The organism is Sphingobium sp. UBA5915, assembly GCF_002431195.1.
Taxonomy (GTDB): Bacteria; Pseudomonadota; Alphaproteobacteria; order Sphingomonadales; family Sphingomonadaceae; genus Sphingobium; species Sphingobium soli.
Genome location: NZ_DJDV01000082.1, coordinates 1 through 57671 on the forward strand (window position 1 = coordinate 1; position 57671 = coordinate 57671).

Annotated in this window: 51 protein-coding genes and 1 tRNA gene (1 of these 52 running past the window's edge); 26 read left to right on the plus strand and 26 right to left on the minus strand. The window is 63.3% G+C overall.

The window, feature by feature from the left end; all coding sequences use genetic code 11:
* The 5 genes from B2V90_RS13530 to B2V90_RS13550 form a co-directional block, all read right to left on the minus strand.
* The coding region (locus B2V90_RS13530) for a Bug family tripartite tricarboxylate transporter substrate binding protein (protein ID WP_293921707.1) at positions 1 to 617 on the minus strand (617 nt) is incomplete at its 3' end.
* 93 nt (positions 618 to 710) lie between these two features.
* Entirely contained in the window at positions 711 to 1481 is a 771-nt protein-coding gene (locus tag B2V90_RS13535; protein ID WP_293921709.1) for an ABC transporter permease, read from the minus strand.
* The gene (locus B2V90_RS13540; RefSeq protein WP_009821289.1) at positions 1478 to 2410 is read right to left on the minus strand and encodes an ABC transporter ATP-binding protein; all 933 of its coding nucleotides are present in this window, start codon (positions 2408 to 2410) and stop codon (positions 1478 to 1480) included. The genes B2V90_RS13535 and B2V90_RS13540 overlap by 4 nt, the downstream gene beginning before the upstream one ends.
* A gap of 60 nt (positions 2411 to 2470) precedes the next feature.
* Positions 2471 to 3100, minus strand: coding sequence for a class I SAM-dependent methyltransferase (locus B2V90_RS13545; RefSeq protein ID WP_228220417.1), 630 nt, complete (start codon positions 3098 to 3100; stop codon positions 2471 to 2473).
* Between the two features lie 90 nt (positions 3101 to 3190).
* Entirely contained in the window at positions 3191 to 4084 is an 894-nt protein-coding gene (locus B2V90_RS13550) for a LysR family transcriptional regulator (protein WP_228220418.1), read from the minus strand.
* 139 nt (positions 4085 to 4223) lie between these two features.
* Between B2V90_RS13550 and B2V90_RS13555 the strand changes: the two genes are divergently transcribed.
* Genes B2V90_RS13555 through mmsB form a run of 3 tightly spaced genes read left to right on the plus strand, consistent with a single transcriptional unit; the run spans position 4224 to position 7402 of the window.
* The gene (locus B2V90_RS13555; RefSeq protein WP_228220419.1) at positions 4224 to 5369 is read left to right on the plus strand and encodes an acyl-CoA dehydrogenase family protein; all 1146 of its coding nucleotides are present in this window, start codon (positions 4224 to 4226) and stop codon (positions 5367 to 5369) included.
* Positions 5370 to 5401: 32 nt separating this feature from the next.
* The gene (locus B2V90_RS13560; protein ID WP_228220562.1) at positions 5402 to 6487 is read left to right on the plus strand and encodes an enoyl-CoA hydratase/isomerase family protein; all 1086 of its coding nucleotides are present in this window, start codon (positions 5402 to 5404) and stop codon (positions 6485 to 6487) included.
* Between the two features lie 30 nt (positions 6488 to 6517).
* A complete protein-coding gene (gene mmsB / locus B2V90_RS13565; RefSeq protein WP_228220420.1) occupies positions 6518 to 7402 on the plus strand; it encodes a 3-hydroxyisobutyrate dehydrogenase in 885 nt (294 codons plus the stop codon).
* 14 nt (positions 7403 to 7416) lie between these two features.
* Here the strand turns inward: mmsB and B2V90_RS13570 are convergent, their stop codons facing one another.
* The 5 genes from B2V90_RS13570 to folE form a co-directional block, all read right to left on the minus strand.
* A complete protein-coding gene (locus tag B2V90_RS13570) occupies positions 7417 to 8646 on the minus strand; it encodes a dipeptidase (RefSeq protein ID WP_228220421.1) in 1230 nt (409 codons plus the stop codon).
* Complete coding sequence (locus B2V90_RS13575) at positions 8646 to 11018, minus strand: TonB-dependent receptor (protein WP_228220422.1); 2373 nt, start codon at positions 11016 to 11018, stop codon at positions 8646 to 8648. The genes B2V90_RS13570 and B2V90_RS13575 overlap by 1 nt, the downstream gene beginning before the upstream one ends.
* 193 nt (positions 11019 to 11211) lie before the next feature.
* On the minus strand, positions 11212 to 11991 hold the full coding sequence (locus B2V90_RS13580; RefSeq protein ID WP_228220423.1) for an enoyl-CoA hydratase-related protein: 780 nt from the start codon (positions 11989 to 11991) through the stop codon (positions 11212 to 11214).
* 87 nt (positions 11992 to 12078) lie between these two features.
* A complete protein-coding gene (locus B2V90_RS13585; RefSeq protein ID WP_228220424.1) occupies positions 12079 to 12918 on the minus strand; it encodes an SDR family oxidoreductase in 840 nt (279 codons plus the stop codon).
* Entirely contained in the window at positions 12915 to 13520 is a 606-nt protein-coding gene (gene folE, locus B2V90_RS13590; RefSeq protein ID WP_228220425.1) for a GTP cyclohydrolase I FolE, read from the minus strand. Before folE ends, B2V90_RS13585 begins: the two co-directional genes overlap by 4 nt.
* 153 nt (positions 13521 to 13673) lie before the next feature.
* Here folE and B2V90_RS13595 point away from each other — a divergent pair, with 153 nt between their 5' ends.
* The gene (locus B2V90_RS13595) at positions 13674 to 14258 is read left to right on the plus strand and encodes a nucleotidyltransferase family protein (RefSeq protein ID WP_009821277.1); all 585 of its coding nucleotides are present in this window, start codon (positions 13674 to 13676) and stop codon (positions 14256 to 14258) included.
* Here the strand turns inward: B2V90_RS13595 and B2V90_RS13600 are convergent, their stop codons facing one another.
* Entirely contained in the window at positions 14259 to 15929 is a 1671-nt protein-coding gene (locus tag B2V90_RS13600; RefSeq protein WP_228220426.1) for an MFS transporter, read from the minus strand.
* A 315-nt stretch (positions 15930 to 16244) separates the two neighbouring features.
* On the opposite strand from B2V90_RS13600, the gene B2V90_RS13605 reads away from it, so the two are divergent.
* The 5 genes from B2V90_RS13605 to pgl all read left to right on the plus strand — a co-directional run bounded on the left by B2V90_RS13605 (position 16245) and on the right by pgl (position 21973).
* Entirely contained in the window at positions 16245 to 17453 is a 1209-nt protein-coding gene (locus B2V90_RS13605) for an acetyl-CoA C-acetyltransferase (RefSeq protein WP_037542140.1), read from the plus strand.
* Between the two features lie 108 nt (positions 17454 to 17561).
* On the plus strand, positions 17562 to 19739 hold the full coding sequence (locus tag B2V90_RS13610) for a 3-hydroxyacyl-CoA dehydrogenase NAD-binding domain-containing protein (protein WP_293921718.1): 2178 nt from the start codon (positions 17562 to 17564) through the stop codon (positions 19737 to 19739).
* Positions 19740 to 19806: 67 nt separating this feature from the next.
* Positions 19807 to 20805, plus strand: coding sequence for a UDP-glucose 4-epimerase GalE (gene galE, locus B2V90_RS13615; protein WP_228220428.1), 999 nt, complete (start codon positions 19807 to 19809; stop codon positions 20803 to 20805).
* Positions 20802 to 21278, plus strand: coding sequence for a YbaK/EbsC family protein (locus tag B2V90_RS13620; RefSeq protein WP_228220429.1), 477 nt, complete (start codon positions 20802 to 20804; stop codon positions 21276 to 21278). The genes galE and B2V90_RS13620 overlap by 4 nt, the downstream gene beginning before the upstream one ends.
* A 2-nt stretch (positions 21279 to 21280) precedes the next feature.
* On the plus strand, positions 21281 to 21973 hold the full coding sequence (gene pgl, locus B2V90_RS13625; protein WP_228220430.1) for a 6-phosphogluconolactonase: 693 nt from the start codon (positions 21281 to 21283) through the stop codon (positions 21971 to 21973).
* Positions 21974 to 21981: 8 nt separating this feature from the next.
* Here pgl and B2V90_RS13630 read toward each other — a convergent pair whose 3' ends face one another.
* Positions 21982 to 22245 (minus strand): hypothetical protein, encoded by a 264-nt coding sequence (locus B2V90_RS13630; protein ID WP_228220563.1) that lies wholly within the window; start codon positions 22243 to 22245, stop codon positions 21982 to 21984.
* Between the two features lie 56 nt (positions 22246 to 22301).
* Here B2V90_RS13630 and B2V90_RS13635 point away from each other — a divergent pair, with 56 nt between their 5' ends.
* Positions 22302 to 23444, plus strand: a complete 1143-nt coding sequence (locus tag B2V90_RS13635; protein WP_228220431.1) for a pyridoxal phosphate-dependent aminotransferase — start codon at positions 22302 to 22304, stop codon at positions 23442 to 23444.
* Between the two features lie 233 nt (positions 23445 to 23677).
* On the opposite strand, the gene B2V90_RS13640 is transcribed toward B2V90_RS13635, so the two are convergent.
* On the minus strand, positions 23678 to 23974 hold the full coding sequence (locus tag B2V90_RS13640; protein WP_009821267.1) for a chorismate mutase: 297 nt from the start codon (positions 23972 to 23974) through the stop codon (positions 23678 to 23680).
* Between the two features lie 182 nt (positions 23975 to 24156).
* Here B2V90_RS13640 and rpsD point away from each other — a divergent pair, with 182 nt between their 5' ends.
* Entirely contained in the window at positions 24157 to 24771 is a 615-nt protein-coding gene (gene rpsD / locus B2V90_RS13645) for a 30S ribosomal protein S4 (protein WP_009821266.1), read from the plus strand.
* Positions 24772 to 24843: 72 nt separating this feature from the next.
* Here the strand turns inward: rpsD and B2V90_RS13650 are convergent, their stop codons facing one another.
* Together B2V90_RS13650 and B2V90_RS13655 are read right to left on the minus strand one after the other, a co-directional pair.
* The gene (locus B2V90_RS13650) at positions 24844 to 25524 is read right to left on the minus strand and encodes a hypothetical protein (RefSeq protein WP_228220432.1); all 681 of its coding nucleotides are present in this window, start codon (positions 25522 to 25524) and stop codon (positions 24844 to 24846) included.
* Between the two features lie 93 nt (positions 25525 to 25617).
* Positions 25618 to 26292, minus strand: coding sequence for a uracil-DNA glycosylase (locus tag B2V90_RS13655; RefSeq protein ID WP_228220433.1), 675 nt, complete (start codon positions 26290 to 26292; stop codon positions 25618 to 25620).
* A 23-nt stretch (positions 26293 to 26315) separates the two neighbouring features.
* Between B2V90_RS13655 and folK the strand changes: the two genes are divergently transcribed.
* The 3 genes from folK (at position 26316) to B2V90_RS13670 (ending at position 27538) form a co-directional block, all read left to right on the plus strand.
* Positions 26316 to 26837, plus strand: a complete 522-nt coding sequence (gene folK, locus B2V90_RS13660; protein WP_228220434.1) for a 2-amino-4-hydroxy-6-hydroxymethyldihydropteridine diphosphokinase — start codon at positions 26316 to 26318, stop codon at positions 26835 to 26837.
* A gap of 42 nt (positions 26838 to 26879) precedes the next feature.
* A tRNA-Lys gene (locus tag B2V90_RS13665) sits at positions 26880 to 26955 on the plus strand.
* A 16-nt stretch (positions 26956 to 26971) separates the two neighbouring features.
* The gene (locus B2V90_RS13670) at positions 26972 to 27538 is read left to right on the plus strand and encodes an NUDIX domain-containing protein (protein WP_228220435.1); all 567 of its coding nucleotides are present in this window, start codon (positions 26972 to 26974) and stop codon (positions 27536 to 27538) included.
* Here B2V90_RS13670 and glgX read toward each other — a convergent pair.
* From glgX to B2V90_RS13700, 6 genes are all read right to left on the minus strand, one after another.
* Positions 27519 to 29399 carry a glycogen debranching protein GlgX gene (gene glgX, locus B2V90_RS13675; RefSeq protein WP_228220436.1) on the minus strand — a complete coding sequence of 627 codons (1881 nt, stop codon included), beginning with the start codon at positions 29397 to 29399 and terminating at the stop codon, positions 27519 to 27521. The genes B2V90_RS13670 and glgX overlap by 20 nt on opposite strands.
* Complete coding sequence (gene glgA, locus B2V90_RS13680) at positions 29396 to 30844, minus strand: glycogen synthase GlgA (protein WP_228220437.1); 1449 nt, start codon at positions 30842 to 30844, stop codon at positions 29396 to 29398. Before glgA ends, glgX begins: the two co-directional genes overlap by 4 nt.
* A gap of 7 nt (positions 30845 to 30851) precedes the next feature.
* Positions 30852 to 32111 (minus strand): glucose-1-phosphate adenylyltransferase, encoded by a 1260-nt coding sequence (gene glgC, locus B2V90_RS13685; RefSeq protein WP_228220438.1) that lies wholly within the window; start codon positions 32109 to 32111, stop codon positions 30852 to 30854.
* Positions 32112 to 32163: 52 nt separating this feature from the next.
* Complete coding sequence (gene glgB, locus B2V90_RS13690; RefSeq protein ID WP_228220439.1) at positions 32164 to 34323, minus strand: 1,4-alpha-glucan branching protein GlgB; 2160 nt, start codon at positions 34321 to 34323, stop codon at positions 32164 to 32166.
* Between the two features lie 20 nt (positions 34324 to 34343).
* Positions 34344 to 36812, minus strand: coding sequence for a glycogen/starch/alpha-glucan phosphorylase (locus B2V90_RS13695; RefSeq protein WP_228220564.1), 2469 nt, complete (start codon positions 36810 to 36812; stop codon positions 34344 to 34346).
* 110 nt (positions 36813 to 36922) lie between these two features.
* Positions 36923 to 38128: a serine hydrolase domain-containing protein gene (locus B2V90_RS13700; RefSeq protein ID WP_228220440.1), complete on the minus strand. Its 1206-nt coding sequence runs from the start codon at positions 38126 to 38128 to the stop codon at positions 36923 to 36925.
* A 133-nt stretch (positions 38129 to 38261) separates the two neighbouring features.
* Between B2V90_RS13700 and B2V90_RS13705 the strand changes: the two genes are divergently transcribed.
* The 4 genes from B2V90_RS13705 (at position 38262) to B2V90_RS13720 (ending at position 45524) form a co-directional block, all read left to right on the plus strand.
* The gene (locus B2V90_RS13705; protein ID WP_037542137.1) at positions 38262 to 38774 is read left to right on the plus strand and encodes an RNA polymerase sigma factor; all 513 of its coding nucleotides are present in this window, start codon (positions 38262 to 38264) and stop codon (positions 38772 to 38774) included.
* 55 nt (positions 38775 to 38829) lie between these two features.
* Complete coding sequence (locus tag B2V90_RS13710; protein ID WP_228220441.1) at positions 38830 to 39774, plus strand: FecR family protein; 945 nt, start codon at positions 38830 to 38832, stop codon at positions 39772 to 39774.
* A complete protein-coding gene (locus tag B2V90_RS13715; protein WP_228220442.1) occupies positions 39758 to 42193 on the plus strand; it encodes a TonB-dependent receptor domain-containing protein in 2436 nt (811 codons plus the stop codon). The genes B2V90_RS13710 and B2V90_RS13715 overlap by 17 nt, the downstream gene beginning before the upstream one ends.
* A 115-nt stretch (positions 42194 to 42308) precedes the next feature.
* Positions 42309 to 45524 carry an autotransporter outer membrane beta-barrel domain-containing protein gene (locus B2V90_RS13720; protein ID WP_228220443.1) on the plus strand — a complete coding sequence of 1072 codons (3216 nt, stop codon included), beginning with the start codon at positions 42309 to 42311 and terminating at the stop codon, positions 45522 to 45524.
* Between the two features lie 214 nt (positions 45525 to 45738).
* On the opposite strand, the gene gatB is transcribed toward B2V90_RS13720, so the two are convergent.
* From gatB to gatC, 3 genes are all read right to left on the minus strand, one after another.
* Entirely contained in the window at positions 45739 to 47244 is a 1506-nt protein-coding gene (gene gatB, locus B2V90_RS13725) for an Asp-tRNA(Asn)/Glu-tRNA(Gln) amidotransferase subunit GatB (RefSeq protein WP_228220444.1), read from the minus strand.
* 96 nt (positions 47245 to 47340) lie between these two features.
* Positions 47341 to 48840, minus strand: a complete 1500-nt coding sequence (gene gatA, locus B2V90_RS13730; protein ID WP_228220445.1) for an Asp-tRNA(Asn)/Glu-tRNA(Gln) amidotransferase subunit GatA — start codon at positions 48838 to 48840, stop codon at positions 47341 to 47343.
* A 99-nt stretch (positions 48841 to 48939) separates the two neighbouring features.
* A complete protein-coding gene (gatC, locus tag B2V90_RS13735) occupies positions 48940 to 49227 on the minus strand; it encodes an Asp-tRNA(Asn)/Glu-tRNA(Gln) amidotransferase subunit GatC (RefSeq protein ID WP_228220446.1) in 288 nt (95 codons plus the stop codon).
* A gap of 128 nt (positions 49228 to 49355) precedes the next feature.
* On the opposite strand from gatC, the gene B2V90_RS13740 reads away from it, so the two are divergent.
* The gene (locus tag B2V90_RS13740; protein ID WP_228220447.1) at positions 49356 to 50474 is read left to right on the plus strand and encodes a DUF3089 domain-containing protein; all 1119 of its coding nucleotides are present in this window, start codon (positions 49356 to 49358) and stop codon (positions 50472 to 50474) included.
* Between the two features lie 38 nt (positions 50475 to 50512).
* Positions 50513 to 50980: a Holliday junction resolvase RuvX gene (gene ruvX / locus B2V90_RS13745; protein ID WP_198005942.1), complete on the plus strand. Its 468-nt coding sequence runs from the start codon at positions 50513 to 50515 to the stop codon at positions 50978 to 50980.
* A gap of 26 nt (positions 50981 to 51006) precedes the next feature.
* Here the strand turns inward: ruvX and B2V90_RS13750 are convergent, their stop codons facing one another.
* Entirely contained in the window at positions 51007 to 51390 is a 384-nt protein-coding gene (locus tag B2V90_RS13750) for a MerR family transcriptional regulator (RefSeq protein WP_228220448.1), read from the minus strand.
* A gap of 71 nt (positions 51391 to 51461) precedes the next feature.
* Here B2V90_RS13750 and B2V90_RS13755 point away from each other — a divergent pair, with 71 nt between their 5' ends.
* On the plus strand, positions 51462 to 52214 hold the full coding sequence (locus B2V90_RS13755) for a glutaredoxin family protein (protein ID WP_228220449.1): 753 nt from the start codon (positions 51462 to 51464) through the stop codon (positions 52212 to 52214).
* Between the two features lie 36 nt (positions 52215 to 52250).
* Here the strand turns inward: B2V90_RS13755 and serB are convergent, their stop codons facing one another.
* Positions 52251 to 53129: a phosphoserine phosphatase SerB gene (gene serB / locus B2V90_RS13760; RefSeq protein ID WP_228220450.1), complete on the minus strand. Its 879-nt coding sequence runs from the start codon at positions 53127 to 53129 to the stop codon at positions 52251 to 52253.
* Between serB and miaA the strand changes: the two genes are divergently transcribed.
* From miaA to ilvC, 5 genes are all read left to right on the plus strand, one after another.
* The gene (miaA, locus tag B2V90_RS13765; RefSeq protein WP_228220451.1) at positions 53128 to 54078 is read left to right on the plus strand and encodes a tRNA (adenosine(37)-N6)-dimethylallyltransferase MiaA; all 951 of its coding nucleotides are present in this window, start codon (positions 53128 to 53130) and stop codon (positions 54076 to 54078) included. The genes serB and miaA overlap by 2 nt on opposite strands.
* 100 nt (positions 54079 to 54178) lie before the next feature.
* Complete coding sequence (locus B2V90_RS13770; RefSeq protein ID WP_228220452.1) at positions 54179 to 55930, plus strand: acetolactate synthase 3 large subunit; 1752 nt, start codon at positions 54179 to 54181, stop codon at positions 55928 to 55930.
* Between the two features lie 10 nt (positions 55931 to 55940).
* Complete coding sequence (locus tag B2V90_RS13775) at positions 55941 to 56309, plus strand: hypothetical protein (RefSeq protein ID WP_228220453.1); 369 nt, start codon at positions 55941 to 55943, stop codon at positions 56307 to 56309.
* Positions 56309 to 56824: an acetolactate synthase small subunit gene (gene ilvN, locus B2V90_RS13780; RefSeq protein ID WP_009821240.1), complete on the plus strand. Its 516-nt coding sequence runs from the start codon at positions 56309 to 56311 to the stop codon at positions 56822 to 56824. Before B2V90_RS13775 ends, ilvN begins: the two co-directional genes overlap by 1 nt.
* 202 nt (positions 56825 to 57026) lie before the next feature.
* Positions 57027 to 57671 carry the 5' portion of a ketol-acid reductoisomerase gene (gene ilvC, locus B2V90_RS13785; protein ID WP_062734658.1) on the plus strand. Its footprint extends 375 nt past the window's final position, so the window shows 645 of its 1020 coding nt (coding positions 1-645); the start codon lies at positions 57027 to 57029; the stop codon falls past the right edge of the window.

Here is a 57671-nt window from a genome sequence, read left to right on the forward strand (position 1 = left end):
GGCCAGCCGAAATCGACGCGATTGGTCAGCAGGTCGCCCATCATCGGTGCGCCGCCGCGGTAGTGCACCGTCTCGAACGGCACATTGTCGCGCAGGAGAATCTTCGCGCCGAGCAGATGCGACGGCGAGCCGAGCCCCGGCGTGCCGAAGGTCAGACCGCCCTGCTTCTTCTTTCCGAATTCGTGCAACTCAGCGAGCGTCTTGGCCGGGCTTTCGGCCGGTATCGCCAGCACGACCACGCTGTTGAACAGGTAGGTGATCGGCGAGAAGCCTTTCACCGGGTCATAGGCTGCGCTGCTGACGGCCGGCACCGTCGCGTGCTGCGACCCCGAGAACCCCAGAAGCGTGTAGCCGTCGGGCGTTGCGTTCTGGACGTAGGCCGCCGCCACACCGCCGCCCGCGCCGGTCTTGTTCTCGACGATGACACGCTGGCCTGTGACCTTCGCCACCGCCTCGGCATAGAGACGCGCGGTGACGTCGGTGATGCCGCCAGCGGCAAGTCCGACCATCAGGGTGATCGGACGATTGGGATAATCGGCCTGCGCCTGCGCGCCCGTTGCCAAAAGCGCCAGTCCGAGAGCAGCCAGCGCCGTGCGGCGCGCGAGCTTCAACGTCACGAAAGCCTCCCCTCAATCGATCCGAACCCGTTCGTTGCGCGAACCGTAGCATCGCGCGCCGCCCGGCGGGAAGGATCGCCAAAGTCGCAGAAATTACGTCTTGATCCGGTAGCCGGTGCGGAAAATCCACGTCACGATGACGAGGCACGCCAGCAGGAAAGCACCGGTCGCCGCGAGGCTCCAGCCGATGTGCACGTCGGCGACCTCGTAGAAGGACCAGCGGAAGCCCGACACCAGATACACCACCGGGTTGAACAGGCTGATGGTCTGCCACGCCGGCGGCAGCACGTTGATCGAATAGAAGCTGCCGCCCAGGAACGTCAGCGGCGTGATGATGAGCAGCGGAATGATCTGCAGCTTCTCGAACCCATCGGCCCAGATGCCAATGATGAAGCCGAACAGGCTGAAGCTGAACGCGGTCAGCACCAGGAACGCCAGCATCGCGCCGGGATGCGCGATCCGCAGCGGCACGAAGAAGCCCGCGGTCGCCAGGATGATGAGACCGAGGACGATCGACTTGGTCGCGGCCGCGCCGACGTAGCCCATCACGATCTCCAGCGGCGAGATTGGCGCCGAAAGAAGTTCGTAGATCGTGCCGACGAAGCGCGGGAAGTAGATGCCGAACGAGGCGTTCATCACGCTCTGCGTCAAGAGCGTCAGCATGATCAGCCCCGGCACGATGAACGCGCCATAGCTCACGCCCTCGATCTCGGTGATGCGCGAGCCGATGGCTGCGCCGAACACCACGAAATAGAGCGACGTGGTGATGACCGGGACCAGCAGGCCCGTGAGCAGCGTGCGCCGGAACCGGTGCAGCTCAAACTTGTAGATGGCGGCGATGGCGCGCAGATTCTGAATGCTCATGCGGCCTTCTCCTGATGAACCAGGCTGACGAAGATATCCTCCAGGCTGCTCTGGCGCGTGTTGAGGTCCTTGTAGCCCAGGCCCAGGTCGCCCAGCCGTCGCAACAGCGACGACACGCCCGTCCGCTCCGCCTGCGCATCGAAAATATATTCGATTTCCTGCCCTTCGGCATGGAGCGTGAGGTCCCAGTCCGCCAGTTCCGGCGGCAGCGTCGCGATAGGGTCGATCAGGACGATCGTCAGCGTCTTCTTGCCCAGCTTCTTCATGAGCGCGGTCTTTTCCTCGACCAGCATCAGTTCGCCCCGGTTGATGACGCCCACGCGGTCGGCCATTTCCTCGGCCTCCTCGATATAATGGGTGGTCAGGATGATGGTGACGCCGGTCTGGCGCAGTTCGCCGATCAGCTTCCACATGTCGCGCCGCAGCTCGACATCGACGCCCGCGGTCGGCTCGTCCAGGAACAGGACGCGCGGCTCATGGCTCAGCGCCTTGGCAATCATCACCCGGCGCTTCATGCCGCCCGACAATTCCAATATCTTGCTGTGCCGCTTGTCCCACAGGGACAGGTCGCGCAGGATTTTTTCGACATAGGCGTCGTTGCGCGGCTTGCCGAACAGGCCGCGGCTGAACGTCACGGTGTCGATCACCCGTTCGAACTGATCGGTGCTCAATTCCTGGGGCACCAGCCCGATCGCGCTGCGCGCGCCCCGATAATCGCGCGCGATATCATGCCCTGCGACCTGCACCTCGCCGCCGGTCGGCCGCGCAATGCCGCAGATAATGGAGATCATCGTCGTCTTGCCCGCGCCATTGGGGCCCAGCAGCGCGAAAATCTCACCCTCTTCGATCGAAAGATCGACGCCCTTTAGCGCCTCAAAGCCCGACGCATAGCGTTTGGTCAGGCCGCGTATGTTGATAATGGATGCCATGAACGGCGGTCCCCCTTTTCGCGTTGCGGCGAAGATAGGGGGCCGATGGCCTTATGCAACCTATTGCCCGCGCCTGAAGAACCGGAAAACGGTCGCCGGCGGGAAGTTGCGCACGGTATGCCCGTCGCGCACCACGTCCAGTCCCAGGGCATCGAGTATGTCGCGGTTGACTGGCGGGCGCATCGAATAGGTGAATTGTATGAAGCTGCCACCTGGCCGCAGCATATGGAAGGCTTCGGACAGGATGTCGGCATGGACATGGCGGTCCATCGCCAGCAGCGGCAGGCCGCTCACCACCAGCTGATAGTCGCCAGGTTCGCCGGCCGTCGCCGTCGATACGATCTGCGCCGGCGTTTCGAGTACCGAAACCGAGGGGAAATGACGCCGCAGCCCGCGCGCGAACGCCGGGTTGATTTCCACCACCTCCAGATGGTTCGCCGGAAGTCCGGTTTCCAGGATGGCGCGCGTGAACACGCCCGTACCGCCGCCCAACTCCAGCACGCGACCGCCGGCAGGGTCGATCTGCTCGACCATCAGGCGCGCGAGGAAGCGGCTGGACGGCACGACAGAGGCCGTCTGGCGGGGCTTCTTTACCCACGCGGCCAGAAAATCCAGATATTCGGTGGCGCGCGTGCGCAACTCGCTATTGGGCAAGGCGATTGCCCGGCTGCGCTTGGACCTATGCTGCATGGGCGAAATGCGACCGCTCTCTATCCATCGCGACTCCCTTAGCGGCGTCGTGCGCCCGCGTCGATCAGCTTTCGCGGCTTTGATAGCGGATCATTGGCCCGGACGCTGCCCGCTAAGCAGGTCAACCCGCTCCTGCAACCACTCGGCGACCGCACCGATCCGCGCCAGGTGGCGCAGGTCGCCATGCATGACGAGCCAGAAGCTGCGGGTGATTTCCACCGCATCCGTCATGATCGCGGTCAAAGCTGGATCGCGCCGGCCGATGAAATCAGGCAGCACCCCGATGCCCGCCCCTTCCGCGATCATCCGCTGCTGCATGTTGATGCTGGTCGCGCGCAACTGCGCCTCCAGCCCCGCTTCCACCTCGTCCAGATAATCCAGTTCGGGCGAAAAGATGAATTCGGGCACGTAGCCGATCAGCACATGATGGCGCAGGTCGGCGGATGTGATGGGATGTCCGGCCCTGTCCAGATAGGCAGGCGCGGCATAAAGGTGCAGACGATAGTCGCCCAGCCGCCGCACCGTCAGCCGCCCACGCTGCGGGCGCGCCAACATGACCGCCATGTCGGCCTCGCGATTGGACGGATTGAGGAAACCCGATGCCGTCACCAGGTCCAGCCTTATGCCGGGGTGACGCCGGTTGAACGCCCCCATGCCCGGCGCCAGCACCCAGGTCCCGAATCCTTCCGCGACCGACAGGCGCACCTGCCCGCTCAAGCGATGCTCCTGCCCCTTCACCTCCTCCATGGCTGCCAGCGCGGCACTTTCGGCCCCTTCGGCATGGCGCAGCAGCGTCAGCCCGCTGGTGGTCAGGGCGCGCTCGCCCCCGCCCATTTCGAACAGGTCGGCCCCCAGCGCCTTTTCTAGTCGCGACAGACGGCGCGCGATGGTCGTCGCGTCGATACCAAGCGCGCGGGCGGCAGGGGCGATCTTTCGTGCGCGCGCAACCGCCAGAAACACCCGCAGATCATCCCAGTCGAACATTTTAACCCCTGCAAATTTGCAGCATATTGATGCACAACTTCCCCATTGCTGGCAAGGATGCGGCATTGCTACAATCGAGGAAGACGAAGATCATGGCGCGCAGACCGACATGACGGAACAGGCGCGGAGCTAGGAGAGCATGACCCAATTCGATCTGACCGAAGACCAGCGCGCGATCCAGGACATGGCGCAGCGCTTTACGGCTGACGCCATCACGCCATTCGCCGGCGAATGGGACGAAAAGCACATCTTTCCCCGCGACACGATCAAGTCCGCCGCCGAACTCGGCTTTGGCGGCATCTATGTGTCGGAAGCGTCGGGCGGCATCGGCCTTGGCCGGCTGGAAGCCGCGCTGATCATGGAAGCCATGGCCTATGGCTGCCCGTCAACCAGCGCCTTCATATCGATCCACAACATGGCTGCATGGATGATCGATCGGTTCGGCAGCCAGGCGCTCAAGGACAAATATCTGCCCTCCATGATCCCGATGGACCGTTTGGGTAGCTATTGCCTGACCGAGGCCGGATCGGGCTCGGACGCCGCAGCGCTCAAGACGCGGGCGGTGCGCGATGGCGACCATTATGTCGTCACCGGGTCCAAGCAGTTTATTTCGGGCGGCGGCGAAAATGAACTCTATGTCGTCATGGTGCGGACGGGCGAGGATGGCCCCAGGGGGATCAGCTGCCTCGTGATCGAAAAGGACATGGAAGGCGTCAGCTTCGGCGCGCCCGAGCGCAAGCTTGGCTGGCATTCGCAGCCCACCGCGCAGGTCAATTTCGATGGTGTGCGCGTGCCCGTGGACAATCTGGTCGGGGCGGAAGGCGAGGGCTTTCGCATCGCCATGATGGGGCTGGACGGCGGGCGGCTCAATATCGGCGCCTGCTCGCTGGGCGGGGCGCAGCGCTGCATCGACGAGGCCGTGCGCTATACCAAGGACCGCAAGCAGTTCGGTCAGGCGATCGCCGATTTCCAGAATACGCAATTCATGCTGGCCGACATGCTGACCGAATTGGAGGCCGCGCGGACCCTGCTCTACGCGGCCGCCGTCAAGGTGACGGAGAACGCGCCCGACAAGACGCGCTTTGCCGCCATGGCCAAGCGGCTGGCGACGGACACGGGGTCGTCGGTCGTTGACCGCGCGCTCCAGCTGCATGGCGGCTATGGCTATCTGATGGACTATCCGGTTGAACGCTTCTGGCGCGATTTACGGGTTCATTCGATCCTGGAGGGCACCAACCAGGTCATGCGCATGATCGTCGCCCGCGACATGCTGCGGCAGGGATGATGGCTGCGCCCACCCACCAGCGGGAGATGGACATGACGGACCCGGTGCTGACCTTCATCGAAAATGGCGTCGGCCGCATCCGGCTGAACCGTCCCAGGGCGATCCACGCGCTCACGCCCGAAATGTGCGTCGCCATCATCGACGCGCTGCTTGGCTGGGCGAAGGACGACAGCGTGGTCGCGGTCATGATCGACCATCTGCCCGCGCCCGATGGCGACCCCAAATTGTCGCGCGGCTTTTGCGCCGGGGGTGATATCGCCCTCATCGCCAACAGCGCAAAAACGGACTGCGTCGAGGCCGAGCGCTTCTTCAGCATCGAATATCGGATGAACCATCTGTTGTTCGTCTATGACAAGCCGATCGTCGCCTTCATGGACGGCATCGTCATGGGCGGCGGCGTTGGCCTGTCCCTGCCGGCGCGTTACCGTGTCGCGACCGAACGCACGACCTTTGCCATGCCCGAAACCGGCATCGGCCTGTTTCCCGATGTGGGGGGCGGCTGGTATCTCCCGCGCCTGCCGGGGCGCATAGGCGCCTGGCTCGCGGTGACCGGCGCCCGGATCGACGGGGCCGATTGTGCCGCTATCGGCATCGCCACCCATTATATGCCGTCCGAAGCGCTGGATGCCGTCAAGGCGCGCATCCTGACCAACCCATGGGACCTGACGCTTGTGCTCGATGCGGCCAACGCCCAGCCGCCCCGCTCCAAGCTGGCCGCATCGCGCGCCGATATCGACCGGTTGTTCGCGTCCGACACGGCGGAGGAGATCGTCGCAGCGCTGGAAGCGGACGGGGGCGAATGGGCGCACAAGCAGCTATCAATTTTGCGCACCAAATCGCCCCAGACGATCAAGGTCGCGCTGCGCCAGCTGGTGGAAGGCGCGGCCAAGTCCAGCTTCGCCGACAATATGGCGATGGAATATGGCCTTGCCTGCGCCATCATCCGCCGGCCCGATTTTGTCGAAGGCGTGCGCGCGGTGATTTTCGACAAGGACAATGCGCCGCGCTGGACCCCGGCAACGCTGGAAGAGGTGAGCGAGGCGATGATCGACGCGATCTTTTCCCCGCTGCCGGCCGACCGGAGCTGGACGCCCCTGCCCGACTTCGCCGACGCCTGATCGGCCTACATCACTAAGGAGGATGCCGACATGACCCAGACGATCGCCTTCATCGGGCTTGGCAATATGGGCGGTGGCATGGCCGCCAATCTGCTCAAAAACGGCTATGCCGTGCGCGCCTTCGACCTGTCGGAGGAAGCGCTGGTCAAGGCCGAAGGCCATGGCGCGGTGCGTGCGGCAAACGCTGCGGACGCCGCTGCCGGAGCCGACGCCGTCGTCACCATGCTGCCCGCCGGCAGCCATGTCGAAGCCGTCTACACTGGCGAGGTTTTCGGCGCGGCCAAAGCCGGCGCGCTGTTCCTCGACTGTTCCACCATAGACGTCGCGACCGCCCGGCGCGTGAGCGAAGCGGCCAGCGCCGCCGGTTTCGCGATGGTCGACGCCCCGGTATCGGGCGGCATCGCGGCGGCCAATGGGGGCACGTTGACCTTCATGGTCGGGGGCACGGACGCGGCCTTCGACAGCGCCAGGCCGATCCTGTCCGCCATGGGTAAGGCGGTGATCCACGCCGGCGGCGCGGGCAATGGCCAAGCAGCCAAAATCTGCAACAACATGCTGCTGGGCGCGACCATGGTCGCGACCTGCGAAACCTTTGCCATGGCGCGGAAGCTGGGGCTCGACCCGCAGACCTTCTACGACATCAGCAGCGTGTCGTCGGGTCAGAGCTGGTCGATGACCAGCTATTGCCCGGTGCCTAATGTCGGCCCGCAAACGCCCGCCGACAATGGCTATCAAGGTGGCTTTGCCGTGGGCCTGATGCTGAAAGACCTCAAGCTGGCGAGCGCGGCGGCCGCGTCGGTCGGCGCATCGGTGCCGATGGGTAATGCGGCCGAGGCGCTGTATCAGATGCTCGCCAACCAAGGAGAAGGCGGGCGCGACTTCTCCTTGATGATCGAGATGCTGGAGGGGAAATAGGCGCGAACACGCGCCTATTGGGCTTTCCCGGCCTCCGCCGCCGCCAGCACGCGCAGGACATTGCCCGACCAGATTTTCTGGACGTCCGCCTCGCTATAACCGGCCTTTAGCAGGGCGGCGGTGATCTTGGGCAGGTCGACCACATCCTCCATGCCGACGACGCCGCCACCGCCATCCCAGTCCGCGCCAATCCCGACATGGTCTGGTCCCACCACCTCCAATGCATGAAGCATATGCGTCATGAAATCGTCAAAGGTCGCCCGGTCGGTCTCCGGGTAGAGCCGGTCGATCTCCCGCCGCTTAGCCAGCAGATCTGCGCGCTTCTCTGCCGTTATCTTCCCGCCCTCGCGCAATGACGCGAACAGCGCGCTCATCGCCTTCTGCCGCTCCGGGTTGGGTTTGGACGCTTTCAGATAGCTTCCATAGGCGTTCATCTGGATGACCCCGCCCTTTGCCGCCAGCGCCTTCAAATGCGCGTCGTCAACATTGCGCGGATGGTCATAGACCGCCTTGCAGCCCGAATGGGTGAGCAACACCGGGGTCGTTGACAGCGCCAGCAGGTCGTCCAGCACCTGGTCGCTGCTGTGCGAGGCGTCGGGCACGACGCCCAGCCGGTTCATCTCCTTGAGCAGTTCCTTGCCCAGCGGCGACAGCCCGCCAAAGCGCGGCTTGCCCGACGGGTCGGTCGAACTGTCGGCGAACTGGTTATGCGCGAAATGGGCAAAGCCCACCACGCGGACGCCCATGGCGTAAAATGTGTCGAGCAACGACACGTCCTCGCCCAGCGGATAGGCGTTTTCGATGGACATATAGACGACGCGCTTGCCCTTTGCGGCGATGGGCGCGGCGTCCTTGGCTTCAAGCGCCAGCGCGAAATTGTCGGGATCGGCGGCGACCATATTGCGGATCGACAGGCCGCGCAGGATCGCAAAGTCGCGCGCCTTGCGGAACCCTTCGAACGTCAGCGGTCCCTGGCTCGTGTAAATCGCCCAGAAGCCGCCATCCAGCCCGCCCTTCTTCATGCGGGGCAGATCGACCTGCGTGAAATCATGCAGCACGTCATGCTCTTCGTCGATCGACCAGCCGGGCAGGTCGAGCGAGGCAGGCGTGTCGAGATGGCTGTCGAGCGTCAGCAGCTTCTGATGCAATTGGTAGGTCTGCTTCGACACCGCCGGCTCTTGCGCCATCGCGGCTGTCGGGAGCAACGCAACGAGCGCCGCCCCCATCATCATCATCGCGCGCATCAGATTTCCCCCGTCAGCGTGAACTGGAAGGTGCGCGGGCTCAGCGGGCGGAAGAAACCGTCTCCGGTCACGGACGAAGAAATATAGGACAGCGTATCCTTGTCGAACAGATTGTCGATGTTGAACCGCGCCTTCACGCTCTTGATCGGGCCGAAGGTCCAGCCATCGCCAATATCGACATAGGCGCTGAACACGGTGAAGCCCGGCACGCTGGACCCTGCGGCATTGGTGAAGGTCGACCAGCGTTTCGACGTATATTTGCCCGAAATATTGGCCACCAGCCAGCTTGCCGGTTCGATGGTAATGCCGCCGCCGACGATCCATTTCGCGCTGTCGGGAATATATTTGCCCGCAATCTCGATTGGCGTGGCCGCGGGGATGTCATCCTTGAACTTGGCGTTGTTGTAGGTGACGTTGAGGTTGCCATAGGCCAGTCCATTGAGGAAGGCGGGCTTGTAGGTTCCGCTGAACTCGACGCCATAGGCGCGCACCCGGCCGACATTCTGGAAGAATGTTTCCGTAGCCGCCCCGCCGCTGCCCGGAAGGATGGAGGTGATCGACTGAATGCGGTTCTTGAACTTCGTATAATAACCGGCGAGCGAAGCATAAAGCTGGCCCTGGTTGGTGCGGATGCCAACTTCCATATTGGTCGACCGTTCGGGCGCGGGCTGCGGCACCAGCGCGCCGCCGGCGCGGATGGCGGAGTAAATGTCGTCCATCCCCTTGGGCAGCGCCATATTTTCGGCGTAGGAGGCGAAGACCTGAGTGCGGCCATCAATCTTGTAGAGCAGGCCAGCCATCGGCAGGAACATGTCGCGATATTGGGCGCGATTGACGCTGGGGCCATAGCCGGGCACCGCAACGCCGCCGACCGTCCGATAATAGTCGTCGAAATCGCGATAGCCGGTATAGCGGTAATCCATCATCAGGCCCTTGAAGCCAAGATCGAGCACCAGTTGCTCATCGGCGAGCTTGAGCGTGTCCTTCAGGAAAATCTGGAGCGTGTCGCGCTTCGAGCGATAATCGCGGCGCAGATAGACGAGTTCGTCCAGCAACGGTGCGCCATCGGGGGCGCCATCGACGGTGTTATAGCGCGCCTGCGTGCGATGATATTTGTCGACTTCGGCCCACATGCCGGTTTCGACCGTATTGACGCCCATCTCCCAGTGCAGCTTTGTGGTGATGCCATAGCGGTCGCCGCCCACGCCCGATCGACCGAACTCCACGCCTTTGGGCGCCGTGACGGGCAGGCCTACCGCGACCTGCCCGGTATAACGCGTCAGGGAATTGGCATAGGTATCGGGCGAAACACCATAACCGCTCTTGTCCTCCCAATAGAGGGTGGATTCGGCCCAGACGCCATCCGCGATCCCGGCATGGAAGGTCGCGCCGTACAGCTTGTCCTTCCGGACGTTGATGGCGAGGTTGTAGACCTGCGCATAATTGCTGTTGGAATAATAGACGCTCGGAACGGTCGGTTCGAAGCCCGGCGTCGTGTTGGGGACATTTTCAATATAGGCATAATCGCGCCCGCATGCGCCCGTCAGGCTTTTGACCGTGCAATTATATTGCGCGCGGGTGAGCGTTGGCGAATCATAATCGAAAAAGTCATTCGACACGAATTTGAACCGCGCCCAGCTGTCGCCGCCCAGGTCGGCGTGGATCTGCCCTTCCCAATGTTCGCGATCGACCGATCCCGGCCCGCGCCACAGGTCGGTGTCCAGCTTGGTGCGGCTGACATAGGCCTTGAACGGGCCGACGCGTCCCGTGCTGGCGCGGATGAAGGTGCGCTTCATGTTGAAGTCGCCAAAGCTCTGCGACACGAACAGGCCCATATCCTCCTGCGGCGCGATGCTGTTATACTGCACCACCGGCCCCAGCGTCGAATAGCTGGGCAGGGACACGTCGCCCGCGCCCACCGCCGCTTCGACCACGCCCAGATTTTCATTATCGACATAGCGGAACACCGGGCTGCCGCCAAAGGCATCGCTGCGACCGGTCGGGATGCCATCAACCACGAACCCGATCTGGTCGAGGTTGAAGGCGCGGGTCTGGACGCTGTTGCCAAACTCATACAGCCCCAGCGCGCCGTCAGTCTGCACATTGAAGCCGGGCAGTTGCTCCAGCATCTTGAGACCCGAAATGCCCGACGGCGCGGACAGCAGCGCCTCGCGCGTGACCGCGACGACGTTGCTGATCTTGTCCTCGCCGATCGCCTCCGACGCCTGCGAGACGCGGCGGCCCGTCACGGTGATCAGATCTTCGTCGCCAGCGGCCGGCTCCTGCGCCTGGGCCGTGCTCAGGGCACCGGCGGCGCTCGCCAGCAGCAGGGCGGCGCGCGCGGAAAGACGAATGGGCAAACGGACGGACATGAAAAGGCTCCCCTGGCTAATGCGAGCCGATCAGGTGGCGCGGCGATCCGCACCCCCTCTCCATTGGTCGCTGGCCAGGTCTGGACGCACCCACCAGTCGTTTCAGTTGTCTGTTGAAACGAGGTTGGTGCGCCAAGCCGCTATCTGTCCGTCAACAATCTCCCTGTTGTTGCAATATAGCAACAAAAGCGCATCAGCGCCCCTTCCAGACGCCCGCGCGCTTTTCGACAAAGGCGGTCATGCCTTCCTTCTTGTCCTCGGTCGCGGTGAGTATCTGAAACAGGCGGCGTTCGGTAAGCAGGCCCTGCGCCAGCCCGGTTTCGAACGCGATATTGACCATTTCCTTGTTCACCATCGCGGCCATGGGCGGCATGGAGGCGATCAGCGCAGCGTCCTTGAGCGCTTCGTCCAGCAACGTCGCGGCCGGCACGATCCGGCTGACGAGGCCAGCACGCTCGGCCTCTTCCGCACCCATCATGCGGCCGGTGAGGCACATGTCCATCGCCTTTGCCTTGCCGACCGCGCGGGTCAGCCGCTGCGACCCGCCCATGCCGGGCGCCACGCCCAGCTTGATTTCGGGCTGGCCGAACTTCGCGCTGTCAGCAGCGATGATATAGTCCGCCATCATCGCCAGTTCGCAGCCCCCGCCGAGCGCAAAGCCATTGACCGCCGCGATCCAGGGTTTGCGCGTGGCAACCACGCCGGTCTGCCAGCCGGAAAAGAAATCCTCCAGGAAGAAGTCGGCGGCGTCCTTGTCCACCATTTCCTTGATGTCGGCGCCGGCGGCGAAAGCCTTTTCCCCGCTGCCCGTCAGCACCGCGCAGCGCTGCGTCGGATCGGCATCATAGGCGCCGAACGCCGCGCTCAGATCAGCGAGCACCCGGCTGTTGAGCGCGTTGAGCGCCTGCGGCCGGTTAAGCGTGATCAACGTTACCGCGTCGCGCTGTTCGACCAGGATCGTTTCATAGGTCATCGCCATCTCCCTTATGTCCATTGAGGACCGCTTTATGGCGATGCTCGGTGGATCGCCAGCCCTCCTGCCCTTGCAATTGTGCCAATGTCATCGGCACAGATGCATGAAATCGCGCTCATAGCTTTTGAGGTGCGCACCGCCATCGACGTAGAGCGTCTGACCGGTGACGGCGCTCGCGTCCGTCAGATAAAGGACGGCCTGCGCAATCTCTTCCGCCTGCGGCAGGCGCGCGAGCGGCATCATCTCGCCCAGTCGCTCCATTTGCGCTGCGTCATAATCGGGCGTCGCGATGGTAAGGCCCGGCGCGACCGCGTTGACGCGCACTTTGGGCGCCAGGCTGGCGGCACTCGTCCGGGTGAGACCGGCAAGCGCCAGTTTTGAAAGCGTGTAGGCCAGTTGATCTCCATGGGGATGGTCGATCCGCTGGTCGAGGATATTGATGATGCACCGGTCGACCGCGCCGGCCGGCACGGTCGCGAACGCCTTGGTCAGCATGACGGGCGCCGCGCAATTCACCGCATAATGGCGCATCAGATCATCGGCCGTCACCGTGTCCAGCTGATCCTGCCCGAACATCGCCGCGCTGTTCACCAAAATGTCGGGCGGTCGTCCGAAGCGCTCGGCGACCTTCGCCACCAGTTCCTCAGCGCCCTCGGGGTCAGCAAAATCGACGACGAAACCATCCCATTCCGTCCCTTCCTCCTCCAGCGCCAGCGCCAGGTGGGAATCAAGCCGCGTGTCATGACTGCCGTGGATGGCCAGCGAATGGCCGGCGCGCGCCAAAGCGGCGGAAATAATGCCGCCCAGCCGCCGGTGCCCGCCCGTCACCAGCGCGAGCCGCTTGGCGGCCAGCGGCTTGCCCACCGGCTCTGCATCAGCCCGCGCACGCCCCAACGGACGATATCCCGTCTCTTGCGGCTCAATCATGCGCTGATGAGCTTCAGCACTTCCTCGCGCGATTTTTCATCATCGCGGAACACGCCGAGCATGCGGCTAGTCTTCATGATGACGTTGGGCGTGCGCACGCCCCGGCCGGTCATGCAGCCATGGGTCGCCTCGATAACGACGGCGACGCCCTGGGGTTTCAGATGCTCCTGGATGCAGTTGGCGACTTCGGACGTCAGCCTTTCCTGCACCTGCAACCGGTTGGCATAGGCATGGAGCACCCGCGCCAGTTTCGAGATACCCACGACATAGTCGCCAGGCAGATAGGCGATATGCGCCTTGCCAACGATCGGCGCCATATGATGTTCGCAATGCGACTGAAACGGAATATCCTTCAGCAGGACGATGTCGTCATAGCCGCCCACTTCATGGAAGATGCGTGAAAGATGATAGGCCGGATCGTCGTCATAGCCGCGGCAATATTCCCGCCAGGCCCGTGCCACCCGCTCGGGCGTCTCCAGCAAGCCTTCCCGTTCGGGCGCGTCGCCGGCCCAGCGGATCAAGGTGCGGATGGCCTCGCTGACGTCCGCGGGCACCGGTTCCTTGCCTTCGCCAATGGTTTCCGCATCAATGTCACACGCCATGGGTCCTCGCCGCTCCTTTCCTGATCGCCCCGCATATGGCGATTGGGGGGGACCCTGACCAGTCCTTTCCGCCATGCTGGACACAGCATCGCCCCGGTGGCACATCGCGAACCAATCTGGATCGCCTCATAAACATGACATTCGCTTCTTCCTATGCGCACTGAACATATCGCCGCCGTCCTGCTTGCCGCCGGTACATCCTCCCGCTTTGGTGAGGAGGACAAGCTGATGGCCACACTACGCGGCAAGCCCATGGCGGCTCATGTGCTGGAAACTGTCGCCTCCATGGCCTTTGCCGAACTGGTCGCGGTGACGCGGCCGATTGATGACGCCCCGGTCCTCCATCGCAAGCTCGACCGGCGCGGCTACAGCATCATCGTCAACGACCGGCCACAGGACGGCATGTCGGGCAGCATCGTGCGCGCGGTGCGGCATGTCCTGCCCAACCGGGACGTGCGCGGCATTCTCATTTGCCTGGCCGACATGCCCGACGTTCCGCAGACCCACTATAACCATATCTGCCTTGCGGCCGAGGACATACGGTCCGTCGTGGCATCGACGGACGGCTTTTCCTCCTCACCCCCGGCCTTCATCGGGCGCAAGCATTTCCCCGAATTGCTGGCTCTGCGCGGTGATCAGGGCGCACGCGCGCTGCTGAGCCATGGATTGCAGATCGAAGCGCCCGCCGGCATTCTGCGCGACATCGACACGCCGGATGATCTGGCCACGGCAGGCTGATCAGCTCGATCGCGTCGGATCGATCCAGCCTTCCCCCATTTCCCGCGCGTCGGGCGATCGGCTGAGCGGCAAGGATCCCGTCTGCCGCTCCAGCCGGCGATGCACGACCGGGGGTTCCGGCCGGTCGTGCAGGGCATGAATGGCATCGCTATTGGCAATATCCGCCACGGTGCGCCGCTGATTGTGACGGACATAATCCAGCCATGTCGACACATGATAGCGTTCGACCCACAAATCGCTCTCGCCCAGGTCGCGCAACAATTGCCAGCCATGCGCGCCATCGCGCCTGCGAATCCGCCGCCGCTCGCTCATCGCGGCCAGGAAGGGCACGATCGACCCTGCCGGAATGCGATATTCGATCGTGACGACGATGGGTCCGCTGCGTGGTTCGACCGGTACGGCCGTGTCCGGCTCCTGCCAGTCGCCGCGCGGATCGAGATTGTCGTCGCCAATCTGCGGCAGCGGCCGCCACAGACCCAGCAGGGCCGCTACGAACTGGACCGCTGCCGCGGTATAAAGGGCCGTGACCACGCCATCCTGTTCGGCCACCCATCCAAAGAGCCAGGCCCCGCCCGCCATGCCGCCGAACGCGACCATCTGATACAGGGCGACCGCGCGCGCGACGACCCAGCGCGGCGCGGACATCTGTACCGACACGTTGAATGTCGATAGCGCCAGTACCCAGCCCGCGCCTGCCAGCATGTAGCCGGGAAGGGCCACCCACAGCCACGTGCTGGCGCCGGTCAGCGCCGTCCCGATCGCGAGCGCGAGCGCGGCCGACCGGACGATGGCCTCGACCGAATAGCGGGTGCGCAAACGGCGGCTGGACAACGCACCCAGCACAGCGCCAAATCCGAATGCACCGCTGGTCACGCCGAAAGTCAGGGCGCCACCGCCCAGCAGGTCGCGCGCGACCAGCGGCATCAATGCGGAAACCGCCGCGGCGCCAAGGCCGAATATGCCCGCACGCAGCAGCACCAGCTTGATCTTGGGCGACATGGCGACATAGCCGAGCCCGGCCAGCATCGCGACGCCCAGCCTTTCGCGCGGCAGCAATTTCGGCGGCAGTTCGGGCCGCCAGCGTGCCAACACCACCAGCAGACCCAGATAGCTGACCGCATTGGTGACAAAAGCGGCCGCCGCCCCCGCCGCTGCGACGATCACGCCGCCCAGCGCGGGCCCGACGCTGCGCGCCAGGTTGAAACCCATGCTGTTCATCGCCACCGCGCTGGGCAGGATGGCGCGTGGCACCATGTCTCCGACAGACGCCTGCCAGGCAGGCCCGTTGATCGCGGTGGCGCAGCCCAGAAGGAAGGTGAACCCCAGCAGCAGCCAGGGCGTCATCCAGCCCGCCCATGCAGTCGCGGCAAGCAGCGCCGACACCAGCAGCATGAACGCCTGGCAGGCGATCATCACCTTGCGCCGCTCCAGATTGTCGGCGACAGCCCCCGCCCACAGCGACAAAAGCATGATCGGCAGGGTCGTCGCGGCGGGCACCAGCGCGATCAGCAAGGGCGACGCGGAAAGGGATGTCATCATCCATGCCGCGCCGACAGACTGGATCAGCCCGCCGAAATTGGACGCAAGACTGGCAAACCAGATCGCCCGAAATACCGGGATGGAAAAGGGCGATGCGGGGCTGGCGGAGGCTTGATCGGGCACAGACGTCATGAAGCGTAATCCGTTGGCGGCGTCAAACCCGGCATTCCTTGGCCTCCTCGTCCACGGGTCGGATAACGAGTCGGCACCCATCCGGTTTCCGCGCGCCCACGCTGACGATTCTTTGGCCTCAGGGGTTCAAACGCGCCCCCAAAGGAGTCATTTTCGTCGCCTATCCCCGTTGCGCATCCTGCCGTTACGGCATGGCGGAGGGACGAAGCCACTGGCAATAGACACTTGCACTTTACGTAAACGTAAATACATTCAGGTCCAGATTTCGTTCGTCCAGTGCGACGCCGAGAGGACCCCCATGGAGAGGGAATGACAATGGAAGCCTATATTTACGATGCCGTCCGCACGCCCCGGGGCCGGGGCAAGGCTGACGGCTCGCTGCATGAAATCACACCCATTCAGCTGGCGACGCAGGTGCTGGAGGCTGTGCGCGATCGCAACCAGATCGACACGGCCGATGTCGATGACGTCATATTGGGCTGCGTCAGCCCCGTGGGCGAACAGGGCGCAGACATCGCGCGCGTTGCAGCGCTCAACGCCGATTATGCCCAGACCGTACCGGGCGTTCAGATCAATCGCTTCTGCGCGTCGGGGCTTGAAGCCGTCAACATGGCCGCAGCCAAGGTCTATTCGGGTGAAGCGATGTTCGCGATCGGCGGCGGCGTCGAATCGATGAGCCGCGTGCCGATGGCGTCGGACGGCGGCGCCTGGGCGATGGACCCGGCGGTCGCCTACAAAACCTATTTCGCGCCGCAAGGCATCGGCGCAGACGTGATCGCCACCAAGTTCGGGATCAGCCGGGACGATGCGGACGCCTACGCGGTGGAAAGCCAGAAGCGCGCCAAGCAGGCTTGGGACGAAGGCCGCTTCAAGAAGTCGATCCTCCCTGTGAAGGACGTGATCGGCCAGGTCGTGCTTGACCATGACGAACATATGCGTCCCGATGCCACGATGCAGTCGCTGGGCAGCCTGAAGCCCAGTTTCGCCGCCTTGGGCGAGGAGATGCCCGGCTTCGATACGGTCGCGCTGCTGCGCTATCCTGAACTGGAAAAGGTCAATCATGTCCATCATGCCGGCAACAGCAGCGGCATTGTCGATGGCGCGGCGGCCGTTCTGGTCGGCAGCAAGGAAATGGGCGACAAATACGGGCTGACGCCCCGCGCCCGGATCAAGGCCATGGCCTCGATCGGGTCGGAACCGCTGATCATGCTGACCGGGCCGGAATTTGTCGCCGGCAAGCTGCTTGCGCGCGCCGGGATGACCAAGGACGACATCGACCTGTGGGAACTCAATGAAGCATTCGCTTCGGTTGTGCTGCGCTACATGCAGGCGATGGACCTCGATCATTCCAAGATCAATGTGAATGGCGGCGCGATCGCCATGGGCCATCCGCTGGGCGCAACGGGCGCAATGGTGCTGGGCACCGCGCTCGACGAACTGGAGCGCTCCGGCAAGGGCACCGCGCTCGTCAACCTGTGCGTGGGCGCAGGAATGGGCACCGGCATCATCATCGAGCGTATTTAAGACCAAAATACCGTTCGCGCTGAGCCTGTCGAAGCCCTGTCCTTCATCAACAGACAGTGCAGCCCTTCGACAAGCTCAGGGCGAACGGATTTGAGAGGTAGCACCACTATGCAGACCATCAATTTCACCACCGACGCCGACGGCATCGCCACCTTGATGATCGACGTTCCGAACCAGTCGATGAACGTCATCGGTCCGGATTTCCTGGCTGACCTGGACGCCGCCATCACGCGCATCGCGTCGGAAGACGCGATCAAGGGCGCGGTCATCGCTTCGGACAAGGACAGCGGCTTCATGGCCGGCATGGACCTTAAATATTTCGGGTCGATGCTGGTGAGTGGCGAGAGCAAGCGCCCTGCCCCGGCCGACATTTTCGACAAGGTGTTCGTGCTCAACCAGCTGTTCCGTCGCCTGGAGACCAGTGGCAAGCCCGTTGCCTGCGCGATCGAAGGCACCTGCGTTGGCGGCGGGTTCGAACTCGCGCTTGCCTGTCATCGTCGCTTCGTGGGCGACAGCCCCAAGACGCAGTTGGGCCTGCCCGAAATCCTGATCGGCCTCTTCCCCGGCGGCGGCGGGTCGCAGCGTCTGCCGCGCATTATGGGCGTACAGGCGTCGCTGATGTATATGCTTCAGGGCAAGATGTTCCGTCCGGCCGACGCGGCGATGATGAAGGTCGTCGATCAGGTCGTGCCGCAGGGCACCGCGCTCGACGCGGCGCGCGAATGGGTGAAGGCGAACCCCAACGCCCATACCCAGCCCTGGGACGTCAAGGGCTTCAAGGTGCCGGGCGGTGCGGGTGGTTTCAACCCCGCCTTCGTCCAGACCATGGCCGGCGCAGTGCCGATGACATTGAAGCAGACGCAGCGCAACATGAACGCGCCGATCGCGCTGCTGTCGGCCGTCTATGAAGGCATCACCCTGCCGATGGACCGGGCGATCGCGATCGAGAGCAAATATTTCGCCAAGGTCGCCGCCGACCCGCAGGCGAGCAACATGATCCGCACTCTCTTCGTGAACAAGCAGGCCGCCGAACGCGGTGCGCGTCGTCCCAAGGATGAGGCCAAGGCGCCGACGAAGAAACTCGCCATGCTGGGCGCGGGCATGATGGGCGCTGGCATCGCCACCGTGGCCGCGCAGGCGGGCATGGATGTCGTGCTGTTCGATCGCGACCAGGCCTATGCCGAAAAGGGCAAGGCGCATGTCGAGGCGGTGCTCAAAAAGCGCCTGGGCCGCGGCATGACGCCCGAGAAGATGGCCGAGACGCTGGCCCGCGTCACCCCCACCACAGATTATGCTGACCTCGCCGGCGCGGACTTCGTGATCGAAGCCGTGTTCGAGGATGTCGGCATCAAGGCGGAGGTAACGAAGAAGGTCGAAGAAGTGCTGGGCGCCGACACTATCTTCGGGTCCAATACGTCGACGCTGCCCATCACGAAGCTGGCAAACGCCTGGTCCAAGCCGGAAAATTTCATCGGCGTCCATTTCTTCTCACCGGTTGAAAAAATGCCGCTGGTCGAAATCATCCTGGGCGAAAAGACCGGTCCGGCGGCTATCGCCAAGGCCTTGGATTTCGTGGCGCAGATCAAGAAAACGCCGATCGTCGTGCATGACAGCCGCGGTTTCTATACCTCGCGCAGCTTTGGCACCTATGTGCAGGAAGGCGCGGAACTGGTCGGCGAAGGCGTCAATCCCGCGCTCATCGAAAATGCCGGCAAGCAGCTTGGCATGCCGACCGGGCCTCTGGCGGTTAGCGACGAAGTGTCAATCGAACTGGGCGTCAAGATCATGACTGCGGCGAAGAAGGAACTGGGCGACGCCTATGTCCCCCAGGGATCCGACGACATCATGGTCAAGATGACCGATGCCGGACGGCTGGGCCGCAAGAATGGCAAGGGCTGGTATGATTATCCCGAAGGCGCGAAAAAGCACCTTTCGCCCGCGCTTGGCGAGATGTTCCCGCGCGCGGCCGAGCAGCCCGATGTGGAGGCGGTCAAGGAACGCCTCCTCTATCGCCAGCTCATCGAATGCGCCCGCTGCTTCGAGGAAGGCGTGCTGGAAACGCCGGAGGATGGCGACATCGGCGCGATCTTTGGCTGGGGCTTTGCGCCTTATACCGGCGGGCCGTTCAGCCATATGGACACGGTCGGCATCGCCAATGTCGTCGCGACACTTGATCGGCTGGCTGCGGCGCACGGCCCGCGCTTTGCCCCCACGCAACAGCTGCGAGACATGGCGGCGAGCGGTTCGACCTTCTACAAGGCCGCGTCCATGAAGGCCGCCGCCTGAACGGCCTATAAATCTTAACGCGCTTTCGCTAGGTCTCCCCGGCATCAGCTGGGGAGACCTTTTCTTTATGAGCGACAAGCCCACAGTCATGGTCACGGGGGGCGCGGGTTATATCGGCAGTCATGCCGTGCTGGCGCTAAAGGATGCCGGCTATGGCGTCGTCGTGATCGACAATCTCGTCACCGGCTTCGACTGGGCGGTGCCCGGAGACGTACCGCTGGTGCGCGGCGACATTGCCGACCAGCCGCTGGTGGAAGCGACGCTGCGCGACCATGATGTCCGCGCGATCATGCATTTCGCCGGTTCGGTTGTGGTGCCGGAGTCGGTTGATAACCCGCTCAAATATTACCATAATAATAGTGCCAAGACGCGCGACCTGATCGAAAGCGCGGTGCGCGTGGGCGTACCGCATTTCATCTTCTCCTCCACCGCCGCCACCTATGGCACGCCGGACGTGGAAGCTGTGCGGGAAGATACGCCGCAGCGCCCGATCAATCCCTATGGCATGTCGAAGCTGATGACCGAGCATATGCTGCGCGACGTGGCGGCGGCGCATCCGATGAACTTCTGCGCGCTACGCTACTTCAACGTCGCGGGCGCTGATCCGCAGGGACGCAACGGCCAGTCAACGGCGGGTGCCACCCACCTCATCAAGGTTGCAGTCGAAGCGGCGCTGGGCAAGCGCGAAAGCGTCAGCATCTTTGGCGATGATTTCGACACGCCGGACGGCACGGGCGTACGCGACTATATCCATGTCAGTGACCTCGCCGCTGCCCATCTGCTGGCGCTGGAAGCATTGATGGCGCAGCCGGATCGCAACCATCTGCTCAATTGCGGCTATGGCCGGGGTTTTTCCGTGTTGGAAGTGCTGGACGCGGTCGATCGGGCGACCAACAATCCGATCAGGCGCATCATGACGGGCCGGCGCGCGGGCGATCCGGGCAAGCTGATTTCGGACAACAGCGCCATCCTGCGCACCTTTCCCTGGACGCCACGCCACGCCGATCTCGACCAGATCGTTGCCCACGCCCTCGCCTGGGAACGCCAGCTTGGGGACAGGACATGAGCGAAGCGAGCGTTCGCACCTATTTCGCCGCGCATGCGCCCGATGTGTCGATCATCGATCAGGGCGTCAGCACAGCAACCGTCATGGAAGCCGCCGCAGCGCTCGGCGTCGAGCCAGCGCGCATCGCCAAGACCCTGTCGCTGCGCGTGGGGGATCAGGTCATACTCGTCTGCGCGCGCGGTAACGCCCGCCTGTCGAACGGCAAGGCCAAGGCTGCGCTGGGCGCCAAACCGCGCATGCTGGGCGCGCATGAGGTGGAGGAATTGACCGGGCACCCGGTGGGCGGGGTCTGCCCCTTCGGCTTGACGACGCCTCTGCCCGTCTATTGCGACCTGTCGCTCAAGGCGTTCGCCACCGTCTTTCCGGCCGCAGGATCACGCACCGCGTCCGTCGAATTGACACCCGATCGACTCGCGGCCTTGACCGGGGCAAGCTGGGTGGACATCTGCACCCTTCCTGATGACGCGGAGTGACCATGCCGACCGAACATCTATTCGCCACCGGGGCGCAGGCCGCCGCCGACATTGCCGAGCGGATCGCCACCATCCTGTCGGACGCTATTGCCGTGCGCGGGATTGCGACCATCGCCCTGTCGGGTGGGCGCTCGCCCCGGCCGGTGCTGGAAGCGCTGAGCCTGGCTACACTCGACTGGAGCAAGCTGATCGTCACGCTGGTGGACGAACGCTGGGTCGATGCGGCCAGCGCGGACAGCAACGAACGACTGGTGCGCGACACGCTGTTGCAAGGGCCCGCCGCGCAGGCGCGCTTCGTGCCGATGAAGACGGATGCGGCGGACGCCTATGCAGGCCAGCCGGACGTGGAACGCGCTTTCGCCGCCCTGCCCTGGCCGCTCGACATCATCCTGCTGGGCATGGGTGATGATGGCCATACCGCCTCACTTTTCCCGGAGGGCAGGGAACTGGCTGAAGGTCTTGCCACCGATGCGCTGACCATTGCCGCCACCCCGCCGGCCGCACCGCACCAGCGCCTGTCCCTGACCGCGAGCGCGATCCTAAAAAGCCGCCATATCTTCCTCCAGATCAGCGGCGCCGCCAAGAAGGCTGTCTATGATCGCGCGCTGGCGGGCGGTCCGGTCGAGGACTTGCCGATCCGCTTGGCGCTTTTGCAGGACGATGTGCCGGTCGAAGTCTGGATCGCTGAAAGCTAACGTCTTTTTCAGTCCGCCGGATGGTGGCTCGAGATCAGATAGCGCCACACCCCGGTCGCGTTGATGAAGAGCAGGGCGACATTCTGCCAGCCAATGCCTTCGCTGTTTTTGTCTAGAAATCCCCAGGCAATGAGCGCGATGGAGCTTGTCACGAACAAGACGAAAGCCCATCCGGTAATCCGCCGGCCGAGGTTTAGCGACACGATCAGCGCGGCGAGCGTCGCTGCCCCCGCGCCATAATATTGCAGGACGGTCAATATAGTCTGGCTCATGCCATGCCCAACGCCACGGCCAGCCCCCATGTTGCCGAAATTAACGCAGGTTATCCATGAATAAAGTCGCAGACATTGCACCCTTCCACGCCATCGCCATCAGCCGGGAAGCGCATGCGCTGGAAGAACAGGGCCGCTCGATCCTACACATGGAGTTTGGCCAGCCATCGACCGGCGCGCCAGCACAGGCGATCGCGGTCGCGCATCATGTGCTCGACACCGAACCCATGGGCTATTGGGAAAGCACCGCCTTGAAAGAAAGAATGGCCAGCGATTATCAGCATCGCTACGCCGTCACCGTCGATCCGGAACAGATCATCCTGACCTGTGGCGCATCCCCCGCGCTGGTGCTGGCGCTCACCAGCCTGTTCGCGCCCGGCGCGCGGGTGGCGACGGCGCGGCCGGGCTATGTCGCCTATCGCAATACGCTAAAGGCGCTCTATCTGGACCCGGTCGAGGTCGCCTGCGGCCCGGCCGAACGCTATCAGATCAGCGCCGATGCGCTCGCCGCACTTGACCCCGCCCCCGATGGCCTGATTCTCGCCAGCCCCGCCAACCCGACCGGCACGGTCATTCCGCCCGCTGAACTGGCGCGGATCGCCGCCGTCTGCGCCGACCGGGGCATCCGTATCATCTCCGATGAAATCTATCACGGGCTCAGCTTTGGCGAACCGGCCCAGTCGATGCTGCACTATGCGCCCGACGCCGTCATCGTGAACAGCTTTTCCAAATATTACAGCATGGCGGGATGGCGCCTGGGCTGGGTGGTCGTGCCGCCGGACCTTATCGACACAGCGCGCGCACGGATGGGCAATCTGTTCCTGACGCCCCCCGTGCTGGCGCAGCGCGCCGGCCTTGCCGCCTTCGACTGCGTCGAGGAACTGGACGGTCACGTCGCAAGCTACCGCCGCAACCGGCAATTGCTGCTCGATGCGCTGCCCGCCATGGGCCTTGCCCGCATCGCCCCGCCCGATGGGGCTTTCTATATCTATGCGGATATCAGCCATCTGACCAACGACAGCCTGGGTTTTTGCCAGAAACTGCTGCGCGAAACCGGCGTGGCGACCGCGCCGGGGATCGACTTCGATCCCGTCGACGGCCACCGCTTCATCCGCTTCAGCTTTGCCGTGTCCACCGACCGTGTCGAGGATGCGATCGCGCGGATGGCCCCTTGGTTCCAGACACAGGCGGCGCAGTAGGTCCCGAGCCTGTCCTACAGGGCCGGCCCCGTGCTAGGCCAAGCGATCGGCTCTTTCTCGCAGTCTAGCCCTCGCCCCGCGCGGCCCCTTGTCCGTCGCGGTCGACTTCGCAAAAAATCTCCTATTGCGAAATCGACGCTTCGGGTCTCAATCGACGCAAATGCGTCGGCGCACGACGGTGTGAACTTCGCACCCTTTCCCAACGTTGCAAAACACGCGCAACGCGGCCGCCTTTACCCCCGTGTCCGGTCGAACTCATTCATTTCATAAGCAATGGAAGCTTCGACCAGCCGGTCCCACAGGTCGGCGATGACATCACCGGGCGCGCCCAGCCGTTCCGCCTCCGCCCGGGCATTGGCAATTACCTGCGCCTTGCGCGCTTCGTCGCGCACCGCGCCGCGATCGGGCTTGATCCGGGCAGCAGCGCGCATATGGGCAAAACGCAGGTCGAGCAGCGCAACGATTTGCCGGTCGATTTCGTCCACGCCGGCGCGCACTTCACTCATGCTGGTATAGCTGTCGGGGTTCATGATGCGAGCACTTAGGCCGCCCGCCCCGACCTGTCGAGGGCTTGACAGGCCAGCCCCTTGGCGTCATAGGCGCCGCTTCGCGATTGGCCCTGCATCCCGGTGAAGCGGCGGCCCTGTCCCTGAAATACGGAAAACAGGCGATACCGGGACCAACGTTGTTAGCATATCGTAAGGAAAGACATATGTCGAAGCGCTCCAGCGCCAAGTACAAGCTCGACCGCCGGATGGGCGAGAATATCTGGGGTCGTCCCAAGAGCCCGGTCAACAAGCGGGAATATGGCCCTGGCCAGCATGGTCAGCGCCGCAAGGGCAAGATGTCCGACTATGGCATTCAGCTGCGCGCCAAGCAGAAGCTGAAGGGCTATTATGGCGACATCACCGAAAAGCAGTTCAAGAAGAACTATGTCGAAGCCGCCCGGATGAAGGGTGACACCGGCCAGAACCTCATCGGTCTGCTGGAACGCCGCCTCGACGCGCTGGTCTACCGCGCCAAGTTCGCGCCCACCATCTGGTCGGCCCGTCAACTCGTGAGCCACGGCCACATCTATGTGAATGGCGTCAAATGCAACATCGCCTCGCGTCTGGTGAAGCCGGGCGACGAGATCACCCTGGGCAAGAAGGCGCAGGAAATGGCGCTGGTGTTGGAAGCGCAGAACCTGCCCGAGCGCGACATTCCTGACTATGTGTCGCCCGATGGCGCCGCCAAGGTCACCTATGTCCGCGTTCCCACGCTTGACGAAGTGCCCTACCCGGTGAAGATGGAACCGAACCTGGTCGTCGAATTCTATTCGCGCTAAGTTCTGCGACCGACAAGATACAAGAAGGGCGGCTCCTTATGGGGGCCGCCCTTTTTCGTGGCACGATATGATTCACTGGGCGCTCAGGCCTAGCATCAGCGCGATGGCGGTGAAAAGAATTGTAGCCGTCATGACCGCCGCAACCGCTTGCCGGAAGCCAGCGAAGCGCCCGATGCGCAATCTGGTCGAAAACCAGACTGTCTGCACGCCCAGATACCATAGCGCCGCACACAGCATCACCACGGCCCCTGCCGTTCGCCCGTGGGAGGGATGGAACGTTGGCAGCAGCGTCGCAACCCCCACCATCAGCGCCAGCGGAGCGGTTGTGAAACATTGCCCGTAAAAGGGGCGGCGCAAATTGGAATGGGTCAGCTTCAGCCCCTGCCGACGCAGCATGAACAACGACATCATCAGCGCGAACAGGCTGAACAGCACCAATCGCAGCGCCAGCAGCGCAAGATCCGAATCGACCAGCGCCGCCAACCCCCTGGTGCCCGTCAGCAAGGGATTGCGCCCCGCAACCAGGGCTTCCAGCCCGTGGGAGATCAGCAGGGTCAGAAACAGGAAAAGGGGCGGCCGGATGGCGTCATCATATTGTTCATCAGGTGCGTCCGACACTTCGCGATCGGCATAAGCCATCATCGCCAGCGGCCGCACCAGCGCCCGCCACAAGGTCAGGGGATAGAAAACCAGCCAACCCATCACCGTGTAGAGCGCTTCGTCGAGCGACTCGATGATCTTCATGAAGTCCATGAATGATCCTCCTGCCCCGCGCCCGACCTGCCGAGCCGCAGCGACCATGGTCTATCGAGAAGGCCCCAGCATGGATAGGCTAGATCGTCATCGTCAGGAGCCGGGCCATGAGCGCGTCGCCGCCACCGCGACGGCCCGCGCAAAGACCGCATCGAACATCTCGGCCGTCAGCCGCCCGGTATTCTGGTTGTAGCGCGAACAATGGTAGCTATCGATCAGGATGCGGCCAGCGGGCATGCGATGCTCGGCCAGATGTGCGAACCGCGCCTTGGGCAGCTTGCCGCCCAGTATCTTGACCGCCGACTGGTGCGCGATCTGGCCCAGGGCGATGAAGGTGCGCGCATGGGGCAGCGCCGCCACCGCGTCCGCCAGAAACGGCCGGCAATTATGGATTTCCGCCGGTTCCGGCTTGTTCTGCGGCGGCAGGCATTTGACCGAATTGATGATGATGATGTCTTTCAGGACCAGGCCATCATCGGGCCGCGCGTCATACCTGCCCTCGGCAAGGCCGTAGCGCGCGAGCGTTGCAAACAGCAGGTCGCCGGCATAGTCGCCGGTAAACGGCCTACCCGTGCGGTTCGCCCCCTGCCGGCCCGGCGCCAGTCCGATGATCGCAATGCGCGCCTGCGGGTCGCCAAAGGCCGGGACCGGCGCGTTCCACCAGTCGGGATGCTGCGCCCGACATTCCTCCCGCAACGCAACGAGGCGGGGGCAACGCTGACAATCCTGCGGAGGCTCGGTCGCAGCAAGGGGGCTTTCCACGGTCACGCAGAGCAGATAGGCGCTGGGCCATGGCGGATACAAGGCCCGAAAGCCGCACCCATGTCTATGCGCTGGCGCTGGGATCGAACCGGCAGCTCTCGGCCCGCCGCACGCCGCCGAAACTGGTTGAGGAGGCTGCCGCGCTGATCGGCGCACGGATGCGAGTGATCGCCGTATCGCCCATCATCGACACACCGCCGCTGGGTCCGTCGCTGCGCCGTTATGCCAATGGCGCGATGCTGGTGGAAACCCCGCTGCCGCCCCCTGCCCTGCTGCGCATGCTTCAGACGATCGAGACGCAGTTGGGCCGACGACGCCACCGTCGCTGGGGCGCGCGCAGCATGGATATCGACATCATCCTCTGGTCGGGCGGCACTTGGCGTGAGCGCCGGCTGACGGTGCCCCACGCCGCCTTTCGCACCCGCCCCTTCGTACTGACGCCCCTGTCCCTGATTGCACCCGGCTGGCGTGATCCCCGCAGCGGCCTTGCCATCCGGCATCTGAGCGCGCGGCTCAAAAAAGCGAAACCAAAGCGACCGACAAGTGGTTGACCATCCGCGCCGCCCCCTTTAGGGCGTCGTCCACCGCTTCGGGGGTCCATAGCTCAGTCGGTAGAGCAACTGACTTTTAATCAGTAGGTCGCTGGTTCGAACCCAGCTGGACTCACCACTTCTTGTGGAGCGCGATGCAGATAATCTCCACTTCGACCCTCTATGAAGGCTGGCTCAACCTGCGGATGGTGCGGTTGCGCGCCGACGATGGCGTGGAGGTTGATCGGCATGTGGTGGAAATGCGCCGGGCGGTAGCCGTCCTGCCCTATGATCCTGATCGTCGCGTAGCCATCACAGTGTCGATGCCGCGCACACCCGTCATGCTGGCAGGCCTGCCCGACATGATGGAGGCAATCGCCGGCATATTGGAAGATGACCCTGCCGATTGCACGCGACGCGAAGCAATGGAGGAAGCGGGTGTTCGGCTGGGCGAGCTGGTCCATCTGGGCGAGATCTGGAGCATCCCCAGCGTCGTTACGGAAAAGATCGACTATTCTCTGGCGCCCTACAGCGCACAGGATCGCGTCGCGGCTGGCGGCGGCCTGGTCGAGGAGCAGGAAAATATCAGCGTGCATGAACTGCCGCTGGACACACTCTGGACGATGATGGCGCGCAAGGAAATTGCCGATGGCAAGCTGGCGATCCTGCTGATGGCGCTGCGGCTGCGGCAACCGGCCTTGTTCAGCGTTCCGGTCGACTGACGACAATCGTGCGTGCGGCCACGTCAGCAGCGCCATGGGGCAGGCGAAAGCGACAGGGATCGGATGCGCCGTTGAGGCAGATCGCAAGTCCGCTCGCGCGATAACGCAGGACAATCCGGCGGCGGCCGGGATCTTCCCACTGCGCCACAGTCAGCGCGTTGCCCGCTTCGTCAAGCCATTCGACATCGTCGTCCGTCAATATGGTCGTGCCATGGAGGTCCGTTTCACCTGCCCGCAGCGCCGCCAGGGCAAAAACGTACCGCTCCAGTTCTTTGCTGCGGCCATCCCAGTCGATCCAGCTGATCGCGTTATCCTGCGCATAGGCGTTGTTGTTGCCCCGCTGGGACCGGCCGAATTCGTCGCCGGCGCTGAGCATGATCGTCCCGCGTGAGCAGAAGAGCGTGGCAAGCAACGCCTTGGCGTCGCGACAACGGGCGGCGCAGATAGCGGGGTCGTCGCTCGCTCCCTCGATGCCGTTGTTCCAGCTGTAATTTTCGCCATGGCCGTCGCGATTCTGCTCGCCATTCGCTTCATTATGCCGCTCTTCATAGGCCGTCAGGTCAGCCAGAGTGAAACCATCATGCGCGGCGAGAAAATTGACCGTCCGGCTTCGGCCGTTCGGGAATATGTCGCTTGATCCGGCAAGGCGCGTCGCTACGACCCCGATCATCCCCGCATCGCCGCGCCAGAAACGCCGCATGTCGTCACGATAGCGATCATTCCATTCCAGCCATCCGCGTGGGAATTGTCCAAGCTGATAGCCGCCCGGACCAATGTCCCACGGCTCGGCGATCATGATCCGGTCAGCAAGGACCGGGTCGGCGCGCATCTCTTCCAGCAGTGGCGCGCGCGGATCAAAGCCATGGTCCATCCGCCCGAGCGCCGGACTAAGGTCGAAGCGGAAGCCATCGACGCCGGCCTGCTGCACGAAATGCCGCAATGACGTCAGAATAAGCGCACGCATCGTTGGAGCGTTGCAGGCGATGCTGTTGCCGGTGCCGGTATCGTTGATCAGGCTTCCGTCGGCCGCATGGCGGAATGCTCCGCGCGGGTCGAGACCGCGCAGCGATAGGGTCGGGCCATGGCAGTCGCCTTCGCCGTCATGATTATAGACCATGTCGAGGATGACGCCGATCCCAGCGTCATGCAGGGCTGCCACCGCATCCCTCAATTCGGCCATGCCACCGGGTGCCAGACGGGGGTCGATGGCGAACCAGTTGACCGGGTTATAGCCCCAATAATTTGTGAGGCCGAGCGGCCCCAAATGCCGTTCATCAATCCACGCGTTGATCGGCATGAGTTCAACGGCGGAGACCTGCAGGGCTTTCAGATGCGCGATCACGGCCGGATGACCGAGCGCGGCGATGGTCCCGCGCTGCGCCGGGGGCACATGGGGATGACGCATGGTGAAGCCGCGCACATGCAGTTCGTAGAGGAGGCCGCCGGGCGTAAAGAGCGGCGACCGCGCGGCCACGTGCGGCCGGGGCGCTTCGACGACGCCCTTGGGCAGGAGCGGGGCCGTGTCCCCCGCCTCCCCGCGTGGCGCGGCCAGCGCAGGATCATAGGTAAAAGGGTGGTCGATCGCAGTCGCATAAGGATCGAGCAACAGCTTGTCGGGATCGAACCACAGGCCCGCGGCCGGATCATAGGGCCCATCGGCGCGCAGCCCATAACGCGCCCCAGCGCCAATACCCGGCGCCGCAAGCTGCCACACCCCATCGGCCTCTCGCTGCATCGGCAGGCGGGTTTCGCCAGCCAAGGGGTCGAACAGGCAGAGCCATAGTGCGTGGGCGTCGGGCGCATGGACTCGAAACAATGCGCCGTGTTCCGTAAATTGTGGCGCACCTGCGCCCGTGGTCACGCTGCCTCCGCCAGCAAATCGCGATAGAGCGCGGCATAGCGTGCTGCGCTGCTGTCCCATGACACGTTGGCGCGCATGGCGGCCCGCTGCATCGCCTGCCAAATGGGCCGGTTGCCATGCAGGTGAATGGCACGGGCGATCGCGCCATGCAACGCCAGCGGGTCGGACGGTGCGAAGGCGATGCCGGTCGCCGCGCCAGCGCTCACCGCCGCTTCATTGGCGTCGATGATCGTATCGGCCAGCCCGCCGACCCGCGCCACGACCGGCAGGCAACCATAGCGCAGCCCGTAAAGCTGGGTGAGACCACAGGGTTCAAAGCGGGACGGGATCAAGATGGCGTCGCCGCCCGCCTGCATCAGATGCGACAGGGGCTCATCATATCCGATCCGTGCCGCGATCCGTCCGTGATGCCGGTCGGCCGCGGCTAGGAATGCGCCCTCCAGCGCCTGATCTCCCGATCCTAGCAACGCTAACTTGCCACCCAGCCCGACCAGATGGTCGATGGCGTCGATCATCAGGTCCATGCCCTTTTGCCAGGTCAGGCGGCTGACGATGATGAAGAACGGCGCGTCGTCCTGGTCGAGGCCGAACGCCTTTTCGAGCGCCCGGCGATTGCCCGCCCGTGCGCCCAACGATCGGCCGCTGAACCTCCGGGGGATCAACGGATCGCCGGCCGGGTTCCAGATGTCGGTATCGACGCCGTTCAATATGCCATGCAGTCGCGCGATGCGCCCGTTGATCAGCCCGTCCAGCCCCATGCCATGATCGGGCGATCGGATTTCCTGCGCATAGGTGGGACTGACCGTGGTAATCGCGTCGGCGGATACGAGTCCGGCCTTCAAATAACCGACTCCGCCATAATATTCGACGCCATCGACGCCCCAGGCTTCGGGTGGCAGGCCAAGCGCCGGAAAAATGTCCGCGGCAAAACGCCCCTGAAAGGCGAGATTGTGGATCGTCACCAGCTTTGGCACGGCAGCGGCTGAACCAAAGCGCATATAGGCGGCTGTCAAGGCTGCCTGCCAGTCGTGAACATGGACGATGTCCGGTCGCCAGCCCCTGAGCGTACCTTCGGCAATATCCGCGCCGACACGAGCCAGCGCAGCAAAACGCCGCCAATTGTCGCTCCAGTCCGTGCCATCCGGGCCGCCATAGGGACCACCGTCACGCGTGAAAAAGGCCGGCGCGTCCAGCACCAGAAAATCCAGTCCATCGACTTTCGCCGCCAGCACGGCCCCGCGTTCGCCAAACAGCGCCTCATAGCGGCGGACTGTCTTCGCCTTACCCAGTTTCTTTAGGACTGACGGATATCCAGGGACCAGTGTACGGGTGGCGACACCATGTGCCGCCAGCGCGGCCGGCAATGCTCCGACCACGTCGGCCAGCCCACCGGTCTTGACGAGCGGATAGACTTCCGAGGCGACGGACAAAAGCTGCATCGTCATCGACCGGTCAAACCTCCAACCGGTCGATCATCGGCTGGGTCACCAGGCAGATGCCGCTGTCGGTCCTGCGAAAGCGCTGGGCGTCAAGCAGCGGGTCTTCCCCGATGATGAGGCCAGGCGGAATAAGAATGCCCGAATCGACCACGCATTTATGCAGGCGCGCGCCGCGTCCGATCTCACAGCCCGGCATGATGATGCTGTCCGTCACCGATGAAAAACTATGTGTACGCACCCCCGAAAAGAGCAGGCTGCGGTGCAGCGAAGATCCCGAAACGATGCAGCCGCCCGCCACCAGCGATGATGTCGCCGACCCGCGCCTGCCATCTTCATTATGAACGAATTTGGCGGGCGGCGTGACTTCCGAATAGGTCCAGAGCGGCCAGCTATGGTCATAAAGATCGAGCGAAGGGACAACGTCGGTCAGGTCAATATTCGCCTGCCAATAGGCGTCGATCGTGCCGACGTCGCGCCAGTAAGGCTCCAGTTCGCTCTCGGCGCGCACGCAACTGCTGGAAAAGCGATGCGCCACCGCTTTCCCGTGCTTTACGATATAGGGAATGATATCGCCGCCGAAATCCCGCTTGCTCGCCGGGTCGTCAGCGTCGCGCCACAGCTGCTCGATCAGGAATCGGGTGCGAAACACATAAATGCCCATGGACGCCAGCGCCACATCCGGCTGCCCCGGAATGGCAGGCGGATCCTTCGGCTTTTCAACAAAGGCGGTGATGACGTCGGCCTCGTCCACATGCATGACGCCGAAGCCGACAGCTTCCATGCGCGGCACTTCCAGACAGCCGACAGTGACGTCAGCGCCGCTGTCCACATGCTGCTGGAGCATCAGTTCATAGTCCATCTTGTAAACATGGTCGCCAGCCAGAATGACCATATATTCCGGTGCATAGGCTTCGATGATGTCGATATTCTGGAAGACGGCGTCGGCGGTGCCTTCATACCATTGGCTTTCGGAAATGCGCTGACTGGCTGGCAATATGTCGAAACTTTCATTGCGTTCGGGACGCAGGAAATTCCAGCCACGCTGAAGGTGCCGGATCAGCGAATGCGCCTTATACTGAGTCGCGACGCCGATGCGGCGAATACCGCTATTGAGCGCGTTGGACAGCGCAAAGTCGATGATCCTGGCCTTGCCGCCGAAATGCACCGCAGGCTTTGCGCGCCGGTCGGTCAGCTCAGCCAGGCGGCTGCCGCGCCCCCCGGCCAATACATAGGCCATCGCATCACGCGCTATGGGCTGATATTTCGTCTGCATCCGCCTCTCCATCCACCCGCCCACAAGTCGCCGGTCTGCCGCCCGCAGTTCGTTAAAATTCCAGTTCCAGCATCAGCGTGGCGAAGGGCGGGATCGTGATGTTAACCCATCCTTCTTCATCCGCTGTCACCGCGCCCATATTGCCCGCGCCGCTGCCGCCATAATCCTGCGCGTCGCTGTTCATCACTTCCCGCCAACGCCCGCCAGAGGGCAAGCGCATGCGATAACCGTGGCGCAGTACAGGCGTAAAATGACTGATGACGACAATGGGCAATGCGCCGGGCGCGCGCCGCACCCAGGCGAAGATTGAATCCGCGCGCGCATCGACCAGCACCCATTCGAAGCCTTCCGCCTCGCAATCGCGGGCGTGAAGCGCCGGCCGGCTGCTATAAAGATGGTTGAGGTCCGCGACCAGCCGCTGCACGCCCAGATGCGGCCCATGGTCCAGCAGGTGCCAGTCGAGCGCCCGCGCCTCGCTCCATTCATCGCGCTGGGCAAATTCCTGTCCCATGAACACCAGCTTCTTGCCTGGATACCCCCACATCAAGCCGTAATAGGCGCGCAGCGTCGCGAACTTCTGCCAGTCATCGCCCGCCATCTTGTGCAGCAGTGACGATTTGCCATGCACCACTTCGTCATGGCTGAGCGGCAGGACGAAATTTTCGTCAAAGGCGTAGAGCAGCCCGAAGGTGATGTCGTCATGATGATGGGCGCGATATACCGGGTCGCGCTGCAAGTAGCGCAACGTGTCGTGCATGAAGCCCATATTCCATTTGAACCCGAAGCCCAGGCCGCCCGCATCGACCGGCCGCGAAACGCCGGGCCAGCTGGTCGATTCTTCCGCGATCGTCATGACACCGGGATGCGCGCCATAGAGCGCCTTGTTCATCTGCTGGAGGAAGTCCACGGCCTCTACATTCTCGCGACCGCCATGATCATTGGGGATCCATTCGCCCGGCTGCCGGGAATAATCGAGGTACAGCATGGAGGCGACAGCATCCACGCGCAGTCCATCGACATGATAACGCTCTGCCCAGAATAGCGCGTTATTGGAGAGGAACTGTGCCACTTCACGCCGGCCATAATTGTAGATGGCGGTGTTCCAATCAGGGTGGAAGCCCTTGCGCGGGTCGGCATGTTCATAAAGCGCGGTGCCGTCAAAATGCGCCAACCCATGTTCGTCGGTCGGAAAATGCGCCGGCACCCAGTCAAGGATGACGCCTATGCCAGCGCGATGGGCGCCATCGACAAACCGCGCAAATCCCTCCGCATCCCCAAAGCGCGCGCTAGGCGCATAGAGGCCGAGCGTTTGATAGCCCCAACTGGGATCATAGGGATGCTCGCTGATCGGCAGAAATTCGATATGGGTAAAGCCCATGCCCACGACATAGGGGATCAACCGATTGGCCAATTCATCCCAGGTCAGGAAATTTCCATCGGCATCGCGCTGCCATGACCCGGCATGGACTTCATAAACCGCAATCGGTTCGCGGCGCGGATCGGCATCGCGCCAATGTGCCCGGTGCCGATCGTCGCCCCATATGTGGGCGGGCGGCTGCGCAACGATGGACGCGGTCGAAGGACGCAATTCAGCCTGGAAGGCGAAAGGGTCCGACTTGAGCGGCAGCAGGTCGCCGTTCGCCCCGATGATTTCGAACTTGTAGGCGCTGCCCTCGCCGACTTCGGGCAGGAAGATTTCCCATATGCCCGCATCAGTACGGCGGCGCATCAGGCCCCGCCGCCCATCCCACCGATTAAAGTCGCCCACCACTGAGACGCGCAACGCATTGGGCGCCCAGACCGCGAAATGGGTTCCGTCCATGCCTTCGTGATGGATGACATGGGCACCCATCTTGTCGAACAGCCGCCCGTGCGACCCTTCCGCGAAATAATGATCGTCCATCGGCCCCAGCACGGGGCCATAGCCATAGGGATCGACCAGCGCATAATCGCTACTGTCGGAATAGTGCGCAATATAGCGCAGCGGCTGGCGCTTTTTCACCGACACATTGCCAAAAAACAGCCCGTCGGGATGGATGCAGGCCAATTGCCCTACGGCCTTGCCTTCCAGAGTGAGGGCCGTGACGCCTGTCGCGTCCGGCAGCATGACACAAGCGGTGAAGCCCTTGCTCGCCGGATGGACGCCCAAAGTGGCAAAGGGATCATCCTCGCGTCCCGTAACCACCCGGTCGATCTGATCCGGCGTCAGCATCGCTTATCTGCACCCTCTCGTCATGCGGGCAGCCTCCAGATGTCGGTTGCATATTCGCGGATCGTACGATCGGACGAGAACCAGCCCATGCGCGCCACATTGTGGATCGCCTTCTTTGCCCAGAGCGCCTCATCCTTCCACAGGGCGTCGACGGACCGCTGTGCCGCGGAATAACTGTCGAAGTCGGCCGCGACCATGAACCAGTCATGATCATGGATACCCTGGATGAGCGGCTTGTAGCGATCCGGATCGTCGGGCGAAAAGACGCCGCTGGCAATGGCATCGAGCGCCTGTCCCAGTTCGCGGCTCTGGCCGATCACCTCGCCAGGGTTATAGCCATTGGCACGCCTCTCATTCACCTCCTGCGCGGTAAGGCCGAAGATGATGATGTTATCCTCGCCGACATGATCGCGCATTTCGACATTGGCGCCGTCCAGCGTGCCGATCGTCAGCGCGCCGTTGACCGCAAATTTCATGTTGCCGGTGCCCGACGCCTCCATGCCCGCGGTCGAAATCTGTTCGCTCAGGTCCGCCGCCGGGATCATCATTTCCGCCATGGAGACATTGTAATTGGGAACGAATTGCAGCTTGAGAAGCCCCTGCACTGCCGGATCGTGATTGACGGCGCGCGCCACGTCATTGGCCAGTTTGATGATCAGCTTGGCGTTATGATAGCTGGGCGCGGCCTTGCCGCCGAACAGCTTGACGCGCGGCGCCCAATCCCTTTCAGGATGAGAGCGAATCTGGTCGTAAAGCGACACCGCCTCAATGATGTTGAGCAGCTGGCGCTTATATTCATGGATGCGCTTGATCTGAATGTCGAACAAGGCGGCCGGGTCGATCCGGGCATTGACACGCTTGCGCAGCAGGTCGGAGAGCGCCACCTTGTTGGCGCGCTTGACCGTCAGGAAACGCTCCTGAAAGGCAGCATCGTCGGCGAAGCGATCCAGCTCGCGCAATGCTTCGGGATCGTCCAGGAAACGATCTCCGATGGCGTCGCGGATCAACGTGGTCAGACCCGGGTTGCACTGCATCAGCCAGCGGCGGAAAGTGACGCCATTGGTCTTGTTGTTGATGCGCGCGGGATAGAGGCGGTGCAGGTCGGCGAAGACTGTTTCCTTCATCAAATCGGTGTGCAGCGCCGACACACCGTTGACGCTGTGCGACCCAGCAAAGGCGAGATTGCCCATTCGCACCCGGCGGCCGCCATGCTCGTCGATCAGGGAAATCGCGCCGATCGCGCCGTCATCAAAATGCCCGGACCGGCGCGCTTCCGCCAGCAGCCGACTGTTCACAGCATAGACGATCTGCATGTGGCGCGGCAGCAGCCGCTCGAACAGCGGCACTGGCCAGCTCTCCAGCGCCTCGGGCAACAGGGTGTGGTTGGTATAGCTGAAGGTGCGGCGGGTAATGTCCCACCCTTCGTCGAAGTCCAGCCCATGATCGTCGAGCAAAATGCGCATCAATTCAGCGACCGAAACCGCCGGATGGGTGTCATTAAGCTGGATCGCCGCCTTGTCAGGCAGCGTCCGGATGTCGCCGAAATATTGAATATGCCGACGGACAATGTCCTGTAGCGAAGCGGAGGAGAAGAAATATTCCTGCCGCAACCGCAATTCCTGCCCGGCGGGTGAGGAGTCGGCCGGGTAGAGCACGCGGGTCAGCGCTTCCGCCCGATTGCTTTCTGATAAGGCGCCAAGATGGTCGCCGGCGTTGAATTTATCGAGCAGGATCGGGTCGATGGGCTGGGCTTCCCACAGTCGCAGCGTATTGACCCGCTTGCCCCGCCAGCCCGCGATCGGCGTGTCATAGGGGGTGGCGATGACGCGTTCGCCCGGCCGCCAGTGCATCTGATGCGGTCCAGCCTCCTCCCCCTCCGCCGGATCGACGCGTCCGCCAAAGCCGACCTCGTAGCTCGCCTCGCGCCGCTCGAACTCCCAGGGATTGCCATGCGCCAGCCAGTTTTCGGGCAGTTCCACCTGCCAGCCATCGCTGATTTCCTGCCGGAACATGCCGTTCACATAGCGGATGCCATAGCCATAAGCAGGCACGTCCACCGTCGCCATGCTTTCCATGAAACAAGCCGCCAGCCGACCCAGGCCACCATTGCCCAGCGCGGCGTCGGGCTCCAGCGCGGCGATGATGTCAATATCGACACCCAGCGACGCCAGCGCGGCCTGAAGATCGTCCAGCATTTCCATGTTGGATGCAGCGTCGCGCATCAACCGGCCGATCAGGAATTCCAGGCTGAGATAATAAACCCGCCGCCCCTGCGCCTCGTAGGTTTTGTGGGTGGATTCGATCCAGGCGTCGATCACCCGGTCGCGGATCGCCAGGATGACGGCATGCAGCCAGTCATGGGGCTTTGCGGCGGCGGCATCCTTGCCGATGCGATAGGTCAGCCGCTCGACGATTTCGCGGGCCAGCAATTCGGGATCGACCTGCCGCGGTGCGGGCCGGGGAAGTTTGGTCTGGCCCTCAAGGTTCATGGCGTGACGTCCCCCTGCTGAATCACCCATGATGATGGCATAGGCGCAAGACCAGCGCCATCAGCATTTCGGCGGTGCAGCAAGAACTTGTCGCGCGGCCTTTTGATCCCTCAGCCGCGTCGCGATCGGACAATCGCCTCAGACACGGCCGCGCGCATTTGCGCCCGCACAGGATAGGCGCTGGATGGCAGAAGCTGGGTCATGAATATCCCGATCAGCCGTTCCACCGGGTCGATCCAGAAATAGGTCGAAAACACACCACCCCAATAATATTCGCCCCTCTCCAACCCCATGGCGAAGCTCAGGCCGAAACCCACATCCTGATAATCCGCCTCGCTGAACATCGCGCTCGACATGCCCGCCAGATCGCTGCCGCCGGGCAACTGGTTGGTCCGCATCGCCGCGACCGTCTCCTCCGACAGCAGACGCGTGCCATCGAGTTCGCCACCGCGCAGCAACATCCGGGCGAACCGATGATAGTCGGCGACGCTCGACACCAGCCCGCCGCCGCCCGAAAAGAAACATCCGGCGCGCCGCCAACCGCTGCGCGCACCCAGGTCGGCGGGAACGCGCGCCCCGCTTTCCTCCAGCCGCCAGGCGTCCGTCATGCGCGCCGTCTTGCTGTCGGGCAGCACAAAGCCGGTGTCTTCCATGCCCAGCGGCGTGAAGATGGCGCGCTCGAAATGGCTTTGCAGGTCCGTTCCCGTCAATCGCTCGATCACGACGCCCAGCACGTCCGTAGACACCGAATAATTCCACCGCTCTCCTGGAGAAAATTCCAGCGGCAAGGTCGCGAGATCGGCAATGAACTGGTCGGAGGTACGCTTTTGCTGAAATTCGTCCAAGCCCATCTCCCGATAGCGCGCGTCTATCGCGGTCTGCCGCTGCAAACCATAGGTCAGGCCTGACGTATGGCGCAGAAGATCAATCATCCGCATTGACCGCGCTGGCCGGCTTTCGCCTGCGCTGCCAACGCGCAGGTCGGCAAATTCGGGGATGACGTGCGTGACAGGCGTGTCCAGTGCCACCAGTCCCTGCTCCACCAGCATCATGAAGGCGACCGACGTGACCGGCTTCGTCATTGATGCGATGCGATAGAGGGCATCGGGGTGCAGCGGGGTCCCGTCCACCCGCGCCGCACCGCGCGTCACCGATAGCAAAGGCACCTCATCGCGCGACAGGAAAAACTGCATGTGGGGCAGCTTGCCGCTCTGGATATAGTGGTGGTCGAGAAACGTCACGAGCGCATCCAGTCGGTCCGCATCCATGCCCGCCGCTATCGCTGCCGCCCTGTCCAACCCGTCAAGCATCCGCATCCCTCATCGCCTGGCCTTAGCCTGCCGCGCTAAAGCACGCTCGCGGCAACGTAAACAGCTTGCCGATTGCCAACACCCCGCAACCCCCTCTATGGCATCCGGCCTGATCGCACGCATTGGACCAAGTACAGGCATGGCCACCGGCCTTTCCGCGATATTTATGACGCACCGCGCCGCGCTGCTGCGCTTCTTGCGCGCGCGTGGCGCGGGCGACGACGCTGAAGACCTGTTGCAGGATATGTGGATGAAGCTGGAGGCCAAGGACCTCGGCCCGGTGGCCGATCCACTGCCCTATCTTTACCGCATGGCCAACAATCTGATGCTCGACCGATATCGATCATCGACACGCCGCGAGCGGCGCGAGCAGGATTGGGCCGGGGGCGCGGGCGGCGTCATGGCTGACCCCACCGATGACGTCCCCGTAGACGACCGGTTGATCCTGACCCAGCAACTGGACGAAGCGCGCAGCGTGCTGCGTGCACTGGGGCCTAGGGTCGAGTTGGTCTTCCGCCGCTTCCGGATCGAAGGAGTCGGGCAGAAAGTCATTGCCGATGAGCTGGGGGTCAGCCTCACCACTGTGGAGAAGGACCTGCAAAAGGCCTATCGCGCAATGATCGCGCTCAAGCAGAAAATGGATACGGAATGAGCGGGTCGGCGGCGTCTGGCCTAGCAAGGGGCATAATAGGAACAGGGCTAAAGCCATGGTGAACGAGGAGGCGCTCGCGTGGGTGATCCGCACGCGCGATCCTGGATTTGACGACTGGGAGGCCTTCACCATCTGGCTGGAGGGCGATCCTGCGCGCGCGCTGGCCTATGACGCGCTGATGGCGCAGGACGCGGATTTGGACGCCATCATTCCGGCAGACCCGGTAACGATGCCCTTGGCCGCCAATGATGCTGCACCGCCGCGCCGTGTGGCATGGCGCTGGGCGGCAGGCGGGGCGGTCGCCGCTGCCCTGGTCGCAACCGTGTCGATCGGCACGATAAATCGCGCTGACATTTACAGCGTCACCACGCGCCCCGGCGAAACCCGCCGCATTGCGCTCGACGACGGCACGATGATCGACCTCAACGGCGACACGCGGCTGCGCCTCGATCGAAACGATATGCGCTTTGCCGCGCTGGACCGCGGCGAGGCCGCCTTTACCGTCCGGCACGACGCCAGTGATCCCTTCCGCGTGAACGTCGGCGATGCCGTGTTCGAAGATGCAGGGACGGTGTTCAACATTGTTCATACGGCGAAGGCGACCCGGATCGGCGTGTCCGAAGGCAAGGTAATCTATAATCCGGAGGCGGAGGCGATCGCACTACCGGCTGGCCGGGCGCTTGCCGACGATGCACAAGGATTGCGCGTCATGAACGTCGCGCCCGCCGCGGTCGCCAGTTGGCGCGAAGGACGGCTGGTCTACAGCAACGCCGCGATCGACGACATCAGCCAGGACATCAGCCGATCGCTCGGCATTCCCGTGACGGCAACTGCCTCTGCCGGAGCGATGCGCTTTACAGGAACGATCCGGCTGGACAGGAATCCGGCACGCTTCTTTTCGGGCGCCGCGCCATTGATGGGGCTTTCGGCCGTTTCCAGGGACGGCGTTTGGGTTTTGAAGCCGGCATCGTCCAGGGAAGGGAATGCGCCGCAGGACTGACCTTCTTTTCGTCACCGCCGCCATTTTGGCGACTACCGCGCCCGCACATGCGGCGGACAGACACAGGATCAGCATCGCCCCCGGTCGGCTGGGCGAGGCCGCGATCGCGCTTGGCCGTCAGACCGGCGTCAGCATCGGCATGTCGGATCAGTCCTTGGCAGGACTGCCGACCAAGGGCCTGAATGGGAAGATGTCGCTCGACGGGGCACTCAAACGACTGCTGGACGGAACGGGGGTCAAGGCACGCCGCATTGCGGCGAACACATGGCGTCTGGAGCGCGGGAGGTCCCAATCACCCAACCGTCCGCGCGCATCGTCCTCCATCGCCGCCAAAGCTGCAACCCAGGCCGATCCGGTCGAGATCATCGTCACCGCGTCCAAGCGCGACACGCCCCTCCCCCGCTATGCAGGGATGGTCGAAGCTCTCGACAACAGTGTTTTCACCAGCGCGGAAGCCGCCAATGGCAGCGCAACGCTGCTCGCGCGGATCGCAAGCCTCAGCTCCACACACGCCGGCAATGGCCGCAACAAGCTATTCATCCGGGCCATCGCTGATTCAGGCGTTGCCGGCCCCACCCAGGCGACAACGGGCCAATATCTGGGTGATATGCGATTAAACTATGCAGCTCCCGACCCCGACCTCAAACTCTATGATGTCGGCCGGGTAGAGGTGCTGGAGGGCCCGCAAGGCACATTATACGGTGCCGGGTCTTTGGGCGGGGTCATCCGCATCATGCCCAACGCGCCCAATCTGGGCGACTATGGCGGCCAGATGTCTGCCGGCGTATCGGTTACCCAGCATGGCGATCCGGGGGGCGATCTTTCCGCGGCACTCAACATGCCGATCATTGCAGAAAAATTGGCGTTGCGGCTGGTGGGCTATGGCGTTCAGGAAGGCGGCTATATCGACGACGTCACTCGCGACATGGATGACGTCAACCGGGTGCGAACCTGGGGCGGCCGTGCGGCGCTGCGCTTCGCGCCGGATGAGAACTGGACCATCGACCTCAATGGCGTCTACCAGCATATTGCGGGCGACGATGCACAATATGCCGACCGATCTGTGGGTCGCCTAGACCGCGCGTCGGCCGTCACCCAGCCCTATTCCTCCGATTACGTGCTCGGCAACCTGCGGATCGAACGCCAGTGGGACAGTTTGCGCTTTGTCTCTTCGACCGGCTTTGTCCGGCATGAACTGACAGAAAGCTACGACGCCACCCAACCCGAAGGCGCGCCGGCCCTGTTCCGCCAGAACAACAAGGTCGATATTTTCTCGACCGAGAACCGGCTGGTGCGTGATCTCGACAATGGATTGGGCTGGATTTTGGGTGCGTCCTATCTGCAAAGCACGTCTGACATCCAACGATCGCTGACCTCCTTCGGTACGGCCACGGTCCTCCCGGAAATCATCCCCAACGTGCCGGTATTCGGACGCGGCGTGCCTGCGCCGGCGACGGGGGTACGCAACAAGGTGAAAGAGGCGACCCTTTTCGGGGAAGCCTCGTTCGAGCCCGTTCAGGGCCTGATCGCCACCATCGGCGGGCGGCTGACCAATAGCCGCCTTTCAGGCGCGGCTCTGGACCCGATTGCCGCCCTGTCGTCGGCGGACCTCGCCCGCGCCGAAGCACAGGCGGATCGAAACGAGACAATTTTTCTGCCTTCCGCCTCCCTGCTGACCGACGCCATTCCTGACATTACCCTTTACGCCAGGTTTCAGCGGGGTTTTCGACCGGGTGGCCTTGCTGTCGATGACCAGAGGGTGCGTCGATACCAGAATGACCGCGTTTCCACCTTCGAGCTCGGGTTTCGCAAGGGCGCGCCGGGCCGCGACCCGTTCGCGCTCAGCGCCAACGTGGCCTATACCGACTGGCGCGATATCCAGGCCGACGTCACCGACCGGATCGGATTGCCGACGACCGCAAATATCGGGGACGGTCGGATTTATACGATAGAAGGCAGGATCGTGCTGCGACCACTGCCTGCGCTGACCCTTGACGGCAGTTTCATCTACAATGACAGCAAACTCAGCCGGCCCGCGCAGTTTCTACGCGCCTTGTCCTTTGACGGCGAATCCCTTTCCCTGCCCAATGTTGCCAATCTGGGGGGGCGTCTGGCGGCCGATTATCGGATAACCTTGGCCGGCGACACGGACCTTCATGTCAATGGCGCTGCGCGTTATGTCGGAAAATCCAGACTGGGCGTCGGACCGATATTGGGGCAGACGCAGGGCGATTATATCGACACCAGCCTGACCGCCAGTCTCCGGCGTGGACCCCTGCAATATTCGCTATCGCTCACCAACCTGCTCGACAGCGATGGCAATCGCTTTTCGCTCGGCACGCCGTTCGATTTGCGGTCAGACTATTACACGCCGCTGCGGCCCCGCACCGTGCGTTTAGGGATCGATTTCGCCTTTTGACGATCGCCTGAATATCCATTCGTCGCAGCGCCGGACGGGAAGCACGGCCCGGCGACGTCCCATGCGCACGCGCGCCTTTCAAAATAATTGCAGCGCGGCACGCAGAGGAGACATCATGCGACATCTTTTGGCCTGCACGGCCATCGCCCCGGTTCTGGCGGCACTAGCCGGCACGGACGCGGCGGCAGAAACCCAGATTACGTCCGCAACCACCGCGCCTGCCCGGACATCGACCGTGGCTAGCGGATCGGCCGACGACATCACCATCACATCCGCCGGGTCGATTACGCTGACCAGCGGGACCGCGGTGACGGTGGACAGCAATAATGACGTTTCGAACGCGGGAACGATCACGATCAACGACGCGGATAACGTCACCGGTATCCTGGTCGCGCCCGGCACGACCGGCGATATCACCAATAGCGGCACAATCACGCTGACGGAGGACTATACCGCCAAGGACGATGATGACGACGGGGACACAGATGGCCCCTTTGCAAAAGGCAGCAACAAAAAGGGCATCTGGGTACAATCCGGCGCGGGCCATAGCGGCGATATCTCCCATAGCGGCACCATCTCCATTGAAGGGAATAATTCGGCCGGCATCCGCCTGGATGGCGCATTGACAGGCGACTTGGCGACCAGCGGCTCGATCACGGTTGTCGGTGACAATAGCTACGGCGTTGTGGCCAACGACGTGGCCGGCGACGTCACCTTGCGCGGCGCCATCAGCGCGACGGGCGAAAACAGCATCGGCGCGGCCTTGCTGGGCGATGTGGATGGCGCTGTGAAGATTCAGGGATCGATCGTCAGCAACGGCTATCGCTACACCACCCGGCCCGCGGATACGGAAGATCTGGACGAGGACGACCTGCTTCAGGGCGGGTCGGCTGTCGTGATCGCCGGCAATGTCAGCGGTGGCGTTATCTTCGACGTGCCGCCAGTCGCAGGTGATGATGATGACGAAGATGACACCGACATCGACGATGACGGCCTGGCCGATAGCACCGAAGGGTCGGCGTCGATCGTGACCTACGGATCATCCGCCGCCGTGCAGGTCGGCGCGGCTGATACGGACACGATGATCGGAGCTGTAGCTGCGGGCGGATCGGGCTACGGATTGATCGTCAACGGAACCATCGCCGGCTATGGCATCTATGACGGCGTCGACGCCAATGGCCTCGTCATCGGCGGGCTGGGAGGCAATGTCGACATTGCGAAGGGCGTTTTGGTCAATGGCAGCATCGGCGCGGTTTCCTATGACAGCAACGCCACCGCCATACGCCTAGGTTCCGGCGCGCGCTCCGATACGATACAGATCGGTGGGGTCGTCGGCGCCAGCGGATCTTCGAAGGAAGGCACGGCTGCTCGCGGTCTTGTCATCGATTCCGGCGCAACCGTCAGCAATCTTGTGGTCGGTGGGACGGTAGCGGCGGCTGCGCTCGACGATGAAAAGGGAACGGCTATCGCAATCCTGGATTCCTCGGGCACGGTGTCCAGCCTCAAGAATACTGGTGCGATTACCGCCAGCGGCGGCGCGACCAACATCGCAATCGACATGAGCGCCAATAGCAGTGGCGTCACATTGTCCCAGTCGCTTGCCAGCGAAACTGCCAAAGCGCCTCAAATCACCGGGGACATTCGCCTCGGCTCCGGTAACGATAACGTCACGGTCTCGGCTGGCACCATCACTGGCGACCTGGCACTAGGTGGCGGAAACGACAGTCTTTCCCTCTCCGGGGCGTCCAGGCTGACCGGCGACACCAGCTTCGGCACAGGTTCAGCCAGCCTTACCCTGTCTGACACCGCCGCTATTGTCGGCGCAATCGATTTCGGCGGAGGCAGCGGCACGCTGACGATGGGAGGCACATCCAGCCTGTCCGGTGCGATCAACAATGCCGGCGGCATCGACGTGGTATTGAACGGCGGCACGCTGAACGCCACCAATGGCGGGACGATCGCGCTGAATTCGCTCGCTGCCAATGGCACATCGACCATCGGTGTTACCATTGATGCGGACAAGGGCACCAGCACGCTCTACGACGTATCAGGGGCCGCCAGCTTCGCCAGCGGATCACAGGTCAAGGTCAATCTGGCGCAGGTCGGCGGGTCGGAGGGCGACTATGTCATCGTCCGGGCAGGATCGCTGAACGGCGCTCCGGCATTCGATACCGAAACCCTGCTGCCCTATATTTTCAAGGGCAGTGTGACTGGCGATAATTCTGCCGGCACCGTCACCCTGTCGATCGCGGCCAAAAGCGTGTCGGAACTGGGGCTGAGCGGCTCAACCGCCCGCGCCTATGACGCCATCTTCAACGCGCTCGATAATGACAGCGACATTGCCGACGCCTATCTCGGCATATCGGACGGCAGTACGCTGAACGCCAATTTGCGCCAGATGCTACCCGATCATGCCGGCGGCACGTTTGAAGCCGTCACGTCGGGATCGCGTGCGACCGCCCGCATTCTCTCCGATCCAAACGGCATCTACCGCACGAAGGACGGGCGGCTGGGCTTCTGGCTGCAACAGGTCGCCTTCGGCAGCGCAAAGAGCGTTGGCAGCACGGCATCCTATGACATCAATGGCTGGGGCGCTGGCGGCGGCGTCGAATATCTGACGGGTCTGGGCGCCTTCGGGGGATCCTTCGCCTATATTCACGGCAGCGATTCCAGCGGCAGTTCGAACAATGCCGTGGACTCCGATCAATATGAGCTGGCGGCGCACTGGCGGGGTCAATGGGGCCCGTTGCTGGCCTTTGCCCGCCTGTCAGCTGCGAAGATCAATTTTTCGGGCACCCGCCATTTCGAAAATGGTGACGTGACGCGCACCGCTGACGGTGAATGGGATGGCGACCTCTACTCGGCGACTGCCGGCCTGTCCTACCAGTTACAGTTCAACCGGTTCAGCCTGCGTCCGGCGGTAGGGATCGACTATTATCGCCTCAAGGAAGATGGCTATGCCGAAACCGGCGGCGGCGATGCCTTCAACTTGACAGTGCTTGATCGCACGAGCGACGAGACCACCGCCAATGGCACGGTCACGGCCGGTTATGATTTCGGCAGCCTGAACCCTGCCGACGGCTGGGTCAGGCTGGAGCTGGAAGGCGGCCGGCGTCAGATTATTGGCGGATCCCTCGGCGATACCACGGCCTATTTCAAGGATGGCGACCAGTTCACGCTGGTGGCGGAAGATCGCACCAATGGCTGGACCGGCCGCGCGCGCCTCTATGGCGGCACGGACACGTTTCGCGTCGGTGGGGAATTTGGCGCGGAGGAACAACAAAATCATGTCGCCATCTCATTTCGCGCGACGGTTAATTTCGTCCTGTGACGTCTGACCTTTGAAGCGGCGGGCCACACCCCACAGACCCTCCCGGTCCGCCGCTTCCGCTTCGGCAGCAAACCCTCCCCAAGGGCGCCGAACATAAAGAGGGGCGTCGCCGGTCCCCCCGGCGGCGCCCCTTCTTTTTTTGGCCATCCCTACGAACAAAAAAGGGGCGTTCGTCCGAACGCCCCTCTGCCGTCATTTTTCACGAGCGCGCGGGCTAGCCAGCCAGTCCCTTCTTCACCAATTCGTTGACGACCTGGGGATTAGCCTTGCCCTGCATCGCTTTCATCGTCTGGCCGACGAAGAAGCCGAACAATGCTTCCTTGCCACCCTTATACTGGGCGACCTTGTCCGCATTGTCGGCCAGCACCTTGGCAACCGCGGCCTCGATCGCACCCGTGTCGGACGTCTGCTTGAGGCCCTTTTCCTCGACGATCGCCGGCGCGCGCGCGCCCGTTTCCAGCATGATCTCGAACACCTGCTTGGCGATGGTGCCGCTGATCGTGCCATCCGCCACCAGCGCCAGCAGTTCCGCGCCTTCCTCCGGCCCAACCGGGCTTTCGTCCAGCGATTTGCCCAGGCGATTGAGCGCACCATAAAGTTCCGACAAAAGCCAGTTGGCCGAAGCCTTAGCGACCTCGCCCTCGCTCTTCTTCTGGATGCGCGCGCCTTGCGCCAGCAGCGCCTCGAACCAGCGCGCCGTGTCTGCGTCCGCCGTCAGCGTGGTGGCGTTATAGGCGGACAAGCCCAGATCGTTCACATAACGCGCGCGCTTGGCATCGGGCAGTTCGGGCAGCGACTGGCGGCATTCCTCCAGGAAAGCATCGTCCAGTTCCAGCGGCAACAGGTCGGGATCGGGGAAGTAGCGATAGTCATGCGCATCTTCCTTCGACCGCATCGACCGTGTTTCGTTGCGATCCGGATCGTAGAGGCGCGTTTCCTGCACCACCTTGCCGCCGGCCTCCAGCACGTCGACCTGACGGCTCGCCTCATGCTCGACCACCGCCATAACGAACCGCACGGAGTTCACATTCTTCGTTTCCGTGCGCGTGCCAAAGGGTTCGCCGGGCTTGCGCACCGACACGTTTACGTCGGCGCGCATCGATCCCTGGTCCATATTGCCGTCGCACGACCCGACATAGCGCAGGATCGTCCGCAGCTTGGACAGATAGGCCCCGGCTTCGGCGGGCGAACGCATATCCGGCTTCGACACGATTTCCATCAGCGCTACGCCAGACCGGTTGAGGTCGACATAGGAGCTGGTCGGATGCTGATCGTGCATCAGTTTGCCGGCATCCTGCTCGACATGGATGCGTTCGACGCCGATCCGCTTGGTGCTGGTTTCGGGGTTCTTTTCGTCCAGCACGATGTCGATCACGCCCTCGCCCACGATGGGGTGATAGAGCTGGCTGATCTGATAGCCCTGCGGCAAATCAGCATAGAAATAATTTTTCCGGTCGAAGCGCGACCATTTATTGATCTGCGCCTCGATCGCCATACCGGTGCGCACCGCCTGCCGGATGCATTCGCGGTTGGGGACAGGCAGCATGCCGGGCATCGCCGCATCGACAAGGGACACCTGCGTATTGGGCTCCGCGCCGAACGCCGTCGCCGCGCCCGAAAACAGCTTGGCGTTCGACGTCACCTGCGCATGGACCTCCAGGCCGATCACGACCTCCCATTCGCCGGTTGCGCCCTGGATGCGATAGGTTGATTCAGTCATCTTTTCACACCGTCATCCCAGCGAAGGCTGGGATCTTTCTCGTATGTCGTGCCACGCCGCCTGAGATGCCAGCTTTCGCTGGCATGACGACCCTGATTACCACCACTTGTCCGGCTGCGCGTTGAAGCCGGCCCGCTCCTCGATCGCGAGGCTGGCATTTAGCACGGTCTGTTCGTCCAGCGCCTTGCCGATGATCTGCAACCCGATCGGCAGCCCCGCCGAATCCAACCCACCCGGCACCGCCATCGCTGGCAGGCCTGCCAGCGAGGCCGGCACGGTGAAGACGTCATTCAGATACATGGCCAGTGGATCGGCCTGCTTCTCACCCAGCGCGAAGGAGGAACTGGGCGCGGTCGGGGTCAGCAGCAGGTCGCATTTCTCGAAAGCCAGTTCGAAATCGCGGGCGATCAGCGCCCGGACCTTCTGCGCCTGCGTGTAGTAGGCGTCGTAGAAGCCCGCGGACAGCACATAGGTGCCGATCATGATGCGGCGCTTGACCTCCGGTCCGAAACCGGCGGCGCGGGTCGCGGCATACATGTCCTGCAAGCCCGCCCCATCGGGCAGGTCGCGCTGGCCATAGCGCACGCCGTCATAGCGGGCGAGATTGGACGACGCTTCGGCAGGCGCGATGATATAATAGGTCGGCAGCGCATATTTGGTATGCGGCAGCGACACTTCGACCACTTGCGCGCCTGCATCCTTCAGCCACTCGATGCCGCGATCCCACAGGGCGGAAATTTCCGCGTTCAGGCCGTCGGGGCGATATTCCTTCGGGATGCCGACGGTCTTGCCTTTCAGGTCGCTCGACAGATTGGCTTCCCACTGCGGCACGGGCAGGTCGAGCGACGTCGAATCCTTGGGATCGAAGCCCGACATCACCTCCAGCAAAATCGCATTGTCACGCACCGTCCGCGCCATCGGCCCAGCTTGATCCAGCGATGACGCGAACGCCACGATGCCCCAGCGCGAGCAGCGACCATAGGTCGGCTTGATACCCGAAATACCGGTGAAGGCCGCCGGCTGCCGGATCGAACCGCCCGTGTCGGTGCCGGTTGCCGCCGGGCAAAGCCGCGCCGCGATCGCCGACGATGAACCGCCCGAAGAGCCACCGGGAGCCAGCGCCGCATTGTCGCCCCTGCCCCCATCTGTTTTGGCCCGCCGCCAGGGCGAGATGACATTGCCATAATAGCTCGTCTCGTTGGACGATCCCATGGCGAACTGGTCGAGGTTCAGCTTGCCCAGCATCCCCGCACCCGCCGCCCACAATTTACCTGACACTGTCGACTCGTAGGTCGGCACAAAGCCTTCCAGCATGTGGCTCGCCGCCGTGGTCTGGACGCCCTGCGTGCAGAAGAGGTCCTTCATGCCGATGGGCACGCCGGCCAACGCGCCCAGGGAGTCGCCCGCGGCCTTCGCCTTGTCGGCAGCATCGGCCGCCTCCAGCGCCTTTTCAGGCGTCTCGACGATGAATGCGTTCAACGCCTTGGCCGCGGTGACGTTGGCGTTGAACGCCTCCGCGACTTCGCGCGCCGAAAAATCGCCGGCGCGGAAGCCGTCGCGAATGTCGGCTACGGTAAGATCAGTCAGATCAGTCAAAACTCTAACCCCGTTCGGGCTGAGCCTGTCGAAGCCCAGTCCTTCTTGAAGAGAAGTGCAGCCCTTCGACCAGTTCATGGCGAATGGCGATAGAGAAGGTCACTCAATCACCTTGGGCACCGCGAAGAAGCCATGTTCGGCCTGCGGAGCATTGGCCAGCACCTTGTCGCGCGCATTTCCGTCGGTGACGACGTCGTCGCGCAGGCGCTGGTGATTGGGGATGACGGCCGTCATCGGCTCGACGCCGGTCACGTCCACCTCACCCAGCTGCTCCACCCAGCCAAGAATGTTGTTGAGTTCAGGCACCATCGCCTCCGCTTCGGTATCGGTCACCGAAATGCGCGACAGGCTGGCGATCTTTTTCACGGTCTGAAGGTCTATCGACATGGTCCGCCGCTACCATCGGCACCGCCCGCCATCAAGCGGCTTTCGCGCCTCTTGCGCGGGTGCCGCCATTGCGCCAGACATGAGGCGGCATGGGAACGGCACGTTCCCAGAGGGCGGAGAGAAAAAGGGTGGCGCGTAAATTCCTCTATGTCGTCGCGGCGTTGGTCGTGCTGGCGATCGGCGCGAGCGCGGTCTATGCGCTCTGGGGAAATGCGCTGATCCGCGCCGTCATGGTGCCGCGCGAACCGTTCGAGCCGCTCAAGCCGCTGCCCGCCGATGCCTATGCCAACGCGACGATGTGGATCGCGCGCCCGGACATCGTGAAGGACAATCCGGCGCTCTGGACGCCTGCAGGCACCCCCGCCGTGAAAGACATGGGCCAGGCGGCAGTCTTTTTCATCCATCCTACCAGCTACATCACCACCTTCGGCAGCGCGCACTGGAACGCTGCGCTGGACAATGCGGAGGCCAACGCCACCGCCCGCCGCTTCGTCGCCAGCCAGGCCAGCGCCTTCAACGGCGCGGGCGAAATCTGGGCGCCGCGCTATCGCCAGGCCAATTATGGCGCCTTCCTGACCCAGGGGCCGGAAGGCGACAAGGCGCTGGCGGCGGCCTATGGTGACGTGCGCCAGGCCTTCGCGGCTTTCCTCAAAGCCAATCCCCAAGGTCCGCTGATCCTCGCCGCGCATAGCCAGGGCTCACGTCACTTGCTGGAATTGCTGCGGAATGAAATCGCCGGCACACCGACCGCAGACCGGATCGTCGCTGCCTATGTGGTGGGCTGGCCGGTTTCCGTAGAGGCGGACCTGCCCGCTCTCGGCCTGCCCGCCTGCGCCCGCCGCGACCAGGCGCATTGCATCGTCAGTTGGCAAAGCTATGCCGAACCGGCTGATCCGTCCGCCGTGGTCGAAAGTTTCGAGCGCAAGGACGGCTACACCGGCCGCCCGCGCAAGGGCACGCACATGCTCTGCACCAACCCCATTACCGGCGCCTTCAACGGACAAGCTCCGGCCAGCGCCAACAAGGGAACGCTCGACGCGCGCGAGGAAGGACAGCCGCCCAAGTTGATACCCGGCATCGTGCCGGCTCGCTGCGACACCAGCGGCGTGCTCATGATCGGCGAACCTGTGGACATGGGGCCATTCACCCTGCCGGGGAATAATTACCATGTCTATGACTACAGCCTGTTCTGGGGCAATGTGCGGGAGGACGCCCGGAAAAGGCTGTCCGCCTTTCGGGAAGAGTGACATTCGCCGCGATCGGTGACACAGGCATCACCATGACCTTGGTGACGATTGATCGCGTGGCTTTCCGGCAGGCGCTGCCCCATGGCGGTCGGCTGATCGGGATGGATGTAGGGACCAAGACCATCGGCCTTGCACTCTGCGACGCGGCATGGACGATTGCCAGCCCGGCCTACACCGTTACCCGCGGCAAATTCGGCAAGGACAAGATCGGCCTTGCCGCCTTCATCGACCAGCAGCAGGTGAAGGGTGTCGTCATCGGCCTGCCGCTCAACCTCGATGGCAGCTTTTCCCCGCGCGCACAGGCCAGCCGCGCCTTCGCGCACAATATCGCCGATCTTGGGTTGCCTATCCTGCTTTGGGACGAACGCTGGTCAACACAGGCTGTCACCCGCACCCTGCTGGAAGCCGACGCCAGCCGCGCACGGCGCGACGAATTGGTGGATAAACTTGCCGCCAGCTACATCCTTCAGGGCGCGATCGACGGGCTGGTCGCGGGACTGGAATAGCCGCCTTACGGGCCGCTCCCATTCCCTCATGCTTCGAACGCCGTGAGGATCGGGCACGGCCCGTCGTTTGTTTCGCGGCACTGCCTGGCAAGCCGCTCGAGCGCGGACCGCGCTTGCTGCAACGCCGTGATCCTGGCGTCCAGCGCAGCGATCCGCTCGGCAGCCAATTCGCGCGCGCGCGCCCGATCCTGCCCGGCGTCCAGTTCCAGCAATTCCGCTATTTCATCGAGCGTGAAACCAGCCGCCTGCGCGGACCGGATGAAGCCTAGTCGCCGCATATCCTCCGCGCCATAGCGCCGCACGCCCTCGCCGCGCGGCGGCGTCGCGATCAGCCCGCGCCGCTGATAGTAACGCACTGTTTCGACATTGACGCCGGCCGATCGTGCAAGCCCGGAAATCGTTTCACTCATGCCTTGACTCCGTACCATGGTACGGACCCTATATGGGGAGCATCCATCCCCTCTCAATGCAAGGATGCGCCATGGCCCAGACCCAGCCCAAAACCGCGAGCCTTCATCGCATGGTGATGCCCGGCCACATCTGCCCCTATGGCATCAAATCCCGCTGGTTGCTGAAACGTCATGGCTATCAGGTCGAGGATCATTGGCTCCAAACCCGCGAACAAACCGATGCCTTCAAGGCGAAGCACGGCGTCAAGACCACGCCCCAGACATTCATCGACGGCCAGCGGATCGGCGGCCATGACGACCTGCGGCGCTACCTGAGCCTCAAAGTGCGTGATCCCAATGCCTCAAGCTATGTGCCCGTGCTCGCCACTTTTGCGATAGCGGGACTGCTGACGCTGGCGGTCAATTGGCTGACCGTCCTGCCCCTGCTGTCCTCGGTGACGGCCGAACGGTTCATCGCCATCGCCATGGTCCTGCTCGCCATGCTGAAACTTCAGGATGTGGACCGGTTCGCCACCATGTTCCTGAACTATGACCTGCTGGCACGCCGCCTGCCGCCCTATGGGCTGCTCTATCCGTTTCTTGAACTGGGCGCGGGGCTGCTGATGCTCACGCGCCTGCTGGACTGGCTGGCCATTCCGGTCGCGCTCTTCATCGGCGGGGTCGGCGCGCTATCGATTTTCAAGGCTGTCTACATCGACAAGCGGGAACTCAAATGCGCCTGTGTCGGGGGCAACAGCCCTGTACCGCTGGGCTTTGTATCCCTGACTGAAAATCTGATGATGATTGCGATGGCGGTGTGGATGCTGTCCGGCTTGGGCCAATGACCGGCCCTCATCGCCATTCCCCAAAGGCTGAGCCGCTTACGCGACCACCCAATGCTCCGACGCGATGCCTTGCGCATAGAGCAGCACCGACAGATCCCCATGGACGATTTCGGCCGCAGCGGCCTCCCGCGTCTTGGGCTTGGCATGATAGGCCACGCCCAATCCAGCGCCTTGTATCATCGGGATATCATTGGCGCCATCGCCCACCGCCAGAGTCAGCGCCCGCTCGACGCCCTGCGCAATGGCAGCATCCAGTTCCGCCCGCTTGCGCGCCGCATCGACGATTGGCGTCTCAACCGTGCCCAGCAATGCCCCGTCGGCGATTTCCAGCACATTGGCGACATGCGCATCGAACCCGATCTCAGCCGCGATCGGGCCGGTAAAGCGCGTGAAGCCGCCCGACACCAGCAATGTCCGCGCCCCCCGCGCTTTCATCGTGCGCACCAGCGCCTTCGCACCGGGCATGACCCGCACGCGCTCCACACGGCATTGATCGATGGCGCTGTCGGGCAGACCTTTCAGCAACGCCACCCGCTCATGAAGCGCGCCGGCAAAGTCCAGTTCGCCGCGCATCGCCCGCTCGGTAATGTCGGCAATCTGCGGCTTGATCCCCGCATAGTCGGCCAATTCGTCGATACACTCGACCGTGATCATGGTCGAATCCATGTCAGCGATCAGCAAGGCCTTGGCCCGCGTCTCGCTCGCCTGGACGATAAGGTCGATATGGGCGCCCATGCCAGCCAGCGCAGCGCGCGCAGCGGCTGGATCAGCCGCGAAGAACAGGTCGGCCGCCTTGTCCGTGTCCAGCCAGCAGCAATCGCTGGGCGCGCAGCCTGCATCGCGCAGCCGATCGGCAGCTTCGGCAATATCCCCCTGCCCCATCGAGCCACTAGCCACTAAGGTCGCGACGAACATGCTTACTCCCGAACCAGAAACAGGCAGCGGCGAATCCCGCCCACGGGTGGCGCTTATTGCCGGGCCGACCGCCAGCGGCAAGAGCGCGCTCGCCATTCGCCTTGCCCATAGCGCCGATGGCGTGGTCATCAATGCCGACGCCAGCCAGGTCTATGCCGACCTCTCCATCCTGTCCGCCCGCCCATCGCCAGAGGAAATGGCCGATGTGCCTCACCGCCTGTTCGGCCATATCGACGGCGGGGAGGCCTGCTCGGCGGCGCGCTGGGCAGCCGACGCGCGCGCGGAAATCGACGCGGCCCATGATCAGGGCAAACTCCCGATCCTCGTCGGCGGCACCGGCCTCTATCTGCGCACCCTGCTCGACGGGATCGCGCCCGTGCCGGACATTGATCCCGACATTCGCGCTACCGTCCGCGCCCTGCCCGTGGCGCAGGCGCATGAAGCGCTGCGCCAGGAAGACCCGCAGGCAGCAGCCCGTCTGGCGCCGGCAGACACCACGCGCGTCGCCCGTGCGCTTGAAGTGATCCGCTCGACCGGGCGCACGCTCAAGGCATGGCAGGCGCACAAAAGCGGCGGCATCGGCGATCGTATCGCCCTCGCCCCTCTCATTCTCCTGCCACCTCGCCAGTGGCTGATCGACCGGTGTGATCGGCGGTTCGTTCAGATGCTCGATCAGGGTGCCGTGGCGGAAGTGGAGGCGTTGCTCGCGCGCAACCTTGATCCTGCTTTGCCGGTGATGCGCGCGATCGGCGTGCCGGACATCGCAGCATGGCTGAACGGCGACATGGACCGCGGCACCATGATCGAGCGCGGCCAACGCGCCACGCGCCAATATGCCAAACGGCAATATACCTGGTTCGCGCACCAGCCACCGGAGGGCTGGCAACGTGAAGAACGATATTTAGATGACAATATAGTCGATGAACTAGCAACTTTATTACGCAAATAACGCTTGACCGGCCATTTTATGTCCACTAGAGGCAGGCGCCTTGCCATCGCCCGTACCGCGGCGCAAACAGGCGGCTTGCAGCAACAAGAGGAGTTTCATCGTGGCCGAAAAGAGCGGCGCGGACATTTTGGTCGAATGCCTGGTTGATCTGGGCGTCGAAGTCGTGTTCGGCTATCCGGGCGGCGCGGTGCTGCCCATCTATGACGCGCTCTACAATCACCCCACGATCCGCCACGTCCTCGTCCGCCACGAACAAGGCGCGACGCATATGGCGGAGGGCTATGCGCGTTCGACCGGCAAGCCCGGCGTCGTGCTCGTCACCTCCGGCCCCGGCGCCACCAATGCCGTCACCGGCATCACCGATGCGCTGCTCGATTCCATCCCGATGGTCGTCATCACCGGCCAGGTTCCGACGCAACTGATTGGAACCGACGCCTTTCAGGAAGCCGATACGGTCGGCATCACGCGCCATTGCAGCAAGCATAATTATCTGGTGAAGGACCCGGCGAAGCTGGCTGGCGTCGTGCATGAAGCCTTCCACATCGCCACCACTGGCCGCCCCGGCCCAGTGGTCGTTGACATTCCCAAGAATGTGCAGATCGCGACCGCGCCCTATGCACGTCCGGAGCTCAAGGTCCACGCCAGCTATCGTCCGCAGACCAAGGCGGACGCCGCGGCGATCGACGCGGCTGTCGAAATGCTGGCCGCGGCCGAACGCCCGGTCCTCTATACCGGCGGCGGGGTCATCAATTCAGGCCCGCAGGCGAGCGCGCTGCTGCGCGAACTTGCTGCCTTGACCGGCGCGCCGGTCACGTCGACGCTGATGGGCCTGGGCGCATTCCCGGCTTCGTCGGACCAGTGGCTCGGCATGCTTGGCATGCACGGCACCTATGAAGCCAATTGGGCGATGAACCAGGCGGACCTTATCCTGTGCATCGGCGCGCGTTTCGACGATCGGGTGACAGGGCGGCTCGACGCCTTCGCCCCGAACAGCCGCAAGATCCATATCGACATTGACCGCAGTTCCATCAACAAGACGGTTGATGTCGACCTGCCCGTGGTCGCCGACGTCGGCAGCGCGCTCGACGACATGATCGCGCTCTGGAAACAACGCGGGCATCAGCAGCAGGATCTGTCCGACTGGTGGTCCCGCATTGCGCAATGGCGCACCAAACGCAGCCTCTCCTACCCGGAAACCGGGCCGGAAATCATGCCGCAGCGCGCGATCGCCGACCTGTATCAGGCCTGTATGTCGACTGGCAGGGATGTCATCATCACGACCGAGGTTGGCCAGCATCAGATGTGGGCGGCCCAGCATTTCGGGTTCGAAGCCCCCAATAAATGGCTGACCTCCGGTGGCCTTGGTACCATGGGCTACGGCTTTCCGGCCGCGATCGGCGCGCAGATGGGCAATCCGGACAGCATCACCATCTGCATCGCGGGCGACGCCTCTATTCAAATGAATATTCAGGAACTGGGCACCGCGACCCAATATCGCCTGCCGGTCAAGATATTCATCCTCAACAATGAATATATGGGGATGGTCCGCCAGTGGCAGGAACTGACCTATGAAAGCCGCTATTCCAACAGCTATTCCGACAGCCTGCCCGATTTCGTGAAGCTGGGCGAAGCCTATGGCTGGACGGGCATTCGGATCGAAGGTCCGGATGATCTGGAAAGCGGCATTCGCCAGATGCTCGAGACCCCCGGCCCGGTGATCGTCGATTGCCGCGTGGCCAAGCTGTCCAACTGTTTCCCGATGATCCCGTCGGGCGCGGCGCATACCGACATGCTGCTCGATCCCAACCAGATCGCGGGCATCATGTCCGACGAAGCCAAGGCGCTGGTGTAAGGACGGGCATGTGACGCAACATCTAAAGCTCCGCATCCATGTGACGGAGCCCTGGGATTTCGAGCGCCAGGCCGGCACGGCCGAACTGACCGGCTGGACCACCGATCATGCCGATCCCGACAATGAGGAATGGGAAGTGCATCTCGACCATGGCTTCGATTTCAACAAGCGGCATATCGGCACGCTGCTGGTGGGACCTCGCTATGTCGGGGAACGGCTGGAACGGATGTTCGATTCTGTATCGGGCTTCCCCGCACGCCTTGCCCATCGCCAGGACGGCGAATGGCATTTCGCCTTCGTCGCCATGATTTCGCAGCGGCACGACAAGCCCGCCCCCGACGGGCAGGCCGACGACCATCAGGATCACGGAACCATCTGATGCATATCCAGGAAGAACTCAGCCAGCGGCACGTCCTGTCGCTGACCGTTTCGAACGAAGCGGGCATATTGGCGCGCATCGCCGGCCTGTTCACCGCGCGCGGCTATAATATCGACAGTCTGACCGTGGCCGACATCACCGACGATCATGCGATCAGCCGTATCACCATCGTCACCGGCGGGCCGCCCAAGGTGATCGACCAGATCATTGCCCAGCTCGACCGGCTGGTGCCGGTGCACAAGGTGACGGACCTGACCGACGCCGGCCCCTTCGTCGAACGTGAACTGGCGCTGGTCAAGGTCGCCGGCACGGGCGAGGACCGTATAGAGGCGCTGCGCCTGGCTGATGTGTTCCGCGCCAAGGTGGTCGACACGACGATCGAAAGCTTCATCTTCGAACTCACCGGCACGACCGAGAAGGTGGACAATTTCGTGGCGCTCATGCGCCAGATCGGGCTGGTCGAAGTCGGTCGCACCGGCGTCGTCGGCCTCATGCGCGGGAAAGAGGCGAATTAATTTCCCTCTCCCCATCGGGGGGAGAGGGTTGCGAAGACCTGACGGCTTGCCCGCCTGGTCGTAGCTGGAAGAGGGGGCAGCGACGCCACGGTAGCCCGCCCCCTCCTCCTCCACCATCATCTAGGTCCGGCCTCGCCGAACCAAGATTTCATATCCTCTCGCCTGCGGGGCGAGGGCATTTGTTCGAGGGAAGAGACGAGACATGAAGGTTTATTATGATCGTGACGCGGACATCGGCCTGATCAAGGGCAAGAAGGTCGCCATATTGGGCTATGGCAGCCAGGGTCACGCCCATGCGCAGAATCTGCGCGACAGCGGCGTCGCCGAAGTCTGCATTGCGCTCCGCGCCGGCTCGCCCAGCGCCAAGAAGGCGGAAGGCGCGGGCTTCAAGGTGCTGCCCAACGCCGAAGCTGCCGCCTGGGCCGACGTCTTCATGATTCTCGCCCCCGACGAGCATCAGGCCGCCATCTATGCCGCCGATGTCCACGACAATCTGCGTCCCGGCGCGGCGCTCGCCTTTGCCCATGGCCTCAACGTCCATTTCGGCCTGATCGAACCGCGCAAGGACGTCGACGTCATCATGATCGCGCCCAAGGGCCCGGGCCACACCGTGCGCGGCGAATATCAGCGTGGCGGCGGCGTCCCCTGCCTCATCGCCGTCCATCAGGACGCGACCGGCAATGCGCATGACATCGCCCTGTCCTACGCCTCGGGCGTGGGCGGCGGCCGCAGCGGCATCATCGAAACCAATTTCCGCGAGGAATGCGAAACCGACCTGTTCGGCGAACAGGCCGTGCTGTGCGGCGGCACCACCGCGCTGGTGCAGGCCGGCTTCGAAACGCTGGTT

Coding starts and splice junctions, on each gene's coding strand:
- B2V90_RS13535 (WP_293921709.1), bottom strand. CDS start 1,481: ATGAGCATTCAGAATCTGCGCGCCATCGCCGCCATCTACAAGTTTGAG.
- B2V90_RS13540 (WP_009821289.1), bottom strand. CDS start 2,410: ATGGCATCCATTATCAACATACGCGGCCTGACCAAACGCTATGCGTCG.
- B2V90_RS13545 (WP_228220417.1), bottom strand. CDS start 3,100: ATGCAGCATAGGTCCAAGCGCAGCCGGGCAATCGCCTTGCCCAATAGC.
- B2V90_RS13550 (WP_228220418.1), bottom strand. CDS start 4,084: ATGTTCGACTGGGATGATCTGCGGGTGTTTCTGGCGGTTGCGCGCGCA.
- B2V90_RS13555 (WP_228220419.1), top strand. CDS start 4,224: ATGACCCAATTCGATCTGACCGAAGACCAGCGCGCGATCCAGGACATG.
- B2V90_RS13560 (WP_228220562.1), top strand. CDS start 5,402: ATGACGGACCCGGTGCTGACCTTCATCGAAAATGGCGTCGGCCGCATC.
- mmsB (WP_228220420.1), top strand. CDS start 6,518: ATGACCCAGACGATCGCCTTCATCGGGCTTGGCAATATGGGCGGTGGC.
- B2V90_RS13570 (WP_228220421.1), bottom strand. CDS start 8,646: ATGCGCGCGATGATGATGATGGGGGCGGCGCTCGTTGCGTTGCTCCCG.
- B2V90_RS13575 (WP_228220422.1), bottom strand. CDS start 11,018: ATGTCCGTCCGTTTGCCCATTCGTCTTTCCGCGCGCGCCGCCCTGCTG.
- B2V90_RS13580 (WP_228220423.1), bottom strand. CDS start 11,991: ATGACCTATGAAACGATCCTGGTCGAACAGCGCGACGCGGTAACGTTG.
- B2V90_RS13585 (WP_228220424.1), bottom strand. CDS start 12,918: ATGATTGAGCCGCAAGAGACGGGATATCGTCCGTTGGGGCGTGCGCGG.
- folE (WP_228220425.1), bottom strand. CDS start 13,520: ATGGCGTGTGACATTGATGCGGAAACCATTGGCGAAGGCAAGGAACCG.
- B2V90_RS13595 (WP_009821277.1), top strand. CDS start 13,674: ATGCGCACTGAACATATCGCCGCCGTCCTGCTTGCCGCCGGTACATCC.
- B2V90_RS13600 (WP_228220426.1), bottom strand. CDS start 15,929: ATGACGTCTGTGCCCGATCAAGCCTCCGCCAGCCCCGCATCGCCCTTT.
- B2V90_RS13605 (WP_037542140.1), top strand. CDS start 16,245: ATGGAAGCCTATATTTACGATGCCGTCCGCACGCCCCGGGGCCGGGGC.
- B2V90_RS13610 (WP_293921718.1), top strand. CDS start 17,562: ATGCAGACCATCAATTTCACCACCGACGCCGACGGCATCGCCACCTTG.
- galE (WP_228220428.1), top strand. CDS start 19,807: ATGAGCGACAAGCCCACAGTCATGGTCACGGGGGGCGCGGGTTATATC.
- B2V90_RS13620 (WP_228220429.1), top strand. CDS start 20,802: ATGAGCGAAGCGAGCGTTCGCACCTATTTCGCCGCGCATGCGCCCGAT.
- pgl (WP_228220430.1), top strand. CDS start 21,281: ATGCCGACCGAACATCTATTCGCCACCGGGGCGCAGGCCGCCGCCGAC.
- B2V90_RS13630 (WP_228220563.1), bottom strand. CDS start 22,245: ATGAGCCAGACTATATTGACCGTCCTGCAATATTATGGCGCGGGGGCA.
- B2V90_RS13635 (WP_228220431.1), top strand. CDS start 22,302: ATGAATAAAGTCGCAGACATTGCACCCTTCCACGCCATCGCCATCAGC.
- B2V90_RS13640 (WP_009821267.1), bottom strand. CDS start 23,974: ATGAACCCCGACAGCTATACCAGCATGAGTGAAGTGCGCGCCGGCGTG.
- rpsD (WP_009821266.1), top strand. CDS start 24,157: ATGTCGAAGCGCTCCAGCGCCAAGTACAAGCTCGACCGCCGGATGGGC.
- B2V90_RS13650 (WP_228220432.1), bottom strand. CDS start 25,524: ATGGACTTCATGAAGATCATCGAGTCGCTCGACGAAGCGCTCTACACG.
- folK (WP_228220434.1), top strand. CDS start 26,316: ATGGCGGATACAAGGCCCGAAAGCCGCACCCATGTCTATGCGCTGGCG.
- B2V90_RS13670 (WP_228220435.1), top strand. CDS start 26,972: ATGCAGATAATCTCCACTTCGACCCTCTATGAAGGCTGGCTCAACCTG.
- glgA (WP_228220437.1), bottom strand. CDS start 30,844: ATGACGATGCAGCTTTTGTCCGTCGCCTCGGAAGTCTATCCGCTCGTC.
- glgC (WP_228220438.1), bottom strand. CDS start 32,111: ATGCAGACGAAATATCAGCCCATAGCGCGTGATGCGATGGCCTATGTA.
- glgB (WP_228220439.1), bottom strand. CDS start 34,323: ATGCTGACGCCGGATCAGATCGACCGGGTGGTTACGGGACGCGAGGAT.
- B2V90_RS13695 (WP_228220564.1), bottom strand. CDS start 36,812: ATGAACCTTGAGGGCCAGACCAAACTTCCCCGGCCCGCACCGCGGCAG.
- B2V90_RS13700 (WP_228220440.1), bottom strand. CDS start 38,128: ATGCGGATGCTTGACGGGTTGGACAGGGCGGCAGCGATAGCGGCGGGC.
- B2V90_RS13705 (WP_037542137.1), top strand. CDS start 38,262: ATGGCCACCGGCCTTTCCGCGATATTTATGACGCACCGCGCCGCGCTG.
- B2V90_RS13710 (WP_228220441.1), top strand. CDS start 38,830: ATGGTGAACGAGGAGGCGCTCGCGTGGGTGATCCGCACGCGCGATCCT.
- B2V90_RS13715 (WP_228220442.1), top strand. CDS start 39,758: ATGCGCCGCAGGACTGACCTTCTTTTCGTCACCGCCGCCATTTTGGCG.
- B2V90_RS13720 (WP_228220443.1), top strand. CDS start 42,309: ATGCGACATCTTTTGGCCTGCACGGCCATCGCCCCGGTTCTGGCGGCA.
- gatB (WP_228220444.1), bottom strand. CDS start 47,244: ATGACTGAATCAACCTATCGCATCCAGGGCGCAACCGGCGAATGGGAG.
- gatC (WP_228220446.1), bottom strand. CDS start 49,227: ATGTCGATAGACCTTCAGACCGTGAAAAAGATCGCCAGCCTGTCGCGC.
- B2V90_RS13750 (WP_228220448.1), bottom strand. CDS start 51,390: ATGAGTGAAACGATTTCCGGGCTTGCACGATCGGCCGGCGTCAATGTC.
- B2V90_RS13755 (WP_228220449.1), top strand. CDS start 51,462: ATGGCCCAGACCCAGCCCAAAACCGCGAGCCTTCATCGCATGGTGATG.
- miaA (WP_228220451.1), top strand. CDS start 53,128: ATGCTTACTCCCGAACCAGAAACAGGCAGCGGCGAATCCCGCCCACGG.
- serB (WP_228220450.1), bottom strand. CDS start 53,129: ATGTTCGTCGCGACCTTAGTGGCTAGTGGCTCGATGGGGCAGGGGGAT.
- ilvN (WP_009821240.1), top strand. CDS start 56,309: ATGCATATCCAGGAAGAACTCAGCCAGCGGCACGTCCTGTCGCTGACC.